Here is a 57,448-nt window from a genome sequence, read left to right on the forward strand (position 1 = left end):
TTAGCGCGGCGGTCCCACCTGACCCCATGCCGAACTCAGAAGTGAAACGCCGTAGCGCCGATGGTAGTGTGGGGTCTCCCCATGCGAGAGTAGGGAACTGCCAGGCATCCATACAGAAAAGCCCCCTGCTGACGCAGGGGGCTTTTTTACGTCTGTCGATCGCTGAAATTTATCTCTCAATATGCTTTAACCTGCCTTTTTATCACCTGATTTTTGCCTCTTACGCTCTGTTTGCCGTTTTTAGCTGAAACATTTTCATTTATCGCATGAAGACTCGACATCATCATGTCGCCAGGTTATGGTTGGGCATCTGGATGTCTAAACGTATATACGGTTGTGAAGAGGAAAGCCGCACATGCCAATCAGGGTTCCCGACGAATTACCGGCAGTAAATTTCTTGCGTAATGAGAACGTCTTTGTGATGACCTCATCGCGCGCCAGTGTTCAGGAAATCCGTCCGTTAAAAGTTCTGGTGCTCAATCTGATGCCGAAAAAGATCGAGACGGAAAACCAGTTCCTGCGACTGCTCTCCAACTCGCCCTTACAGATCGACATACAGCTGCTGCGTATCGACAGCCGCGAATCGCGCAATACGCCGACGGAGCATCTCAACAACTTTTACTGCAACTTTGATGATATTCAGCACGATAACTTTGACGGGCTGATTGTCACTGGCGCGCCGCTTGGTCTGGTAGATTTTAACGATGTCGCTTACTGGCCGCAGATCCAGCGCGTGCTGCACTGGGCGAAAGAGCATGTAACCTCAACGCTTTTTGTCTGCTGGGCAGTGCAGGCGGCGCTGAATATTCTTTACGGCATTCCCAAGCAGACGCGTCAGAACAAACTGTCGGGCGTGTATGAACATCATATTTTGCATCCCCACGCACTGCTGACGCGCGGCTTTGACGATAACTTTCTCGCGCCGCATTCGCGCTATGCCGATTTCCCGACGCAGCTGATCGCGGATTATACCGACCTGGAGCTGTTCGCCGAATCTGAGCAGACCGGCGCCTATCTGATGGCCAGTAAAGACAAACGTCTGGTTTTTGTTACCGGCCATCCTGAATATGACGCGCTCACTCTGTCTGGCGAATACCACCGGGATTACGAGGCGGGCCTGCAGCCGGAAGTGCCCTTTAACTATTTTCCCCAGGACAATCCGGAACTGCCGCCGCGCGCGACCTGGCGCAGCCACGGCAACCTGCTGTTCTCCAACTGGCTAAACTATTATGTTTACCAGATTACGCCATTCGATCTGCGCCGCATGAATCCTACGCTGGAGTAATCTGGTAGCAGGATCGTTCGCAAAAGTTTTTACGTCCCAGCCGCGTATTCGTCGCGGCTTCCTCCCTTATGAAAGTTATGCCAGTATGACGCGCTGGTATTTTAGCCAGCAGACTGAGCTGAATGAGGCAAGAGTGAGCAACAGAATCGAAGCGCTGCATCAGCAGCTCGCGCAACGCATCATGGTGCTGGACGGCGGCATGGGCACCATGATCCAGAGTTATAAACTGGACGAGCAGGATTTTCGCGGCAGTCGTTTCGGCGACTGGCCCTGCGATCTTAAAGGCAACAACGATCTTCTGGTGCTCAGCAAGCCCGAGGTGATCCGCGAGATCCACCACGCTTATCTGGAAGCGGGCGCGGATATTCTGGAAACCAATACCTTCAACGCCACCCGGATCGCCATGGCGGATTACCAGATGGAAGCGCTGTCGGCAGAGATTAACTACGAAGCCGCCCGGCTGGCGCGAGCCTGCTGCGACGAATGGACGGCGAAAACGCCGCATCGTCCACGCTACGTCGCTGGCGTGCTTGGCCCAACCAACCGCACCTGTTCGATCTCACCGGACGTGAACGATCCCGCTTACCGCAACGTCACCTTCAACCAGCTGGTAGAGGCGTATCGCGAATCGACGCGCGCGCTGGTTGAGGGCGGCGCGGATATCATCATGATCGAAACGGTGTTCGATACGCTAAACGCCAAAGCGGCGATCTTCGCCGTGCAGACCGAGATGGAAGCGCTGGGCGTCAATCTGCCGCTGATGATCTCCGGCACAATTACCGATGCCTCAGGCCGTACGCTCTCCGGCCAGACGACGGAAGCCTTCTACAACTCGCTGCGTCACGCCGAACCGCTGTCGTTTGGCCTCAACTGCGCCCTTGGCCCGGATGAGCTGCGCCAGTATGTGGCGGAGATGTCGCGTATCGCCGAATGCTACGTCACGGCGCACCCCAATGCCGGGCTGCCCAATGCCTTTGGCGAATACGATCTTGATGCCGACGTGATGGCCGACCAGATTGGCGAATGGGCGCGCGCCGGTTTCCTCAACATTATCGGCGGCTGCTGCGGCACCACACCGCAGCATATTAAGGCGATGGCGGATATTGTCGCAGGCGTTGCGCCGCGCAAACTGCCTGAGCTTCCGGTCGCCTGTCGCCTCTCCGGGCTTGAGCCGCTCAACATCAGCAGCGAGACGCTGTTCGTCAACGTAGGCGAACGCACCAACGTCACCGGCTCGGCTAAGTTCAAGCGACTGATCAAAGAAGAGAAGTACAACGAAGCGCTGGAAGTCGCGCTGCAGCAGGTACAGAGCGGCGCGCAGGTTATCGATATCAATATGGATGAGGGAATGCTCGACGCCGAAGCGGCGATGGTGCGTTTCCTTAACCTGATCGCCGGCGAGCCGGATATTGCGCGCGTACCCATTATGATCGACTCCTCTAAGTGGGAAGTGATCGAGAAAGGCCTGCAGTGTATTCAGGGCAAAGGCATCGTTAACTCGATCTCAATGAAAGAGGGCGAGGAGATCTTTATCCACCATGCGCGACTGGTACGCCGCTACGGCGCGGCGATGGTGGTAATGGCCTTTGATGAGACGGGCCAGGCAGATACGCGCGCGCGCAAAATCGAGATTTGCCGCCGCGCCTATAAAATCCTTACCGAGCAGGTCGGCTTCCCGCCGGAAGATATTATCTTCGACCCGAATATCTTTGCGGTCGCCACCGGTATCGATGAGCACAACAACTACGCGATGGACTTTATCGGCGCCTGCGAAGATATCAAGCGTGAACTGCCGCATGCGATGATCTCCGGCGGCGTCTCTAACGTTTCCTTCTCCTTCCGCGGCAACGATCCGGTGCGCGAAGCCATTCACGCCGTGTTCCTCTATTACGCTATCCGCAACGGTATGGATATGGGGATTGTCAACGCCGGGCAGCTGGCGATTTATGACGATCTGCCTGCCGAACTGCGCGACGCGGTAGAGGACGTGATTCTCAATCGCCGCGCTGACGGCACCGAGCGTCTGCTTGAGCTGGCGGAGAAATATCGCGCCAGCAAAGGCGACGGTGCAGAGGATAAGCAGCAGGCGGAATGGCGTAGCTGGGACGTGGTGAAGCGTCTGGAGTACTCGCTGGTTAAAGGCATCACCGAATTTATCGAGCAGGATACCGAAGAGGCGCGTCAGGCATCAGCGCGTCCCATTGAGGTGATTGAAGGCCCGTTAATGGCGGGAATGAATGTGGTAGGCGACCTGTTCGGGGAAGGGAAGATGTTCCTGCCGCAGGTGGTAAAGTCGGCGCGCGTCATGAAGCAGGCGGTGGCTTACCTTGAGCCCTATATTCAGGCCAGCAAAGAGGCGGGCCGCAGTAACGGCAAAATCGTGCTGGCCACGGTCAAAGGCGACGTGCATGACATCGGTAAGAATATTGTCGGCGTTGTGCTGCAGTGTAATAACTACGAGATTATCGACCTCGGCGTGATGGTGCCGAGCGACAAGATCCTGAAAACCGCCATAGAGCAGAAGGCGGATATTATCGGGCTGTCGGGTCTCATCACGCCGTCGCTGGATGAGATGGTCAACGTCGCGAAAGAGATGGAACGTCAGGGCTTTACGCTGCCGCTGCTGATTGGCGGCGCGACGACCTCAAAGGCGCATACCGCCGTGAAGATCGAGCAGAACTACAGCGGCCCGACGGTCTACGTGCAGAATGCCTCGCGCACCGTCGGCGTGGTGTCATCGCTGCTGTCGCCGACGCTGAAAGAGGATTTCGTGGCGCGTACGCGTAAAGAGTATGACACCGTGCGTATTCAGCACGCGCGTAAAAAACCGCGCACGCCGCCGGTTTCGCTACAGGTGGCGCGCGATAACGCGGTCCGTATCGACTGGGAAAGCTATACGCCGCCATCGGCGCATCGTCTCGGCGTCAGCGAGATATCGGTTGGCATCGATACGCTGCGCAACTACATCGACTGGACGCCGTTCTTTATGACCTGGTCGCTGGCGGGCAAATATCCGCGCATTCTTGAAGATGAAGTGGTAGGCGAAGAGGCGAAGCGTCTGTTTGCCGACGCCAACGCTATGCTGGACAGCCTCAGCGCGCAAAAAACGCTGACGCCGCGCGGTGTGGTGGGCATCTTCCCGGCCAACCGCGTCGGGGACGATATTGAGATTTACCGCGATGAGAGCCGTCGCGAGGTGATTGCCGTCAGCCATCATTTGCGCCAGCAGACGGAGAAAACCGATTTCCCCAACTACTGTCTGGCGGATTATGTCGCGCCGAAGTCGAGCGGCAAGGCGGACTATCTGGGCGCTTTCGCCGTGACCGGCGGCCTTGAGGAGGACGCACTGGCGGAGGCGTATGACGCGCAGCACGACGATTACAACAAGATCATGGTTAAAGCGGTGGCCGATCGTCTGGCCGAAGCCTTCGCCGAGTATCTGCATGAGCGGGTGCGTAAGGTGATCTGGGGCTTCGCCGCCCATGAGAACCTGAGCAACGATGAGCTAATCCGCGAAAATTATCAGGGCATTCGTCCCGCGCCGGGCTATCCGGCCTGTCCGGAGCATACCGAGAAAGCGGCCATCTGGCAGCTGCTGGATGTGGAAACCCATACCGGCATGAAGCTCACCGAATCCTTCGCCATGTGGCCTGGCGCGTCGGTTTCAGGCTGGTACTTCAGTCATCCCGACAGCCGCTATTTCGCAGTGGCGCAGATACAGCGCGATCAGGTGGAAGATTACGCTGCGCGTAAAGGTATGGCGGTAAGCGAGGTAGAGCGCTGGCTGGCGCCGAACCTGGGATATGACGCGGATTAAAAAGGGTGCTGGAAGCGGGCAACGGTAGCCGGTCGTAAAGTCGCTCAAGGCATTCCTGCTCGCTCCGCGCAGAGACGCACCTCATCTCTGAGGTGCGTCCTTGAACGGGCCAGCGCGCTGCGTTGTTCAAAACGCGCCTGGCGTTTTTAGCCCTGGCGCGTTCTGCTCCTTTCAGCCGCTTTAGCTGCGGTGCCCTCTGCCTGATTAGTTAAAGCGCGCGTCGCGATCGGACGTCAGGTCATAAAGCTGATATTTGCGGCCCAGCATCTGTCCGCCGTCACGCGTCAGCGGCACCCAGTTGACCTGCGCGCGGCCGCGCGTCGGCGTAACGGTAAAGAGATCCAGTGGAATCGACAGATAGAAACCTTTGGTGAAATCCCCTTCGCCATACTGCTCTGACGACACGTTGGTTTTGGTGGCATAGACGCCAACCATTACGCCGCTGTCGAAGCGCTTCGAAACGTCAAGCGTGACGCCCTTATCCTTCGCCAGATACTGTCCGACGCTCGCCTTCACCAGCAGATCCTGCATAAACCACGGCCGCCAGTAAGCCGTAACATGGCCAGTCGGCGCCTTGTAGTTGGTGAACTGCATCATGTTGTCCCAGTCGCGCTGGCGCACATAGTTGGCGTCAACGCCAAAGGCCCAGTTGCTGTCGACCGGACGGTAGAGCAGCTCGCCGCCGACGCCGCCATACATCGTCTCAAGGTAACCGCCGTACATCTGGCCGTAAAAGCCGTTGCCGAGGTAGCCCATGTAGTTGGCCTGCAGATCGTTTACGTAGACGTTATTCTCGACATAGTCGCGGATATGGGTACGCACGCGCGGCAGGGTGGAGTCGGCGGGCGCGCCGTTATAGTTGAACTTGTCGTAGTTATTGGCGAGGTTGCCGAACAGGCTGCCGCCCACCAGCAAATGATCGGTAAACCAGTAATCCAGGTTGCCCATCACGCCGACCTGATACATGTAAAAGCTTTCCGGTCCGCCGACCGACTGGTTCAGCACCGGCGACAGGCTGTAGTTGAGCCGCTCTTTACGAATAAAGAATCCCTGCTCGGTCTCGCCCGCATCGACCGGGTTTTCACGCGTCTGGCGCAGCGGCTGCTCCTGGCCGAGCGGATAACCTTCCAGCTGATTGCGCAGGCTGCTTACGTCGGTGCGCGTCGTTACCTGCGGCATATTGAAACGCGACTCGGTGACCTCGATGGTATCGATGCCTGCCGGCAGATTATTCATGATGATGCGGTTGGCGCGATCGACCCCTTCGCGCGTGTCACGATATTTGGTCTGCTCGCCGGAGACAAACAGCGTGCTGCCCCTGGTCTGAATGCGCGGCCCGTTCAGCCCGGCGTTGTACTTCAGGTCGGTCAGCTGGCTGGCGACGACGGTCGGCTCCAGCATGCGCTCCTGCGGATGAGGGCGGTAATCGGGCTTCGCGCTGTCAATATGCGCCTGATGCAGGTCGTTGAAGTTGGTGCGCACCGTCACGCCGAACATAAAGGTATTGCCGCGTTCATAGCTGGCGTTGATATCAGCCCAGTCGGTGACGCGGTAAATCGCGCCGACGTTGACCTTGCTGCGCTGGTCGAGCCTGCCAGCGAAATCATCCTGATAGTTGTTGCCTTCATACTCCAGCTTAAGGCGCAGCGGCTGCCACGGCGTCTGATACTCTACGCCGCCGAAGAGCGCCGAGGGGCCGTGAAACATCTGCGAGCCGTTGATGGAGCCCGCTTCGCCCACGCCAGGACGCTGACAGTAGCTGTCGCTGTAAGAGCAGAAGGGGTTTTTAACTGTGCCGCTGTTGCCGAGGTAGCCCCAACCGAGTCCGAGCGTAAAGTCGAAAGGTCCCCAGGCTTTGCTCGCCACCAGATATTCACTGTCGAACAGGCCGGTGCCGCCGAGATCGCGCGTGCCGAAAGCAACTTCCGGCAGCCAGTAGCTCTCTTTCAGCAGGCGCAGCTTGAGGTCGAACGCCTTGTCTTTATAGCTCTGGTTGCCGCTGAAACTCTCTACGGCGCTGTAGCGACGCGTGCGGACGTCGGTATAACGCACCGTAGTCTCCAGCCAGGGCAAGAGCTGCAGCGAGGCGGAGTAGTAGCGGTACTGATCGTTGTCGCGGAAGTTAAGGCTGAATTCCCCCTCGCGCGCCATACGCGCGGTCGGCACCTGCAGCAGGCCGACGCCGCCGAAATCTGACTGCGACGGACCCACCGGATCGGGAAAGGTATCGGCCTGCGCCTGGCACGCGGCGGCCACGGAAACAGCCAGCAGGCTGAAAAGAAGTCGTTTATTCATCACTCTGGCACCCGGTGAGTCAGAACAGAAATCATGCGCTGGTTTAAATCGTCATACGCGTCAGGCAGGCTCCATGAGGAGAAGCCAAGCCAGATAATGCTGCCGGGCGCGACCTCGGTATGACGCTGGTTCCAGTAAGCCACCGGCACGCGCTGCGTCTCACCGGCGGGTGAGATCACCGTGGCGTAGCTGTTTTCCGCACCGGAAAGATGCTCGTGTCCCGCCAGATAGCCGCGTACCGTCTGGCCGGGCTGCCAGCTGACCTTGCCTGCGCCGCTTAGCGCGCCCAGCAGCCATACGCTGTCGGACTGCGGCGTCAGCCAGAGATCGTAACGACCCTCAAGACGACGGTTGGCATCGGCATGCAGGCGTATCCAGTCGGGATCGAGCGAGACGGACTGGCGACCCGTTACCGCGATCGCGCTGAGCTGGCGTACGACTTCGCCGATGGCGGCGGCGCGATCGCCGCTGCTTTGCGCCTGCCAGGCGCGCAGATCCGCCAGCGTTTGCTGCTGCTGTCGCTGCGCGATCGCGCTGGCGTTTCGTTCGGCAATTACCGCGCCGTCCCACCAGGCTTTGTCGATAAGCGCAGGCTGCGTCACCAGCTGCGCCAGGTTCTGTACGTTGTCGAGCGTGGCGCTGCCCTGCGCGGTATGCACCGTCACCTGTCCCGCCGCCCACGCGGCGCTGCTGCCAGCCAGCATCAGCCCGACCAGCAAAGAGAGTGTTGTTTTCATGATTTCGCCGGCTTCAGAAGGGTAGTGGCAACAGGGAAGTCGTCCGCAGCCAGCATCTGGCGCGCCTGCACCACTTCGCCGCTGCTGTTATCGATCCAGAAGGTGTTTTCCCAGGCGCGACCAGTGGCCGCGATGCGTGCCTGCTCGGTCCAGACGCGACAGGCGACGCGGCGACCCGCCAGCGTCAGCACCTCGTCTGTGCCGCGCGCAAAGCGGGAACTCACGGTAGCGGCGCGCGTCTTGCCGTTTTCGGTCCACTGCACGATACGCGTCCAGTTAGCGCCGTCGCGCAGATGCAGCGCGTCCGCCAGCGGGTCCTGCGGCAGATTACTGACCTGCTGCAGGTTATCCGGCAGGCCCAGGGTTTTCACCAGGCGGCCGTGTCGGGTCACCAGCATGGCGTTATCCTGAGTAATCCACTTCTGCTGGCCGTTTTCGTTATAGCCCAGCACGACGAAAATCTGTGGACCTTCATTAATACGGGCATAGAGGCTGGCATAGGGCAGATCGGCGATCTGCTGGTCGGTTTTAACCACGTCATCGGGGCCAGACACCGCCATCATGACGGTCTGTTCCAGCCCTTTTTGCGTCTGCGTGCAGGCCTGCAGCAGCAGGCAAGCCAGCAAAAAAGGAAGTTGGCGCACTGTATGTCCCTGTAAAAGAAGCCAAAGCAAAAAATAACCACACGACTGTGTGGTTATGTTTAAAGGTGCTACATCAACGAGTGGTGCTCGTTGTCGTCGTGGTTGTTGTACCGGTATTCGCACCGTCACCACCGCCAGAGGCAGCGATGCCGACACCGACTAATGCGCCGAGCGCGCCGATACCGACAGCGGTTGAAGTGCCGGCGGAGATTGCTCCCGCCTGCGCACCCGCTGCGGCACCCGCTTCTTCCGGAGCGGCAAAAGCCACGGAATGCGCTGCGACGTATAGTACGGCTGCTCCGGCAACCATGATTTTTTTCATACAGCTTGTCCTGCATTGAGTGAATGAAGGATGTACCCATTTCGGGCGTGTTCAGTATAGGGCAACAAATTACCAGAGTTCAGCGTGGGAAAAAGCGGTCGAAACGGCCCCCCTGTTTTGGCTAAAAAGGAGACTAAACAGCAATAACCCCTTTTTTCTTCTTAATATTTACGGCAGGACGGAATTAATTGCTGTCATGGAATTACATGCAAAGCGTTTTTTACTTTTTTAGTAATAAATGGGACTGAAACGCTATTATCAGATTTTACCTGGCGAGCTAAAAATAAAATTCCTTTTAAAAACAGGAGGAAGGGGAGAGGTGAAGGGGAAATAAGGGCCATTTTAAACGCGAGAGGGACTGGCTTTTTAACTGCATCTTCAGAGCAATCTCAACTCAATTTAAGAATTATCCCGTCTGGCTTGCGCATATTATCAGCCAAAAAGCGTTTATTTTCTTCGCCGCGGCAATAAAAAGGCGGCCGTATGGCCGCCATAAAGAGATTCAGTGCTAATTAGCGCCAGGACTTATAGCGATTAATTAAGCCATTGGTGGAACTGTCGTGGCTGTTAATCTCCGCGCTGTTTTCCAGCTCAGGCAGAATACGGTTAGCCAGCTGTTTGCCTAACTCTACGCCCCACTGATCGAAGGTGAAGATATTCAGGATAGCGCCCTGAGTGAAGATCTTATGCTCGTAGAGCGCAATCAGCGCGCCGAGGCTATAGGGTGTAATCTCGCGCAGCAGGATCGAGTTAGTCGGGCGGTTACCTTCGAACACCTTGAACGGCACAATGTGCGCGACGGACTCAGCAGATTTACCCGCATCGGTAAACTCTTTCTCTACCACGTCGCGTGACTTGCCGAACGCCAGCGCTTCGGTCTGGGCGAAGAAGTTAGAGAGCAGCTTCTGATGATGGTCCGCCAGCGCGTTATGGGTGATAGCCGGCGCGATAAAGTCGCAAGGAACCAGCTTAGTGCCCTGATGGATCAGCTGATAAAACGCGTGCTGACCATTGGTGCCCGGCTCGCCCCAGATAATGGGGCCGGTCTGGTAATCCACCGGATTGCCGTCGCGATCGACGTACTTACCGTTAGATTCCATATTGCCCTGCTGGAAGTAGGCCGCGAAACGATGCATGTACTGATCGTAGGGCAGGATCGCTTCGGTCTCGGCGCCGAAGAAGTTGTTGTACCAGATGCCAATCAGCGCCAGCAGCACCGGCAGGTTCTGCTCAGCTGGCGTCGTGGAGAAGTGCTGGTCCATCGCATGCGCGCCGCTCAGCAGCTGTTCGAAGTTATCGAAGCCGATAGAGAGGATAATCGACAGGCCGATGGCCGACCACAGCGAGTAGCGTCCGCCGACCCAGTCCCAGAACTCAAACATATTGGCCGTGTCGATGCCAAATTCGCCCACCGCTTTCGCATTGGTCGAGAGCGCGGCGAAGTGCTTCGCGACATGCTGCTGATCGCCAGCGGTTTTCAGGAACCAGTCGCGCGCGCTATGGGCGTTGGTCATGGTTTCCTGGGTGGTAAAGGTTTTTGACGCCACTAAAAACAGCGTGGTTTCCGGGCTGAGATCTCTCAGGGTTTCCGCGATATGCGTGCCGTCCACGTTAGAGACGAAGTGCATATTCAGGTGGTTCTTATAAGGGCGCAGCGCCTCCGTCACCATAAACGGGCCGAGATCCGAACCGCCGATGCCGATATTCACCACGTCAGTGATCGCTTTGCCGGTATAGCCTTTCCATTCGCCGCCGATAATGCGCTCTGAGAAGTGCTTCATCTTCTCCAGCACCGCGTTGACTTCCGGCATCACATCTTTGCCGTCTACCAGAATCGGCGTGTTGCTGCGGTTGCGCAGCGCAACGTGCAGCACGGCGCGATCTTCGGTGCGGTTGATCTTCTCGCCGGAGAACATCGATTTAATTGCGCCGCTCAGGTCGGTCTCTTTCGCCAGCGCCTGCAGTTTGTCCAGCGTTTCCTGGGTGATGCGGTTTTTCGAGAAATCCACCAGCATCTGGTCGTCAAAGGTGGCGGAGAATTTAGCAAAACGATCGGCATCCTGAGCGAACAGCTCGGCGATAGTCACCGATTTCATCTGTTCAAAATGCTGTTGCAGCGCTTTCCAGGCTGCGGTTTGGGTCGGATTGATATTTTTCATGGCAACACTCTTGTTGATTTAAGAACCGTCATTCCATCGTGGGTAACCACACCCATATAGCGTTTCAGTATGACAACAGTGTCCACTGAAAGGAAAAATTTTGTCGGCGTTATCACCTTTGCGCCTGGCGTCAGCAACCTCCGCGCCTGAAAACGCGCGCCGCTTCAGCCTGTCGCTGCGGGGGTTTTTCAGACCCGGCGGCGCGTATTGTGCCGCGAACTTAGCGTCTGAACCTTGTGCCGAATCAGAATAAACTGGTCCCGGGCGGGCCATTTAACGCTCAGAGCGCAGCAAATCGCCGACAGACGTAGACAGCAAGCTTATGACCCGGTATTTTTATGCGGCTACTTGCGCACCCGTGCGCAAGCCAGAAGAGGCGCGTCGCCCAGGCAGTGTGTTGGAGGAACCGTATCCGGGGATAACACATCAGGGGGAGCGACGCCGAGGTGGTCAACACACGGAGTGTTGCCTGTCGGCTGCAGGGGCTGAATCCCCTGGGTTGTCACCAGAGGCGTCCACAGTCGGTCGCTTCGCAAGGTGAAGTGCTTCTGGGTGACTCGTCTCCTGATCTTGTCTGCCCAATTCTGCTCTTCCCTTGTGCCAAGGCTGATACAATGTCTCCCGTCCCATACACGCGGGAGAAGATAACCTGACACGAGGTCGTACATGTCTCAAACTCTGATCGTGGCGAAATTTGGCGGCACCAGCGTTGCCGATTTCGATGCTATGAACCGCAGCGCCGATGTGGTGCTGGCCAATGCTGACACGCGTCTGGTGGTGCTCTCCGCATCAGCGGGCGTGACCAACCTGCTGGTTTCGCTGGCGGAAGGCCAGGAGCAGGCGCAGCGCGCTTACCTGCTGGACGAGATTCGCCGCATCCAGTATGCGATTGTCGAGCGTCTGCAAAATCCCGCCGTTATCCGTGATGAAATCGACCGCATGATCGAAAACATCACCATGCTTTCCGACGCCGCCTCGCTGGCGACCTCTAACGCCCTAACCGACGAACTGGTCAGCCACGGCGAGCTGATGTCTACGCTGCTGTTCGTGGAGATCCTGCGCGAGCGTCAGGTCGAAGCGGAGTGGTTCGACGTGCGTAAAGTGATGCGCACCAATGACCGTTTCGGTCGCGCCGAGCCGGAGATCGCGACGCTGGCCGAGCAGGCCGCCGCGCTGCTGAAGCCGCGTCTGGATCAGTCGCTGGTGATCACCCAAGGCTTTATCGGCAGCGAGCAAAAGGGCCGCACCACCACGCTGGGGCGTGGCGGCAGCGACTATACCGCTGCGCTGCTGGGCGAAGCGCTGAAAGCGGCGCGCGTGGATATCTGGACCGACGTGGCGGGTATCTATACCACCGATCCGCGCGTTGTCCCGTCCGCCAAGCGTATCGACGACATTACCTTCGAAGAGGCGACCGAGATGGCGATCTTCGGGGCAAAAGTGCTGCATCCGGCGACGCTGCTGCCTGCGGTGCGCAGCGACATCCCGGTGTTTGTCGGCTCCAGCAAAGATCCGGCTGCTGGCGGCACGCGCGTCCATCGCGAAACCGCCAACCCGCCGCTGTTCCGCGCGCTGGCGCTGCGTCGTCGCCAGACGTTGCTGACGCTGCACAGCCTGAACATGCTGCACTCGCGTGGTTTCCTCGTTGAAGTGTTCACTATTCTGGCGCGCCATAATATTTCCGTCGATCTGATCACCACCTCGGAAGTGAGCGTGGCGCTGACGCTCGACACCACCGGCTCGACCTCAACCGGCGACAGCCTGCTGACCCAGGCGCTGCTGACGGAGCTCTCGTCGCTCTGCCGCGTCGAGGTGGAAGAGAATCTGGCGCTGGTGGCGCTGATCGGCAATAACCTTTCCAGAGCGCGCGGCGTCGGCAAAGAGGTCTTCGGCACGCTTGAACCCTTTAACCTGCGTCTGATTTGCTACGGTGCCAGCAGCTACAATCTCTGCTTCCTGGTGCCGGGCGAAGATGCGGAGAGCGTAGTGCGCGCGCTGCATAAAAACCTGTTTGAATAACGATCCGCCCGGCGGGATCGGATCTCTCTGGTGCGATCCACCGCCTTTTAGCGCATAAGCCAGCGTATCTCCGACACTATCTTGCGGATCGGCAGCAGTCGATCCGCATTTTCCTTTCTGGCTCTTACTCCGCCTTACGCTCCGATAACGAAATGTTATGATCCCGGTCCGCCGACGCACCCGTTCCTGCGTCGCGTTTCTCTGTGGCATCTGCTTAAAAACACAACATTCGAAGAAGGAAGTCCGGCTATGCTCGCCAAATTAACCCGTCTGTTTCCGCTCTGGGCCGTGCTGCTCTCCGCCGCCGCCTGGTATTCGCCCGGCGTCTTTCTCGGCATCGGGCCCTGGGTCACCTGGCTGCTGATGCTGATTATGTTTAGCATGGGCGTAACGCTTAATATCGACGATTTTAAACGCGTGCTGGTGCGCCCGGCACCGGTGATCGCGGGCACCTTTTTGCACTATCTGGTGATGCCGCTCGCCGCCTGGGGGCTGGCGAAGCTGTTCCACATGCCGCCCGATCTCTCTGCGGGCATGATTCTGGTGGGTAGCGTGGCCAGCGGCACCGCCTCGAACGTGATGATCTATCTGGCGAAGGGCGACGTCGCGCTTTCGGTGACTATCTCCTCGGTTTCCGCGCTGGTGGGCGTTTTCGCCACGCCACTGCTGACGCGTTTCTATGTCGACACGCATATTCAGGTGGATGTCGTGGGCATGCTGCTCAGCATCGTGAAGATCGTCGTGATCCCGATTGGCCTGGGGCTGATCATTCACCACAGCCTGACCGGTCTGGTGCGCCGCGTGGAGCCTTACCTGCCCGCTTTCTCCATGATCTGCATTCTTTTGATCATCAGCGCCGTGGTGGCGGGCAGCCAGGGTTTTATCGGATCGGTCGGGCTGGTGGTCATCGCCGCCGTGGTACTGCACAACGCCATCGGTCTGCTGGGCGGCTACTGGGGCGGCAAGCTGTTCGGCTTTGACGAGTCGACCTGCCGCACGCTGGCGCTGGAGGTAGGGATGCAGAACTCCGGTCTGGCGGCGACGCTGGGCAAACTCTACTTCTCGCCGCTGGCCGCGCTGCCGGGTGCGCTCTTTTCAGTCTGGCATAACCTTTCCGGTTCGCTGCTGGCTGGATACTGGTCAGGCAAACCGATCGACAAGAAGTAATTCAGCGGGGGCCGCGCGCCCCCGTTTCACTCATAATCCCGCTCGTCCTCCGGCTGCTCCAGCACCGTATAGGCCACGCTACACAGCAGTGAATTCAGGCGCTTCATATCCCCCAGCAGTCCCAGATGCAGCGAGCTGGTCTCAATGCTCTGGACGTTCTTCTGATGCAGCCGCTCGACATGCGCATGCGAGAAGCGGCGAATCAGAATGCGGAAGCGATGTTTAGCGCGGCGCAGCCGTTTCGCGCTGGTGATGTCGCGGGAAAGAAAAACCGACAGGCTGAGGCGCAGGTTCGCCAGCAGCTGTTCGTGCAGCGTTTCTAACTCCTGTATGCCTTCCGGGGAGAAAGCGCGGCGCGGCATCAGCGCCTTATCCGCGACGTCGGCGCTCATGCGCTCAATAATGTCGCCCGCCTGCTCCAGGTTTAACGACATTTCAATAATTTCGCCCCAGCGGCGCGAATCCTCTTCCGACAGATCCTCTTTCGGCATACGCGCCAGGTAGAGCTTGATGGCGGTATAGAGCACGTCCACATCATCATCCAGCCGCCGCACCGTACGCTCTTCGCGTACTTCGCCGTGCACCACCTTGCTGAACGCCTCCAGCATCATTTCCAGCACGTCGCCGATGCGCAGCGCCTCGCGCGCGGCGTTGACCAGCGCCAGGGCAGGCGTATCCAGCGCGCTGCGGTCAAGGTGGCGCGGTTTGAGCGTCATATCCGCTTCGGCATCATCGCGGATCAGACGAGTACAGAGCCGCGCCATCGGTTCGGCGAAGGGCACCATAACCAGGCAGCGGATCAGGTTGTAAAAGACGTGGAAGAAGATCACCAGCTCTTCGTCATTGACCGGCATCTTATCCAGCCAGGGCGCCAGCAGATTGACAAAGGGCAGCATCGCCAGCGAGCCGAGCAGCTTAAACAACAGGCTGCCGAGCGCCACCCGTTTGCCTGCGGCATTGGAGCCGCTGGCGTTGAGCATCGCCAGCAGACCGCTGCCGAGATTAGCGCCGATTACCAGACAAAGCGCCACTTTAAACGAGATGACGCCTGCAGCAGACAGCGTAGCGGTAATCAGCACCGCCGCCAGGCTGGAGTAGCTGATAATGGCGAACAGCGCGCCGATCAGCGCATCCAGCATGATATCGCCGGTCAGGCTGGAGAAGAGTACCTGCACGCCCGCCGCCTGGGTAATAGGCCTGGCGGCGCTGACAATCAGCTGCAGCGCCAGCAGAATCAGTCCCAGCCCAATGCTGGCGCGGCCCATCTGCCCGACGCGCGTCTGCTTGCGCGACAGAAAGAAGATGACGCCGAAAAAGATAAACAGCGGCGACAGCCAGGAGAGATCGAAGGTCAGGATACGCGCCATGATGGCGGTGCCGACGTCGGCGCCCAGCACCACGACCAGCGCAGGCGCCAGGCGCATTAGCTTCTGCGCCACGAAAGAGGTGACCAGCAGCGTGGTGGCGTTACTGCTCTGCACCAGCGTCGTCACGCCGATGCCCGCCAGAAACGCCATGGGTTTCTTTTCAATGCTGCGGCTGAGCACGCGGCGCAGATCGGCACCGAAGACGCGCATAATGCCGGAGCGCACGATATGGGTGCCCCAGACCAGCAGGGCGACGGCAGAGAGAAGATTGAGCAAGGTCAACACGTCACGCCACTCCATAACCGTCAGGCTAAAAAGCAGCAGAGAGCCAGCCTGACGGTAAGAGCAATCTGCAAAGAGAGCCGTCGGGCGGGGCGCAATTTTTCCTGAGTTTTAAGGGACCTGCGCACGCTGCCGACTCTTTAACTGTAGACCAGTTCTCTGAGGCAGGAGGGGGATAAATGCTGGCTTCTTAACCGCAGCGGCCGCAAGGCCAGAGCAGGGAATCTTGTGATCTGCATCACATTACAGCATGATGGCGATCTTTTACGGAAAGCCATTATGGAGGCCAGTTATGAACGTTAAACCCACCGGCGGTCAGTACATCGCATTGGCGCTGCAATGGGTGCTGAATCTGGGACTGCTGGCGCTGGCGGTGATTCTGGCGGTGTTTCTTGGCAAAGAGACGCTGCACCTTGCTAACGTGTTGCTGAACACCGGCGAGCAGGCGTCGTCCTATCTGCTGATTGAGGGAATTGTGATCTATTTCCTCTACTTCGAATTTATCGCCCTGATCGTGAAGTACTTCCAGTCGGGCTATCACTTTCCGCTGCGCTATTTTGTCTATATCGGCATTACGGCGATTATCCGGCTGATTATCGTCGATCACAAAAATCCCTTCGATACGCTCTGCTACTCCGGCGCCATTCTGATTCTGGTCGTGACGCTGTGGCTGGCCAACAGTAACCGCCTGAAGCGCGAATAAACGTCGCCAGGTGTGCCCGCCGCGCCTCTGCGCTACACTGTTGCCCTCAAAATTGACGGGAGTGGTGATATGTCGCAAGAGGCGCTCAGCTTATTACGCGCGCTCAACTGGCTGCCATCCACGCATCCGACGCTGACCGCGCCGCTGCTGGACTGGCTGATGGAAGAGGACTCCATGACGCGCCGTTTCGAGCAGCACTGTCAGGAAGTGACGGTGCGGCCGATGCGCGAAGGTTTTATTAACGCCGATGAGCTTACCGATGAAAGGGCGCTTCTGCCTGACGATACGCGCTTCTGGCTGCGCGAGATCGTGCTGTGCGGTGACGACGAGCCCTGGCTGATTGGCCGCACGCTGGTGCCGGAGAGCACGCTCAACGGCCCGGAGCAGATGCTGCAACAGCTGGGAACGCGCCCGCTTGGCCGCTATCTCTTCTCCTCTTCGACCTTAAGCCGCGACTTTATCGAACCCGGCAGCGTCGGCGCGCTCTGGGGACGGCGCTCGCGGCTGCGGCTGTCGGGCAAGCCGCTGCTGCTGACGGAACTGTTTTTACCTGCCTCGCCGCTCTATCGCGACCTGGCCTGAGGAAGATTTAACGTGCAAAAGAGCGTAGAGATGAGCAAGTTTCAGGCCTATAGCCGCCTGATGCGTATTGATAAACCGATCGGCACGCTGCTGCTGCTGTGGCCGACGCTGTGGGCGCTGTGGCTGTCGGATATGGGCGTTCCGCCGTTCCGGGTGCTGGTGGTGTTTGTGCTTGGCGTCTTTGTGATGCGCGCGGCGGGCTGCGTCATCAACGATTTTGCCGATCGCAAGGTCGACGGTTTCGTAAAGCGTACCGCCGGTCGTCCGCTACCCAGCGGCGCGGTGAGTGAGAAAGAGGCAAAAATCCTGTTTGTGCTGCTGGGGCTGCTGGCGTTCGCGCTGGTCCTCACCATGAACCTGATGACCATCCTGCTTTCGCTGGGCGGTCTGGCGCTGGCGTGGTCTTATCCCTTTATGAAGCGCTATACCCATCTGCCGCAGGTGGTGTTGGGCGCAGCGTTCGGCTGGGCGATCCCTATGGCCTGGGCGGCGGTTAGTAAGTCCTTACCGCTAGAATGCTGGCTGGTGTTTCTGGCTAATATCTGCTGGACCGTCGCCTATGATACGCAATACGCGATGGTGGATCGCGACGACGATATTAAAATCGGCGTCAAATCAACGGCGATCCTGTTTGGCCGTTACGACAAGCTGATTATCGGCCTGCTGCAGTTTGCAACCCTGGGTTTGCTGGCGCTGGTCGGTTCGCTGATGCAGCTTAACGCGCTGTTTTACTGGTCGCTGCTGGGTGCCGCCGTGCTGTTTGTTTACCAGCAAAAACTTATTGTCCACCGTGAGCGCGACGCCTGTTTTCAGGGATTCCTTAACAATAACTATGTCGGGCTGGTGATCTTTATCGGCGTGGTACTGAATACGCCGCCGTTCAGCCAGCTGTTTTAAAAGCAAAAGGGCGACAATTTTGTCGCCCTTCGAGTTTGCTGGCAAGGTGCCCATGCGGGAGAGAGGGCCCGATCGCAAAGACGCAAAAGCGGCATCCCTGCCAGCTCGGCCCGCGACATCCTTGTCGCGGGACGCTTTGCTCTTCGGGCCCTCTCTCCCGCCGACTAGACTCATCAGCTGCCTGAAAAAAAGGGCGACATCTCTGTCGCCCTTTGCTTTATCTGCCTGCGGCTATTTACTCATGCGCGACTGCGCTTTCGATAGTTAACCGCACATCGCTGGTCACCAGATCGGCCAGAATATGCCAGGCGGCCTGAGTACGCTCGACGTCGGCATCGCCGGTATCGCTGATATAGCCCTCATCACGCAGCGTCAGCACCAGCGTAGTAAATACAGCCTTATCGAAAAACTCCGGCGCGTTAATGCCGTGCAGCACCGAAAGACGCTGCGCCAGCATACGGCTCTCTTTCTCCAGCGTGCCGCGGTTGATGGTCGGCTTCGCGCTGAGGATAGAGAAAGTAATGGCGTAACGTTGCAGCGTCTCGCGGATGCCTGCGGCCAGCAGCTGCAGCGTGCGGTAGCGCGCCGCGGTGTGGCGCAGCTGTCCATCCTGCAGGGTAATCAGGCCCTGACGCGCCAGCTCCTGACACAGCGCGCTCAGCAGCGCCGGCAGCGCGTCGATTTCCCAGCGCAGGAACAGTTCGCTTTTCAGCATCGGGTAGATCAGACGGACCTGGCGCAGCAGCTCGGCTTCGCTCAGGTTCGGATGCTGCTGAATAATGGCGGCAATCAGCGACGGCATCACCAGCATATGGTGAATATTGTTGCGGTAATAGGTCATCAGCACCGCCTGCTCGCGCGGCAGAATGATGATGTCGCCGATATTATCCTGTTCAGTTTCGAACTTATTCATGCTCATGGCATGGTTCAGCAGCTCTTCCGCTGAAAGCGGCGGCACCGTCGATTCCGGAGAATAGGGCACGTTACGCAGCAGCTCGATGTAGCACTCAAGCTGCTCGATCAACTGCTCGCGCGTCAGCGAACGCTGGCGTGAGGCGAGCAGCGCGGTAACGCACAGGTTCATGGCGTTGGCGGCGCCCGCTTCGTTGATGCGCACCATCAGGCGCGCCGCGATATCGTTCACCGTCGGCGTCAGCCAGCTGGGACGTTGCGGTTCAATCGGGTCGATAGCGTCGCGCCACTCCGGCACCTGCTTGTTCAGGTAGTTCACCAGCGGCAGCGGTTCGCCGAAGTTAACGTAGCCCTGACCCAGATTGCGCAGCTTACGCAGACCGCGCACCATCTGCATAAAGCCTTCTTTCTCTTTCGCCGCGCCGCGTAGCTCTTTGGCGTAAGTGCCCACTTCCATAACGTGCTCATAGCCGATATAGATCGGCACCAGCGTAATCGGACGTTTGCCGCCGCGCAGCATCGCCTGCAGCGTCATCGCCAGCGTGCCGGTTTTGGGGTCGAGCAGACGGCCGGTACGTGAGCGCCCACCCTCAACGAAATATTCGACCGAATAGCCGCGGCTAAACAGCTCGCCGAGATATTCGCGGAATACGGTGGCGTAGAGTTTGTTGCCTTTAAAGGTGCGACGAATAAAGAATGCGCCCAGGCGGCGGAAAATCGGCCCGGCGGGCCAGAAGTTAAGGTTGATACCTGCGGCGATATGCGGCGGCACCAGGCCCTGATGATAAAGCACATAGGAGAGCAGCAGATAATCCATGTGGCTGCGATGGCAGGGCACATAGACAATCTCATGGCCATCTTCCGCCAGCTGGCGCACGCGCTCGCCGCCGTTGACGTTGATGCCCTGATAGAGACGGCTCCAGAGCCAGCCCATCACGCGATCGGTCACGCGGATCGCCTCATAAGAGAAGTCCGCGGCGATCTCTTCCATCATCTCGACAGCGTTCTGCTGCGCCTTCTCATGAGAGAGCTTTTTACTGCGCGCTTCTTCTTCCACCGCTTTTTCAATCGCTTTGGACTGCAGCAGCTTGTTGAAGAGATCCTGTCGCGCCGGCAAACGTGGGCCGACCGCCGCTAACCGCTGACGCGCAAAGTGAATGCGCGCCACGCGCGCCAGTTTCTGCGCGATAGATTTATCGGTGCCGTGCTGCGTCGCCATCCAGCGCAGCGAGACGGTCGGGGAAAAGCGCACAAAGCTGTCGCGGCCGTGCCAGACGATGGCGAAAAACTTCTCTACGCCGTTAAGCTCGCGCAGGTGCGGCGTATCGTCGCCCTGAACTTCACGACCTGGCGCACGGCCGAACATCACCGATACCGGCAGCATCTGGATATCCAGATGTGGATTATTGCGGTGCAGATCGAGATATTCGTGGAAAATTTTCACCGATTCCGTGTTCGGCCCGAAAGCGGGGAACACGCGCGGGCCATTGTGAATAAACACGTGGCGCGGCAGCAGCGTGCCGTCAATTTCCAGCGGCACCAGCGGATCGGGCAAATTATGCTTCAGACACTGCTGACGCAGCGTCAGCAAATCCGCCTTGGAATCGTATGGCAGCACGTACATAATCGGCCGCGTCGGATCGAGTCCATGTTCGGAAACGGGATCGGCCGGAATAGCCTTAGTTTTTACCAGAACGGAAAGTGGTAAATTCAACAATTTATAATAGAGTTTACGCCAACCTGACATAGACAACATGAAGCCTCTTGTTAGCAAAGCGCCGCAAGCATATCAGAAAGTGCTGCGAAGATCTGTGTGGTGCCAAACGCACCTGGCCCAGACATTGACGTCAAACAACTAAAAGGGTTCCCTCGCAATGGCAAGTAATACCACCGGTTTGCTCAGGATTGTGAAAGCGGCAGGCTACTCCTGGCAAGGACTGCGCGCCGCATGGCAGCATGAGGCCGCGTTTCGTCAGGAAGCCACGGCCGCCATCATCGCCGTTATTATCGCCTGCTGGCTGGATGTCGATACCGTCGCGCGCATTCTGATGATCGGATCGGTGGTGCTGGTGATAATCGTCGAGATCCTTAACAGCGCGATTGAAGCGGTGGTCGATCGCATTGGTCAGGAGCGTCATCCGCTGGCCGGACGGGCGAAAGACATGGGCTCGGCCGCCGTCTTGCTGGCTATCATACTGGCGCTGTTTGTCTGGATCGCGCTGCTTTGGTCCCATTTGCGCTAGGCTTTCCACAATTGCCCAAATGGCTGTTATTTCCCTGGGTTTTGGTTTTCATTTCGCCAATACCTGTATATACTCACAGCGACTGTATAAACAACCAGGGGGCGGGATGAAAGCATTAACCACCAGGCAGCAACAGGTTTATGACCTGATTCGCGACCATATCAACCAGACGGGCATGCCGCCGACGCGTGCGGAAATCGCCTCGCAGCTGGGGTTCCGTTCCCCCAACGCCGCCGAAGAACATCTGAAAGCGCTGGCACGTAAAGGCGTTATCGAGATCGTCTCCGGCGCATCACGCGGCATTCGCCTGCTGATGGAAGAGGAAGAGTCTAACGGGCTGCCGTTGATCGGCCGCGTCGCCGCCGGTGAACCGCTGCTGGCGCAGGAACATATTGAAACGCATTACAAAGTTGATCCCGACCTGTTTAAGCCTTCTGCTGATTTTCTGCTGCGCGTCGCAGGAATGTCGATGAAAGATATCGGCATTATGGATGGCGATCTGCTGGCGGTACATAAAACGCAGGATGTGCGTAACGGCCAGGTCGTAGTGGCGCGCATCGATGACGAAGTCACGGTAAAGCGCTGGAAAAAGCAGGGCACCGTGGTGCATCTGCTGCCGGAAAACAACGACTTCGAGCCGATTATCGTTGATACCCGCACGCAGTCGCTAACCGTTGAAGGTCTGGCGGTGGGCGTGGTGCGCAACGGCGAGTGGCTCTGACCGGTTGCCTTCAGACGCCTGCATCGTTTCGTCAGGCGTCTGTACGATAAGCTGTTAAAGCGCTCTCAGTGCGGTTAACGCCGCTCCTTTCTGTTTTACGTTTTCAGGCATGGACCGGCTGATGCGTCTCTTCTCTACAGACGACCGACACCTCTGGCGGCTGGCGCTGCCGATGATCCTTTCTAACATTACCGTGCCGCTGCTCGGCCTGGTGGATACCGCCGTTATCGGCCATCTCAACAGTCCGGTTTACCTTGGCGGCGTGGCGATTGGCACCACCGCCACCAGCTTCGTCTTTATGCTTTTCCTGTTTCTTCGCATGAGCACCACGGGCTTTACCGCTCAGGCCTTTGGCGCACGCGACCCGCAGGCGCTGGCGCGAGCATTGACGCAGCCGCTGCTGATGGCGCTGCTTGCTGGCGGACTGTTTGTGCTGCTGCGCGATCCGTTAAGTTCGCTGGCGAGTCGGCTGGCGGGCGGCAATCCGCAGGTGCTGGAACAGGCCGCGCTCTTCATTCATATCCGCTGGCTTAGCGCGCCGGCGACGCTGGCGAACATGGTGATCCTCGGCTGGCTGCTGGGCGTGCAGTATGCCCGCGCGCCGGTTGTGTTGCTGGTGGTGGGCAACGCGGTAAATATCCTGCTCGATCTCTGGCTGGTGCCGGGGCTGAAGTGGGGCGTCGCGGGCGCGGCGACCGCAACGGCGGTGGCGGAATATGTCACGCTGGCGGTAGGGCTGGCGATGGTGTGGCGCGTGCTGAAAATACGCGGCATCTCCATGGCGGTGCTGAAACAGAGCTGGCGCGGCGATATTAGCCGTCTGCTGCGTCTCAATCGCGACATCATGCTGCGCTCGCTGCTGCTGCAGCTCTGCTTTGCTTCGCTCACCCTGATCGGCGCGCGTCTGGGTCCTGAGATCGTCGCCGCTAATGCCGTTCTGCTGATGTTTATCACCTTTACCGCCTATGCGCTCGACGGTTTCGCCTACGCGGTGGAAGCTGTCTCTGGCGAAGCCTACGGCGCGCGCGACGGCGACAGGCTGCTGGCTGTATGGCACGCCGCCTGTCGTCAGGCAGGAATGGTGGCGCTGGCGTTCGCGCTGATTTACGCGGCGAGCGGCGAAGCTATAGTGGCGACGCTCACCTCGCTGGATTCGCTGCGGCAGCAGGTGGATCGCTATCTGTTCTGGCAAATCATCCTGCCGCTGGCGGGGGTGTGGTGCTATTTGCTGGACGGCCTGTTCATCGGCGCAACGCGCGGGCGAGAAATGCGTAACAGTATGGCGGTTGCCGCGCTCGGCTATTTCCTGACGCTGCTGACCTTGCCCTGGCTGGGTAACCACGGTTTATGGCTGGCGGTGACGGTCTTTCTCGCGCTGCGCGGCGTCTCGCTCTGGCTAATCTGGCGGCGTGAATGGCGTCTAAACCGCTGGTTTAGCTGCTAATTAGCCTCTGCGCTCGCGTCTGTTTTACGGCTCGTTAAACAGATTATTCTGTAATTATCCCGCAGTTGCCGATTCGTCTACTATAATTACCTTACAACAGCGCGACACAGCAGCGCTTTGTATTGTCGTACTGCCATTACATGGTGGTATGTAAAACTAAGGATGACGTGGAGGTCTGAAATGAATAAAGACGAAGCGAGTGGTAACTGGAAGCAGTTCAAAGGCAAATTCAAAGAAAAATGGGGCAAGCTGACCGACGATGATATGCAGGTTATCGAAGGTAAACGCGATCAGCTTGTCGGCAAAATTCAGGAACGCTACGGTTACGCTAAGGATGAGGCAGAGAAAGAAGTCTCAGACTGGGAAACCCAGAACAAAGATTACCGCTGGTAATCTCCCCGTTCAGCTTTTGTCTGAACGCCCGGCACAGGGAGGTGCCGGTTACCCTCTTTTCCCGCGTTTTTTCCCTTCTGTCTCATGGTCATGATCGCAGCTATCGTGCTCCATGCAGGCTTCTACCTCAGCACAGTCCACACAAAGCCCATGCGCCTCAATCACGCTATGTCGCAGCACAAAGCGCGCTTCGCCAGCGAGATCGTCAATAATCTTCTCTACACCCTGCGCCTGTTTCTCCGTCACCGCCGCGCAGCGATCGCATACCAGCATCACCGAGGTATGGGCGGGCGCTTCAAAGTGATGGCAAATGACATAACTGTTGTTTGACTCTACGCGGTGAATAAAGCCCTGTTCCAGCAAAAAATCGAGCGCGCGATAGACCGTCGGCGGTTTCGCCTGCGGCTCGCTGGCGCGTAACTGGTCCAGCAGGTCATAAGCGCTAATCGATCCATGCTGCGCAGCCATCAGACGTAACACTTCGGCGCGCTGCGCTGTCAGGCGCACCCCGCGTTGCAGGCAGAGTTTTTCAGCCTGGGTCATGATTTGCTCGGGCGTCATTGTCGACATGGTGCTTCTCCGCTAAAAACGAGATGTTATTTTATCACACTAAAATCGCTTGCGCTGGAGTTGCGGTTGTTATCTCTTCTTTGCTGATTTCCAATTAAATATCAATAAATTAAATAGGTATTCAGCGACCAGCTATACCGCAAAGCGGCTTAGCAGTGCCAGCCTTACTGAGATATAAAGCAACAAAATTAACGATTCGCTTTACAACTCACCAGGTTAAGCACTAATGTTCATGAGGCCTTAAGAAACCGCTGGCCTTAATACCCTTTTTTAACTATCCCGCTAAATAATAAAAGCGCCGATTTGTAGCTAAAACATCCAATCCGGCGAATAACAGTGCTGTTTCGACTGAATTCACAGCAATGAACCGTTAGCCGCCGTTCACAATAGCGCTAACGACAAATTCCGATGATGAATGTTTTCCTGATCAAGGTGATGGCAGACAAATGGCGAACAAAACCACCCGGCGCTCCGCGCTTTTATATCCTGCTGTTTTAAATGCGCTTTTTATCTCCTCTTCCGCAATGGCTGCGGGTACCTGGTATGACGCGCGTAACGACGCGATGGGCGGTACAGGTGTCGCTTCCTCTACGTGGAGCTCAGCCGTACTGGCGAACCCGGCGCTGATGACGCGCGCGCAGCCGGATGATAATGTCGGCATCATTTTCCCGTCTGCGGGCTTGCAGATTACTGATAAAGACAAGATGGTCGACAAAGTCGATGACATCAGCGATACCGTTGATCGCTATCGTGACGTGATTAATGGCCTGACCTTCCGTGACTATCTTAACGGCTACCCGCAGTTGAAGACGGCGTCAAAAGACGTAGCGAATCAGCTGCGCGATCTGCGCGGCAATAAGGCTAACGCCACGGCGGGCGTCGCGCTGGCAGTAACCGTACCCAATGAAACCTTGCCATTCGCCTTTATCACCAAGGCTTACGGCACGGTGCACCTGCGCGCCAACGTGGCGCAGAGCGACATCGCCTATCTTGACGGTGTGGCGAACGGTACAGTGATTCCCGTGCCGGGCGATCAAAATAACTTACGCTCCAGCGCAAACGGACTCGCGGCACTGGTAACTGATTATGGCATCTCCGTGGCGCATGAATTCAACGTGGCGGGCCATCCGGTTTCGCTGGGCGTTACGCCGAAGATCCAGAAAACCTGGCTCTATAACTACACCGCCAGCATCTATAACTACGATAAAAACGACCTCAACGGCAGCCGCTACCGCAACGATAATACTGGCTTCAACATCGATGCCGGTTTAGCGACGCCGCTGGGCGACAACTGGACGCTGGGCGTCACCGGGCAGAACCTGGTATCGCGCGATCTGAAGACCAAAGAGACCAACGGCTATCGCGATACCTATCAGATCCGTCCGCTGGTGACCTCTGGCCTGTCATGGACCGGCGGTCCCTTTACCGCTGCGCTGGATGTAGACCTGACCGAAACCAAGCGTTTCAAATCGGAAGAGAGCAGCCAGTACGCTGGGATTGGCGGTGAATATCGCGTGCTGGACTGGCTGGCGCTGCGCGCCGGTTACCGCGCGGATATGAAATCCAACGATGAAAACGTCTTTACCGCGGGTTTCGGCCTGGCGCCGTTCAACAACAAGGTCCATCTGGATCTGGCGGGCTCGGTGGGCGACAACAACACCTGGGGTGCGATGATGCAGCTCGGTTTTAACTTCTGATCAGCGTTTCCAGCCCTCTGTAAACCGGGCGACGCAGAGTCGCCCGGCATCCTGTTAATGTGTTATCCTTGCGCAGATTATCATCACCCTTAACGGATTTTCTGCGCTTCATGAGCAACTCTTTTTCCCCGCAACGTTTTTCCATCGCGCCAATGCTCGACTGGACCGACCGACACTGTCGGTATTTTCATCGCCAGCTGACCGGCGATGCGCTGCTGTACACCGAAATGGTGACGACCGGCGCCATTATTCACGGCAAGGGCGACTATCTGGCCTACAGCGAGGCGGAGCATCCGGTTGCGCTGCAGCTCGGCGGCAGTGACCCGGCGGCGCTGGCGCAGTGTGCGAAACTGGCGGAGGCGCGCGGCTACGATGAGGTAAACCTCAACGTCGGCTGTCCTTCCGATCGGGTGCAAAATGGTCGGTTCGGTGCCTGCCTGATGGCGGAAGCCTCGCTGGTGGCCGAATGTATCGACGCCATGCGCCAGGTCGTTTCGATTCCGGTGACGGTAAAGACCCGTATCGGCATTGACGAGCAGGACAGCTACGCCTTTCTGACTGACTTTGTCGGCACCGTGGCGCAGCGCGGCGGCTGCGACACTTTTATTATCCATGCGCGCAAAGCCTGGCTCTCCGGCCTGAGTCCTAAAGAGAACCGCGAGATCCCGCCGCTCGACTATCCGCGCGTCTACCAGCTGAAGCGTGACTTTCCGCAGCTGACTATTGCTATTAACGGCGGCGTAAAGTCACTGGAAGAGGCGAAAACCCATCTGCACTATCTCGACGGCGTGATGATGGGGCGTGAGGCCTACCAGAATCCAGGCCTGCTGGCGCAGGTAGACCGCGAGCTGTTTGGCCGCGACGCGCCGGCTGTCGACCCGGTGGCGGTGGTGCGCAGCATGTATCCCTATATTGAGGCGGAGCTGGCGAAGGGCACTTATCTGGGCCATGTCACGCGTCATATGCTGGGTTTATTCCAGGGCATCCCAGGCGCGCGCCAGTGGCGTCGCCATCTGAGCGAGAATGCGCATAAGCCGGGCGCAGACGTACGCGTGCTGGAAGCTGCGCTGGCGCTGGTGGCGGATAAAATCCCACAGGAAGCGTGACGGCTTTTCACTACATAAAAAGACCAGCCTGAGCGCTGGTTTTTTTTACGCCATAAATCGGCGAATTTCACTATGAGCAAGACTTTGTCTCAGAGGTATTTATAATAAAATCAACAGATTATATTGTGGCACGCTTCTTGAAATAACCTCATGAAATAAAAGTGTAGAACTAACAAGAGGAGTAACGAAGTGGAAATTTTATTCGTGCTGGGCTTTTTTCTGATGCTGCTGGTGACCGGCGTCTCGCTGCTGGGCGTGCTGGCGGCGCTGGTGGTTGCCACGGTGGTCATGTTTGTCGGCGGCCTGTTTGCGCTTGTAATCAAATTGTTGCCATGGCTGGTGCTGGCGCTGGTTGCCGCCTGGGCTTATCGCGCCTTTTCTGGCGATGGTCGTGAGCGTGCACGCCGCAGGCTACGCCGCAAAATCAGCAAGTTAGAGCGACGTCGCGGCTATTAATTGCGGAGGCGATCACAGACTGAAAGATTGCTTATGCCAGTTTTGCAATTAAACATATTTTTTACTTATGTTTTCTGCCAGGATGTTCGCCGTTGAGTCGACATGAATTCATCGCCGCTGTCCCTACACCAGCGCGAACGATAAAAAGAAAAGGGGCTTCCTTCGGGAAGCCCCGTTTGCATTCTGGAATCAGGGAATCAGCAGGCTGGAGCCTTGCGTGCTGCGGTTTTCCAGCGAACGATGCGCTCGCTCCGCCTCTTTCAGCGGGAATTTCTGCTGTTCCGGCACCTCAACCTTGATTGCGCCGCTGGCCAGCAGCGAGAAGAGATCGTTGCTGGCGTGCTCCAGCTCTTCGCGGTTGGTGATGTAGCCGTAAAGCGATGGGCGCGTCACAAACAGCGAGCCTTTCTGATTAAGGATGCCGAGATTCACGCCGGTGACCGGGCCGGAAGCATTACCAAAACTCACCATAAGCCCCTGACGACGCAGCGAATCCAGTGACGCTTCCCAGGTATCTTTACCCACTGAGTCATACACGACCGCCACTTTTTTGCCGTTAGTCAGCTGGCTGACGCGTTCAGCGATGTTCTCTTCACGGTAGTTAATGGTCGCCCAGGCGCCTGCCTCTTTCGCCAGCTTAGCCTTTTCCGCCGACCCGACAGTGCCGATCAGGTGCGCGCCAAGCGCTTTCGCCCACTGGCAGGCGATCAGGCCGACGCCGCCCGCCGCCGCGTGAAACAGAAACGTTTCGTCCGGCTTCACCTGATAGGTCTGGCGCAGCAGATAGTGTACGGTCAGGCCCTTCAGAAAGCTGGCGGCGGCCTGCTCAAAGCTAATGGCGTCCGGTAACGGCATCAGGCGATCTTCCGCCACGTTGTGCAGTTCGCTATAGGCGCCCAGCGCTGCCTGGCAATAGACCACGCGGTCGCCCGGCTTAAAGCGCGTCACCGCGCTGCCGACGCGCTTTACCACGCCCGCGGCTTCGGTGCCGAGACCCGAAGGCAGAGCAGGAACCGGATAAAGTCCGCTGCGCACGTAGGTGTCAATGAAGTTAATGCCGATGGCGCGATTCTCCACCTGCACTTCGTGTTCAGCAGGATCGGCAGGATCGACGTCCACCCATTGCAATACCTCAGGCCCGCCCTGCGCGGTAAACTGAATACGCTTTGCCATTTTTACTCCTGTGATTGTTCAATATGAGGCGTGAGAGGCGCGTCGCCATAAGGTATACTGGCGCGTCCCCTCAGAAGATCGGTATTGCATTCACTATGGCAGGAAATAAACCCACCAACAAATCGAACGACACGCCCGACCGGCAGCTGGAAGGTATCAAAATGCCGCCGCATTCGATTGAAGCGGAGCAGTCGGTGCTGGGTGGGTTGATGCTGGATAACGAACGCTGGGATAACGTCTCCGAGCGCGTCGTGGCGGAAGATTTTTTTAACCGTTCGCATCGTCTGATTTTTTCCGAGATGCAGCGCCTGCTGGAAGCGGGCCAGCCCATCGACCTCATCACGCTGTCGGAGTCGCTGGAAACGCGCGGCGAGCTTGAAATGGCGGGCGGATTCGCCTACCTGGCGGAACTGGCGAAAAATACCCCCAGCGCGGCGAACATCGGCGCTTATGCGGACATCGTGCGCGAACGCGCGGTAGTGCGCGAGATGATCTCGGTGGCGAATCAGATCGCCGACGCCGGTTACGATCCTCAGGGACGCAACAGCGACGAACTGCTCGACTTCGCTGAATCCAACGTCTTTAAAATCGCCGAGTCGCGCGCCAGTAAAGATGAAGGGCCGAAAAATATTCAGGAAGTGCTGGAAGCCACGGTTTCGCGCATTGAATCCCTTGTCTCGACGCCGCACGACGGCGTAACCGGCGTCGATACCGGCTATCAGGATCTGAATAAAAAGACCGCCGGCCTGCAGCCGTCAGATCTGATTATCGTTGCGGCGCGTCCGTCGATGGGTAAAACCACCTTCGCCATGAACCTGTGCGAAAACGCCGCGATGCTGCACGACAAGCCAGTGCTGATTTTCAGCCTGGAGATGCCCAGCGAGCAGATTATGATGCGTATGCTGGCGTCGCTGTCGCGCGTAGACCAGACGCGCATCCGTACCGGCCAGCTTGACGATGAAGACTGGGCGCGTATCTCCGGCACCATGGGTATCCTGCTGGAGAAGAAAAATATGTATATCGACGACTCTTCCGGCCTGACGCCGACTGAAGTGCGTTCGCGCGCGCGACGCGTTTTCCGCGAGAACGGCGGGTTGAGCATGATCATGATCGACTACCTGCAGCTGATGCGCGTGCCGTCGCTCTCCGATAACCGCACGCTGGAGATCGCCGAAATCTCCCGCTCGCTCAAGGCGCTGGCGAAAGAGCTCAACGTACCGGTCGTGGCGCTGTCGCAGCTGAACCGCTCGCTGGAGCAGCGCGCCGATAAGCGCCCGGTTAACTCCGACCTGCGTGAATCAGGCTCTATCGAGCAGGACGCCGATCTGATTATGTTTATCTACCGCGACGAGGTTTATCATGAAAACAGCGACCTTAAAGGCATCGCAGAGATCATTCTGGGTAAGCAGCGTAACGGCCCTATCGGTACGGTTCGCCTGACCTTTAACGGCCAGTGGTCGCGCTTCGACAACTATGCCGGCCCGGCTTACGACGACGAATAGCCTCTCTTTTCGGCATGCACAATCTGTGCATGCCGCCTCGCATCATCAGAAAATAGTGTTGGACAACCTCGCCTTTAATCGGGTTATCTGTATCACAGCGCATGTTTAAGCACTGGAAGCAGCATGACTCACGTAGACGATTACGACCTGAAAATACTGACCTTATTACAATCCAACGGCCGCTTAACCAACCAGGAGCTGAGCGATTTAGTTGGCCTGTCGGCATCGCAATGCTCGCGACGCCGCATCAATCTTGAACAGGCGAATTTAATCCTCGGCTATCACGCGCGTCTTTCGCCCGATGCGATTGGCCTGGGCATGGTCGGTCTGATTGAGGTGCGGCTGATTAACCACACCGCTGAATATGTCGATAGCTTTCACCGCATGGTAGAGCAGGAGGAGGCGATCGTCGACGCGTACAAAACCACCGGCGACGCGGATTATCTGCTGAAAGTGGCGGTAGCCGACCTCGCTTCGCTGAGCGCGCTGATAAGCCAGCTGGTGGCGGGCCATCAAAGCGTGTCTCATGTGAAAACATCGGTGGTGTTAGGTCGTTTGAAAGAGAATGGCCTGATGATGCTCCCCGAGCGCAAAGTGCGCCAAAAGAGTGCATGATGTGCTTATTTGGTGCATCCGGACGCCATTTATGCAAAAGATACGCACAATATCCTGAATTTGTGCATGGGTTGACGGCCTGGCCGTAAAACGTGCGCAAAACCACGCAACAAAAGCGCCTTAGTTATCAACTGGATAATCACTGGCACCTGCCGAAGGCAGCAACGGGCTGACGGTATGGTGCGTTTTTTGCATCTGAGCGGTACGTTTTTTTCGGCTTTGACTGCAATGAGATGACCCATGGATAACGTCGTAGAACCTACCCGAATACCTCATTCGCGCATTGAAGATGCGCTGGCGATTTTGCTCGGCACGCTGATGGTCTCTTTCGGCGTCATTATGCTAAAGCAGGCGGGCGCGCTGACCGGCAGTACCGCCGGCATCGCATTTTTAATCAGCTATCTGTCGCCGCTCTCTTTCGGCAGCGCCTTTTTTCTGATCAACCTGCCGTTTTACTGGCTGGCGGTGCGCCGCATGGGATGGGAATTCACGCTGAAAACCTTCTGCGCGGTGGGGCTGGTATCGCTGTTTACCCATCTGCACCCGCTGTTCGTCCACTTTTCCGCGCTCAATCCCTTTTATGCGACACTGTTCGGTAACGTGATCATGGGCATTGGGTTTATAGTGTTGTTTCGACACAAAGCCAGCCTGGGCGGAATAAATATTCTGGCGCTGTGGCTGCAGGATCGCATCGGGCTACGCGCCGGGAAACTGCAAATGGCCGTCGATACCTGCGTTGTGCTGGCGTCGCTGTTTGTCGTCAGCGTACCGATGCTGCTGGCGTCGGTAGCGGGCGCAGTGATCCTTAATCTGATTATCGCCATGAACCATCGTCCCGGACGGTACATGGTTTAATGCTGCATACACCTCTGTTTTTTACGACCACTCATGGAGATCTGCACCGTGTTTCAAAACGTTGATGCCTACGCCGGCGATCCGATTCTGTCGCTGATGGAAACCTTCAAACAGGATCCGCGCACAAATAAAGTGAACCTCAGCATCGGCCTCTACTACGACGAGCAGGGCATCATTCCTCAGCTCCAGGCGGTCGCCGCCGCGGAAGAGCAGCTGAAGGCTGAGCCGCAGCAGGCGTCGCTTTATCTGCCGATGGAAGGCCTCAACGCGTACCGCAACGCCATTGCGCCGCTGCTGTTCGGCGCGGAGCACCCGATGCTGAAAGCGGGCCGTATCGCGTCGATTCAGACGCTGGGCGGCTCCGGCGCGCTGAAGGTCGGTGCAGATTTCCTCAAGCGTTACTTCCCCAATTCCGGCGTCTGGGTCAGCGATCCGACCTGGGATAACCATGTGGCGATCTTTACCGGCGCGGGCTTTGACGTTAACCACTACCCGTGGTACGACGCAGAGACCAACGGCGTCAAATTCGACGCCTTCCTCGCCGCGCTGCAGGCGCTGCCGAAGCAGAGCATCGTGCTGCTGCATCCCTGCTGCCACAACCCGACCGGCGCCGATCTGACTGACGCGCAATGGGATCACGTCGTTGAGGTGCTAAAAGCGCAGGAGCTGATCCCGTTCCTGGATATCGCCTATCAGGGTTTCGGCGCAGGGATGGAAGCGGATGCCTATGCGATCCGCGCTATCGCCGCAGCGGGTCTGCCGGCGCTGGTCAGCAACTCCTTCTCGAAAATCTTCTCGCTGTATGGCGAGCGCGTCGGCGGCCTCTCTGTGGTGTGCGACAGCGCCGACGAAGCCGGGCGCGTGCTCGGCCAGCTGAAAGCCACGGTGCGCCGCAACTACTCCAGCCCGCCGAACTTCGGCGCGCAGGTGGTGGCGCGCGTGCTGAATGACGATGCGCTGAAAGCCAACTGGCTGGCCGAAGTGGAGGCGATGCGCCTGCGTATTATCGCCATGCGTAAAACGCTGGTGGATGTGCTCAGCACCGCGCTGCCTGGCAAAAACTTCGACTATCTGCTGAAGCAGCGCGGCATGTTCAGCTATACCGGCCTTAGCGCGCAGCAGGTGGAGCGGTTGCGCAATGAGTTCGGCATCTATCTGGTGGGCAGCGGCCGTATTTGCGTCGCCGGTCTCAACAGCAATAATGTGCAGCAGGTGGCGCAGGCGTTTGCCGCGGTAATGTAATCGCGCGGATGAGATCTGCAAGCGGGTGAGCACCCGACGCGTAAAGCGTCCCGCGACTGAGACAGAAGCGCAGAACATTCGCCCGGCGACGGGCGCGCCTCAGGGATAAGAGGCGTATCTGCGCGGGTCGCGCTGGCCGGGAGGCCAGCCTTCGCGTCACTGCGGTCGAACCCCCTCTCTTCAGTAAACTGAAACCCTCAGCTCAGGCTGGCGGTTTTTTTTTGCCTTCAGGTTTACCTTTCCACGACTTATTGCACACTTAAACGGTGTAACCAATTCAGGAAAAAGGCATGTGGCATCAACAAACGCTTACGCTGGGTGAGAAACCCCGCGGCTTTCATCTGGTCACCGAAGAGATCCTCGGTCAAATCCCGGCGCTGGGGCAGGTGCAGACCGGCCTGCTGCATCTGCTGCTGCAGCACACCTCAGCATCGCTGACGCTGAATGAAAACTGCGATCCCACGGTGCGTAGCGATATGGAAAATCATTTTATGCGTCACGTTCCGGAAGAGGCGCCTTACCAGCATGATTACGAAGGCCGCGACGATATGCCGGCGCATATCAAATCTTCCATGCTGGGCGTATCGCTGCTGCTGCCGGTCCAGCGCGGCAAGCTGATGCTGGGCACCTGGCAGGGTATCTGGTTAGGGGAACACCGCATTCACGGCGGCGCGCGGCGCATTGTCGCCACTTTACAAGGGGAGTCGAAATGAACACGTCAGATCTACTGACTTACTGTATGAACAAACCGGACGCGGAGCAGAGCGTTCACAGCGACTGGAAAGCGACGCAAATCAAAAGCGGCGGCGTACTGTTCGCCATGGTGCATGAGGTAAACGGACGTCCGGCGGTGTCGCTCAAAACCACGCCTGCGCTGGCGGAGCTGCTGCGCGAGGAGCACAGCGACGTTTTCCCCAGCGAGCATCTCAATAAGACGCACTGGAGCACGCTGCTGCTGGACGGGTCGCTGAAGGATTCGCAAATCTACTATCTGGTGGATGCTTCTTATCAGCAGGCGGGCGCTACCCGGGCGGCGGGCGTCTGAAAGAAGCGCGCGGCGTTGCGCCGCGCGCCTGGTTGCCGTTACGCCGCCGCTTCGTCGCGCAGCGTATTGATATCAATAACAAAGCGATATTTCACGTCGCTTTTCAGCATACGCTCATAGGCTTCGTTGATCTGATTCATCGCGATCATTTCGATATCAGAAGTGATGCCGTGCTTGCCGCAGAAATCGAGCATCTCCTGCGTTTCGGCGATGCCGCCGATCAGCGAACCGGCAATGCTGCGGCGTTTCATGATCAGGTTAAAGACCTGCGGTGCCGGGTGATCGTGCTCCGGCGCGCCAACCAGCGTCATATTGCCGTCGCGCTTCAGCAGGGCGATAAACGGGTTGAGATCGTGCTGCGCCGCCACGGTGTTCAGAATGAAATCAAAGCTGTTAACGTGCTGCGCCATCTGGTCCGCATCTTTCGATACCACAACCTCATCCGCGCCCAGGCGCTTGCCATCTTCAATTTTTGACGGCGAGGTGGTGAACAGCACGACATGCGCGCCCATCGCGTGCGCAATCTTCACGCCCATATGGCCGAGGCCGCCGAGGCCGACGATGCCCACTTTCTTGCCCGGGCCGACGTTCCAGTGGCGCAGCGGCGAATAGGTGGTGATGCCTGCGCACAGCAGCGGTGCGACGCCCGCCAGCTCCAGGTTTTCCGGCACGCGCAGCACGAAGTTCTCATCGACAACGACCGACGTTGAGTAACCGCCGTAGGTGACGTCGCCGGTTTCGCGATCCTGTCCGTTATAGGTGCCGACAAAGCCGACCTCGCAATATTGCTCCAGCCCTTCCTGACAGCTCGGACAGCTGCGGCAAGAGTCGACCATACAGCCGACGCCGACCAGGTCACCTGGTTTGTATTTGCTGGCGTGATCGCCGACCGCAGTTACGCGGCCAACGATTTCATGTCCCGGCACGACCGGAAAAAGGGTGTTTTTCCACTCGTTGCGGGCCTGGTGCAGGTCAGAGTGACAAACGCCACAGAACAACACTTCAATCTGTACATCATGCGCGCGCAGCTCGCGCGGGGTGTAATCGAACGGTGCTAGTCTGGATTTCGCGTCCTGAGCGGCATAGGCGTGCGTAATATTCATGGTGTCTCCAGGTTCGTTGTGTCGTGAGAATAATGATGAGTGCGGCGCGCAGGGCGCCCGGCAAGAGGGCGAGGCCAACGGGGCGCGCCAATGAGGAACGCTTAAAAGGATAGTCACAGAACGCCAGCGCGGCTATGCCTATACATGCCTGAATCTTGCCTGATTCTGTTTTTATCGGATGGAATATGCAGTATGAAAAAGGCCCGCTTGCAGCGGGCCTGAGAGGTTTAACGCAATGTCAGTGTAGCACTGCTGACAGCGAACTATTTCGTCAGCAGCGGCTTCAGGAAGCGCGCGGTATGCGATTTTTCACACTCCGCCACGGTTTCCGGCGTGCCGGCGACAAGGATCTCGCCGCCGCCGCTGCCGCCTTCCGGACCCAGATCGACAATCCAGTCGGCAGTCTTGATCACGTCAAGGTTATGCTCAATCACCACGATGGTGTTGCCCTGATCGCGCAGCTGATGCAGCACTTCCAGCAGCTGGGCGATATCGGCGAAGTGCAGGCCGGTGGTGGGCTCATCCAGGATATAGAGCGTCTGGCCGGTGCCGCGTTTCGACAGCTCGCGCGCCAGCTTAACGCGCTGTGCTTCGCCGCCGGAAAGGGTGGTAGCCGACTGGCCGAGACGAATATAAGAGAGGCCCACATCCATCAGGGTCTGCAGCTTACGCGCCAGCGCCGGGACGGCGTCAAAGAACTCGCGCGCCTCTTCGATGGTCATCTCCAGCACTTCGTGGATGCTCTTGCCTTTGTATTTGATCTCCAGCGTCTCGCGGTTATAGCGCTTGCCTTTGCACTGATCGCAGGGCACATAGATATCGGGCAGGAAGTGCATCTCTACCTTCAGCACGCCGTCGCCCTGACAGGCTTCGCAGCGGCCGCCGCGCACGTTAAAGCTGAAGCGGCCCGGATTATAGCCGCGCGAACGCGCCTCCGGCACCCCGGCGAACAGCTCGCGCACCGGCGTAAAGATACCGGTGTAGGTCGCCGGGTTAGAGCGCGGCGTACGGCCGATCGGGCTCTGATCGATATCGATCACCTTGTCGAAGTGCTCAAGTCCGTTGATCTCACGATAAGGGGCCGCTTCGCCAGTGGTTGCGCCATTCAGATGGCGCTGCGCGATTGGGAACAGCGTATCGTTAATCAGCGTCGACTTACCTGAGCCGGAGACGCCGGTGATACAGGTAAACAGACCGACCGGCAGTGTCAGCGTCACGTCTTTAAGGTTATTGCCGCGCGCGCCGCTTAGCTTCAGCGTCTTCGTCGGATCGCCTTTCACACGCTCCTTCGGCACCGCAATCTCTCGCTTGCCGCTGAGGAACTGGCCGGTCAGCGACGCTTCCACCGCCATAATCTCGTTAACCGTACCTTCCGCCACGATCTGGCCGCCGTGCACGCCTGCGCCGGGACCGATATCGATCACATGGTCGGCTGCACGGATAGCGTCTTCGTCATGTTCGACCACAATCACGGTGTTGCCGAGATCGCGCAGATGGATCAGCGTGCTGAGCAGACGTTCGTTGTCGCGCTGGTGCAGGCCGATAGACGGCTCATCCAGCACATACATCACGCCCACCAGGCCCGCGCCGATCTGGCTCGCCAGACGGATACGCTGCGCTTCACCGCCGGAAAGCGTCTCTGCGGAGCGTGACATCGACAAATAGTTCAGGCCGACGTTAACCAGGAAGCTCAGGCGATCGCCGATCTCCTTCAGCACCTTTTCAGCGATTTTGGCGCGCTGGCCGCTCAGCTTGAGGTTGCGGAAGAAATCCATCGCGTGGCCGATGCTCATATCTGAGATGGTCGGCAGATTGGTGTTTTCTACAAAAACATGACGCGCTTCGCGACGCAGACGGGTGCCGTCGCAGGTGGCGCAGGCGCGATTGCTGATAAATTTCGCCAGATCTTCGCGTACCGCGGCGGATTCCGTTTCTTTGTAGCGACGCTCCATATTATGCAGCACGCCTTCAAACGGATGGCGACGCACAGAGGTGTCGCCGCGATCGTTGATGTACTTAAACTCGATGCTCTCTTTGCCGGAGCCGTACAGGATCACCTGGCGCGCTTTATCGTTCAGGGTGTTGAACGGCGCTTCGACGTCGAAATCGAGGTGCTCGGCCAGCGAGCGCAGCATCTGGAAGTAATAGAAATTACGGCGATCCCAGCCGCGGATCGCACCGCCAGCCAGCGAAAGCTCGCCGTTTTGCACCACGCGATCGGGATCGAAATATTGCTGTACGCCAAGGCCGTCGCAGGTAGGGCAGGCGCCGGCCGGGTTATTGAACGAAAAGAGACGCGGCTCCAGTTCGCGCATGCTGTAGCCGCAGATCGGGCAGGCAAAGTTAGCGGAGAAAAGCAGCTCTTCCGCGCTCGCGTCATCCATATCGGCGACGATCGCTGTCCCGCCGGAGAGATCCAGCGCGGTTTCAAAGGATTCAGCGAGGCGGGTCGCCAGATCTTCGCGTACTTTGAAGCGATCGATCACGACTTCAATGGTGTGCTTTTTCTGCAGCTCCAGCTTCGGCGGATCGGAAAGATCGCACACTTCGCCGTCGATACGCGCCCGGATGTAGCCCTGCGCCGCAAGATTTTCCAGCGTTTTGGTATGTTCGCCCTTACGGTCTTTCACCACTGGCGCCAGCAGCATCAGGCGACGGCCCTCTTCCTGGGCCAGCACATTGTCCACCATCTGGCTCACGGTCTGCGCCGCCAGCGGCACGTCATGATCCGGACAGCGCGGCTCGCCGACGCGGGCGAACAGCAGACGCAGATAGTCGTGGATCTCGGTGATGGTGCCGACCGTAGAACGCGGGTTGTGTGAAGTGGATTTCTGCTCGATAGAAATAGCGGGCGACAGACCTTCGATATGGTCGACGTCCGGCTTCTCCATCAGAGAAAGAAACTGACGCGCATAGGCAGAGAGCGACTCTACGTAGCGGCGCTGACCTTCCGCATAGAGCGTATCAAACGCCAGAGAGGACTTACCGGAGCCTGAGAGGCCGGTGACCACTATGAGTTTGTCGCGAGGGATGATCAGGTTGATGTTTTTCAAATTATGGGTGCGGGCACCACGAACTTCGATCTTATCCATTCACCTTTCCCGGATTGAGCAGCACGCCCCGTGCCTGACGGACACGATTAGCGTAAACAGGGTATTATGGCACAAAAAATAGACTGATTAAATATCCAGTATTTTTTGTGTTTTGGGTGTAAAATGAGCGCTTCTGCGAGCCGGCTCTAAAGTGGGATCGCATAGCAGGACGTGATAGAATTGATCGTTTAGACTCTTAGCATTAACTCATCGGGAGAGAGCAACATGGCCAGTCGTGGCGTAAATAAAGTGATTCTTGTCGGGAATCTGGGTCAGGATCCGGAAGTGCGCTACATGCCGAATGGTGGCGCGGTTGCCAACATTACGCTGGCCACGTCGGAAAGCTGGCGTGACAAGCAGACCGGTGAAAATAAAGAGATCACCGAATGGCACCGCGTCGTGCTGTTCGGCAAGCTGGCGGAAGTCGCTGGCGAATATCTGCGTAAAGGTTCTCAGGTTTATATCGAAGGTCAGCTGCGCACCCGCAAATGGCAGGACCAGGGCGGCCAGGATCGCTATACCACGGAAGTCGTGGTCAACGTCGGCGGCACCATGCAGATGCTGGGCGGACGTCAGCAGGGTGCTGGCGCTGGCGGCGCGCCGATGGGCGGCGGTCAGGGCGGCGGCAACAATAACGGCTGGGGTCAGCCACAGCAGCCGCAGGGCGGCAACCAGTTCAGCGGCGGCGCGCAGTCGCGTCCTCAGCCGCAGAGCGCCCCGGCGAGCAACAACAACGAACCGCCGATGGACTTCGACGACGATATTCCGTTCTGATCCTCTTTGGGTCGGCACTGTCTCTCAGGCCCCGCTCAGGCGGGGCTTTTTTTCGTCTTCCGTTCAGGCGGAGAAGCCCAGCCTGACACTATCTCCGCCGTACTGAGCACCTGCGGCACATTGCCCGGCAGCGACAGGCCTGCCCAGATCTCGTTATGCTGTCCAGTCAGTTGCTCCGCGCTGACGCAGGTGCGATTCGCCGTAGTATGCGCATCGGCGGCGACGGTAATGCGATAGCCCAAACTCGCACCGACCTTAATCGTGGTATCGACGCAGTAATCGGTCGCGCAGCCGCAAATAACAAAAGCGTCGGCTTTCAGCCGCGCCAGCGTGGCGGCCAGCCCGGTTTGCCAGAAGCTGTCGCAGGTGGTTTTAGTAACGAAAAAACTACCGGCGGGCTGATGCAGCTCCGGCAGCAGTTCAAACGCCTGCGTCCCGGGCTGCATCTCGCCTTCGCGGTGCGTAATAAAGACTGTACTGTCAGCCGCCGCGGTCAGCTGATTGATCCGCGCCGCGCATCCGGCACGATCGAAGCGCGGCGTAGCGAAAACACCGTTTTGCATATCCCACCACCACAACGGCTCGTTGGGTCATCACTTTCTTCTTTCTGTTCTGCGCTTCAGTTTCACCGCGCCGCGGCGAAATGGCAAAACTGTTTTGCAATCCGCCCGCCATCGCTGGCATGCTGAAAGCCTGTCTGATAACGAGGAGATTGAGGTGGAGGGCGTTCCGGCTATTTTTCCCTGCGAAAAAGATCGCGCGCAGTTTCGCCAGTTTGATGAGCTGCCCGGCGTCGAGCTTTATCAGGCACATATCTCCCGCTATGCCTTCGAGCCGCATATGCATGAAGCCTTCGGCATCGGCACCATCGAGTCGGGCGCGCAGCGGTTCCGCTATCGCGGTGCGCAGTACACTGCGCCGACGCATTCGCTGGTGATGATGAATCCAGATGAGCTGCACACCGGCGAGTCGGCCTGCGAAGAGGGCTGGCGTTATCAGATGATCTATATCCACCCTGACGACATGAGGCAGCTCACCGGCGATGGCGGCTGGTGGTTTAGCGAAGCGCTGCGCACCGATTCACGGCTGGCGCTGCCGTTATCGCAAACGCTGGCGGCGCTGTGGCAGGCCGATAGCCCGCTGGCGCGGCAAAGTCTGTTAGGTGAAGTGCTGGCGCAGCTGCGGCCGCTGGCGCGCATGGCGGAAAGAGGCAAGGAAGAGGGAGGGCATCGCTTCGACCAGGTGCGTGATTATCTGCGCGACAATCTTGCCGAGCCGGTAAGGCTGGAGGAGCTGGCGGCGCTGGCCTCGCTTTCGCCATGGCATTTCCTGCGCGCTTTCCGCGCGCATTTTCACGTTACGCCGCATCAGATGCTGATGGCGTATCGGTTATATGAGGCCAAGCAGCTGCTGGCACGCGGCCTGCCGGCGGCCAGCGTGGCGGCGAGCGTCGGCCTGAGCGACCAGGCGCATCTGACGCGCGCCTTCGCTCAGCGTTACGGCATTACGCCGGTGCGCTATCAGAAACAGGTGCGTGGCGCTTAGGGCGAACCGCAATCTGCTACAAGATTTTTCCCCGCTTTTTCCGCCACACTTCCTTATGCACTTTAATAAAGGAAGAGACGATGTTAGCTGGCGTGTTGTTTGCCCTTGCCGCAGGGCTGATGTGGGGACTGATTTTTGTCGGGCCGCTGCTGGTGCCGGACTATCCGGGCGCGCTCCAGTCTGCCGGACGCTACGTCGCGTTTGGTTTGATCGCCTTGCCGCTGGCCTGGTTTGATCGCCACCGTCTGCGCAAGCTGCTCTCTGCCGACTGGCAGGAGGCGCTAAAGCTTTCGCTGGTGGGTAACCTCCTTTATTACACCTTTCTCGCCAGCGCGATTCAGCGCACCGGCGCGCCGGTATCCACCATGATTATCGGCACGCTGCCGGTAGTGATGGCGATTACCGCCAATCTCTGTTACGGCCACCTTGAGGGACGCCTGGCCTGGCGCCGGCTGACGCCAGCGCTGCTGGCGATCGGCGCAGGTCTGGTGTGCGTAAATATTGCCGAGCTGCGCGGGCAGAGCGGCGGCTGGGATGTGATGCGCTACCTGAGCGGCATTGCACTGGCGGTGCTGGCTGTGGCGTGCTGGACCTGGTATCCGCTGCGCAATGCGCGCTGGTTACGTACCCATCCGCAGCATAAACCGGCCACCTGGGCGACGGCGCAGGGGATTGTGACGCTGCCGCTGGCGCTGGTTATGTATGCGGTGGTAAGCGCACAGCTGGCGTGGCAGAGCCCGACCTTCGCGCTGCCGTTTGGCCCGCAGCCGCGGCTGTTTCTGCCGCTGATGCTGGTGATTGGGCTACTTTGCTCCTGGCTCGGCGCGCTCTGCTGGAATGCTGCCAGCCAGCGGCTGCCTACGGTATTTATGGGACCGCTTATCGTATTCGAAACGCTGTCAGGCCTGCTGTGGACCTTTCTCTGGCGACAAAGCTGGCCGCCGCTGTTGACGCTGACGGGCATCTTCTGCCTGATCCTCGGCGTGCTTTGGGCGATGCGTATTAAGCCTGAACCGTTGCTGACATCAATTGAGCAGTAATCTCCCACTCTGTCGCGCAATTAAATAGGTGCTGACCCGCTGATTTCACACTGTTTTAGGAATAATGCGCAGAGCGGAGCGGCAAATTTTGCCGCTCTTTAGCTAATTAGCCGCTAAAGCCGAACGGCGAATCGCCATAAAAAGCGATCAAGATCTCATTTTTTTCGCCCGCGCGTTGGCGCTCATCGACTTTGTCCGGCGGAAATTCTTCTCTCTGACGGCTTATATTCCACCTTAAAGAAGCATTAAGGCTTTGTGAGTGGCGAGCAATTCGCCACTTTACTGCATATTTATCGCGTACCGCTGCGTTTTTATTGGCGTTTGGTCCTGAGAATGGCGTCTGATAAACCACCGTTTTTTCCAGAAATGGTCAGGCTATTAAGAATAATTCCCAATGAAGGAAATTACGAAACTTTAGCCGGGGCGATCTTTAAAGTGATTTATCTTATATGTGATTAACCCGGAATAAGAAAAGCGATAAGCATTGATAAACCATTCTGCCAGGAAAATTCCTGGCATTTTTTTTACGGTTCGCTTATTTGCGGCTGATTAAATATTCTTCGCTGGATGTAAACTTAGTACCACCATTTCTTGCGGTAACCGAAGCGTGAATTAGAACGGCCGTTCAGCGCGGCTTAATAGAAAACCAGGGCTTTAGCGCCGGGCATTAACGAGTCTGATGAAAAGTAAGAAGCACCAATCTCATCGAAATGAGATTGGGCGAGAGGAGAAGTAGCGAGAAATGCGAGACTTTTGCTGGTGCTTATCAATATTACCGCAAAAAATGAAAATCGATCCGTTGGCAAACTCATCAGGAATGCATGGAGCGAAAATTAAAGCCACGAATGGTATCTTAAAGTGTCATCATCTCTTCTGGTAAGAACAATCTCAGCGCTAAGTCAGTTTAAGGCAGTATTATTGGTTTTATCGATTTTCCGATCCTGACGGGTAGTGGTAAACGCTGCGGCTAATATCGAGCAGGCGGCAGCTGCGGCGCGTGCCGATGTCGAAAGTGCTCTGCAGGAAGTTGACCGCCTGGCGCTTTTCGTTAGTGGTAAAGAAGTTCTTCAGTACGCTTTGCAGCATCTCCTTATCTGAGTTGAGCGTTTGCAGTTCACGGGTAAGTGCTTGTAGTTTATCCTCTAACTCCTTGATTCTTCTTCCTTCCTCTGAGGAAAGGCCGGAAAATTTCTTTTTCCAGCTATAGAAGGTGGCCTCAGAGATCCCCAGCTCGTCACAAATCTCCCTGACTTTAACCCCTGATTCAGAAGCTTTAATGGCATTTGTGATTTGCTCTTCGCTATATCGTGACTTTCTCATAAATGCTCTTACCTTTCTTATCGATTAATGGATGAGATGTACTGTATTAATATCTGGCACTGTAAATAATCTATTAATGCAGTATTAAAGTGCGCGATTAGAATTGCGTGGGTTAAATTAAGATATTTAGAATAAATATCATCATGGGATAAATCTTATTTTATTCTTATCGGATGGGCGCACCTTCCTGGTCAGGGATTTTTGTTATAGATTCTTCCCATCCCAAATACGAAAAATTTCTACGTACATTTGATATTTAGCATAACGTGCTTGCTAAATTCTCAGGGAAATGGCTTGTGAATGGGGTCTGTTTTCCGTGTGAAATCGATTCCAGATTAGCCCTTCTGAGCCAAATTTAATCAGAATTATCCTGAAAATATTCACCGAATCGTGTTCTGATTCTCATTTTTCGGACCAGCCTGGTTTGAAATCTTTAAATAACGCCAGGCCCACTGAGCGCTTGTTAATTCGTTACAGGGATGTTGTACCGAAGCGGTTGAAGTAAGTAATGCAAAGGATGAGTCAATGAAATTAAGCGTAATGTCTAATGCCGCCTGGATGATGTCTGAGAAGATCGTCTCGGTTTTTGGCGTCATATTTGTGACCTCCTACGTGGCGAAATCATTCGGGCCAACCGTATTCGGCCAGATGGCGTTTTCTACCTCTTTATTTTCAATGGTCCAGACCGTCGCCATCTTCGGTACCGAGACTATCTTGTTTAAGCGGATCAGCAAAAGCGCGCCGAAAGGACTGCGCCTGATGAACGTGGCGCGTACCCTGCGCATGATTTTACTGCTGCTCACCGCGGTGCCGGTGCTGGCCTGGGTGTGGTTCACCATGCCGCAAAATTTCCTCGCTTTCACTCTGGCGTCATTCGTCGCCTCGGTATTCGTTACCCAGGACACCTTCAGCGTTTACAACAACGCCCGTCTCGCTTCCCGGCTTAATACCGTGGCGAACTCGCTCGGCATGCTGTTGAGCTTCGGCATCAGCTTCACTATCGCCTGGCTGCGCCTTAATCCGGCATGGCTGACGCTCTCTATCGTGGCCGTAACGCTGGTGCCTTACGTTATCAAGCGCTACAACTTCTACCGCGAAACACAGGATGTCGCGCCGCCGCAGGAGAAACGCAGCGCTTATCTGCGCTATCTGATGTATGCCGGTCTGCCGCTGGCTATTTCCAGCATTTTTATTTCAGTGCAGGTTAAAGCCGCGCAGATGTTTTTAGCCGGCATCGCTTCGGCAAGCGATCTCGGGCTGTTTGCGGCGGCCAACACTATCGCGGCTTCGTGGATTTTTATCCCCGTGGCGCTCATAACTTCATGCTTCACTGAAATTTTCAGGGAACGCGGCGAAGTGGCTATTAAGCTGGCAGCGCGGCTCAATGGCTATGTCATGGGAGTATCACTGATGATGCTGCTGGTCATCGCGCTGTTCGGCGAGAAAATCATCATCGCTTTGTATGGTTCAGAATACACACAGTCAGGAAGTCTCATTACGTTGTTGTCAATGGCGACCTGCTTCTCCGCCATGGGCACAGTAGCCTACCGCTACATGGTGAAAGAGGGTGGTTTCAACTATCTGTTGAAGAAAATCATCTGCCTGATGGTGATCAGCCTGCCGCTTTCGTGGTGGCTGATCCAGGGCTACGGCATTATGGGCGCCGCCTGGAGCGTCTTTGTGTCGGAACTCTTGTCCCTTACCGTAATGAATTACTTCTTCAAAAACGGCGTCATTCAAAGAATTCAAGTTTCCTCACTCAACTACAAAACCTACAAATGAGGTCAGATATGTTTAAGTTGAAAGATGAACTCAGAAGAAGTGTGCAGTACTTCATTAAGAAGATGCCCTGGGCATACCAGGACCGCATTTACTACTTCCATAAGTTCAGAAAATTGCCCAATCTGCGTCAGCCCAAAGTTTTCAACGAAAAGGTGCTGTATCGCAAATTCGTCTATGGCGACTACCAGATTTACGGCCGCCTTTCAGACAAGTATTCGGTGCGCGACTATATCGCCGAAAAGATTGGCAACGAATACCTGATTCCGCTGGTGCACGAGACTACCGATCCGGCGTCGCTGAATAGCCTGCCATGCTGGAAGGGCACGGTGATCAAGCCGAATCACGCCTCCAATATGGTGGAGATTCTGCTGGAAGAGCCGGATGCGCTGCGCAAACAGCAGATTATCAACAGCTGCTATAAGTGGCTGAAGACCGACTTCGCTAACGAGGCGCGCGAGATCCACTATCGCTATATCAAGCCGCGCATTCTGGTCGAGCAATATATCGGCGACGGCAAAACGGCGCCCATCGACTACAAGTTTCATATGTTCAACAAGCGCGACGGCCGCTTTGAATATGTGTTGCAGGTGATCTACAACCGCTGCCAGCCGCAGCTGTCGATGAACTTCTACGTCAACAATCTGACCGAAGCTTTTCACAAGATTCGCGACACCGGCCTCGACGTGACGAAAATCGCCGAGTCGCTGCAGCACGCGCTCGATCTGAGCAAGAAGCTGGCGAGTGATTTCGACTATGTGCGCGTTGACTGGTATATCCATGAGGGCCACATCTACTTCGGCGAACTGACCTTTACCCCGGGCGCCGGTCTGGTGACAGGTCTGGATCGCGGGCTTAATCAGATGATGGGAGATATGTGGATTCAGGATCGCCGCGGCACGCAGAGACCGGGCGTTTCGGTGCAGGATGTTAATATTCCTGCGCTGTTGAAGAAAGTTTGAGTCACACAGCAAAATAAAAAACCCCGCTTCGCGGGGTTTTTTATTGGCTGGATATTAAGGCATCGGCCAGTCGGGCGGCGTCTGGCTCATTACCTGGATAAAGGTGTCTTTGGTAACCAGCATAAAGTGCTGCACGTTTTCCATGCTCAGCGAGATGCCCAGCAGACCCATAACAAACCAGCAGGTCATACCGAGACCGAGGCCGCCGCACATAAACGCCATCACATGATGGCTGCTCTGGCGGAATTTGATTTTAAGGGTGCTGGCAAAAAACATCATAATTGCGCTGAGCAGTTCCCAACGCATGACAATCAAGCTGGTGGTTATCGTCGCCATCGACTTAAGCCTCTGAATCTAAGTGATTATCCCTGACAGTTACTGGACATCACCGGCGACGAAAAGCGAGGTCAGGGAAAGGCTTTCCGTCGTCAAAAAGAGTGTAATGTGTGACCTGAGTCACATTATATCACTGGATTTGAATTTATGAACAAAATTTGTACCTGGTATGGTAGAGAAATTTTTATCGAAACGTCGAAGAGAAAACCGGGGCGTAAAGCGGGAAGGAAAAGAGAAAAGGTGCGCCCGTTAAGGGCGCCTGAGGCTTAGCAAATCGGGCAGCATTCGCCGGTGGTGCGCTGAGTAAAACTGGCCGCAGCTTCGCTACAGTCGAAGTTCACCCTACGCGGACGCTGGAGCGCCTGACGGCGCATAAAATGGCGATAGGCGGTCGGGGTCTGGGAAAACTGACGGCGGAACACGCGGGAAAAGGTCTGCTGCGAGTCATAGCCATACTGCATCGCGATATCAAATACCGGCCGTTGCGTCTGGCGCAGCGCTTCTGCCGCCAGCGTCAGGCGACGTTCGCGAATGTATCCACCCAGCGTCTGTTTCGTCACGGTACGGAACATACGCTGCAGGTGCCACTTTGAATAACCTGATTTAGCCGCCACTTCATCGATCGACAGCGACTTATCCAGGTTTTGATCGATCCAGTGCGTCAGGGAGTGAATGATCTCTTCTTGCATCATAATCTCGTCCTTTAGTCCTGAGGGATTCGTTATTTAACGGAGGCGAGTATAATTCCTCAAGTTAACTTGAGGTAAAGAGCCAGATGAAAAAAGATCGCAACTACCCGAAACCGGTTTTAACGCCGGGCGAAGTCGCGCGCCGTAGCGGCGTGGCGGTCTCTGCGCTGCATTTCTATGAGAGCAAAGGGCTGATTTCCAGCACGCGCAACGGTGGCAATCAGCGGCGTTACAGCCGTGACGTACTGCGGCGCGTCGCCATTATCAAGGTTGCTCAGCGCATCGGCATACCGCTCGCGACGGTCAGCGACAGCCTGATGCATATTCCCGCCAACAAGCGTATGTCGACGCAGGAGTGGAACGCCCTGACGCAGCACTGGCGCGAGGAGCTGGATAAGCGCATTGAAACCCTGACGCGCCTGCGCAACGATCTCGACGGCTGTATCGGTTGCGGCTGTCTATCGATGCGCGACTGTCCGCTGCGCAATCCCGGCGACCGGCTGGCGCAGCAGGGCTCTGGCGCAGTGCTGCTTGATCCCGAACAGGATGAGAAAGGCGAGCCGCCGCGCTAAAGATGCTGGAAGCTATACTTGCCTGAGACGCATAACAGGAGTGCTCTATGATTACCGTCCATCATCTTGAGCGGTCGCGCTCGCACCGCGTGCTGTGGCTGCTGGAAGAGCTGGAAGTGCCTTACCAAATCAAACGCTATCAGCGCGAGGCATCGATGCTGGCGCCGGAAGCCCTGAAAAAAGTGCATCCGCTGGGCAAGTCGCCGGTGATTACCGACGGTAATCAGGTGATTGCCGAATCGGGCGCCATTCTCTCTTATCTGGAAGGCAAATATGACAGCGAGCAGCGGCTGGCGCCCACCGATGAGCAGGCGCGTCTGCAGGCAACCTACTGGCTGCACTACGCCGAAGGCTCGCTGATGCCGCTGTTGCTGATGAAGCTGGTATTCGGCCGTCTGGGGCAGGCGCCGGTGCCCTGGCTGCTGCGTCCGGCGGGCGCGGCGCTGGGCAAAGGTATTCAGAAAGCCTGGCTTGATAAGCAGCTGGTGCCGCATCGCCAGATGATTGAGCAGCATCTGGCTGCTCACCCCTGGTTTGCCGGCAAGCGCTTCAGCATTGCCGATATCCAGATGAGTTTTCCGCTGCTGGCGATGCAGTCGCGTGGCGGCCTGGCCGATATGCCCGCCACGGCAGCATGGCTGGCTACCGTTCAGCAGCGCGCCGCCTGGCAGCGCGCCATCCAGCAGGGCGGCGAAGTGCTGCCGGGCGGCTGAACAGTGGAAAACGCCAGAAATATCAAAACGTAGCGCGGCGTCTGCCTTGATGCCGCCGTCGCACACGCCTTCGGGAACCGCCGCAAGCGCTCTGCTTTATCCTGAATTAAGGCGAGGAAGCGGTTGAAAATCGGCTGCCAAACGCCGGATAATCCCCTGCCTTTTTATCTGGCCGCATAGCGGACAGTTATTCGCCGCGAAGTAAACGTTTGCCTGCCGCCTGTGGCGCCTTTGCGCCAGGGTGACAACCAGGGATCTTGCGGGCAACGACGCAGGGCTTTTTACACAACAAAAATTTCTTGAGGCTCAACTATGTCATACGAATCACGCTCGTCCGCTGGCAAGCTGGACGCCTGGTTCTCTGTTTCTGCACGCGGCAGCAGCATCCGGCAGGAAATCCTGGCGGGACTGACCACCTTCCTGGCGATGGTCTATTCGGTGATCGTGGTGCCCGGCATGCTCGGCAAGGCGGGCTTTTCGCCCACCGCCGTTTTTGTCGCCACCTGCCTGGTCGCCAGCGTCGGCTCTATCGTCATGGGGCTGTGGGCCAACCTGCCGCTGGCGATTGGCTGCGCCATCTCACTGACCGCCTTTACCGCATTCAGCCTGGTGCTCGGCCAGCACATCAGCGTGCCGGTGGCGCTTGGCGCGGTCTTCCTGATGGGGCTGCTGTTCACCTTGATCTCCGTAACCGGCATCCGCGCCTGGATTCTGCGTAATCTCCCGATGGGCGTGGCCCACGGCACCGGCGTGGGGATCGGCCTGTTCCTGCTGCTGATCGCCGCTGACGGCATCGGACTGGTGGTGAAGAACCCTGCACCAGGCATGCCGGTGGCGCTGGGCCACTTCACCTCGTTTCCGGTGATGATGTCGCTGCTGGGTCTGGCGGCGATTTTCGGGCTGGAGAAGCGTCGAGTGCCGGGCGGCATCCTGCTTACCATTATCGCTATCTCGATTCTCGGCCTGATCTTCGATCCCGCAGTAAAATTCCAGGGTCTGTTCGCCTTGCCGAGCCTGCGCGACAGTCAGGGGCAGTCGCTGCTCTTCAGCCTCGACATTATGGGCGCGCTACAGCCGATGGTGCTGCCGAGCGTGCTGGCGCTGGTCATGACGGCGGTGTTTGACGCGACCGGCACCATCCGTGCGGTCGCTGGACAGGCGAACCTGCTGGATGAGAAGGGGCAGATCATTAACGGCGGGCGCGCGCTGACCACAGACTCCGTCAGCAGCCTCTTTGCCGGTCTGGTCGGCGCATCGCCAGCGGCGGTCTATATTGAATCCGCAGCCGGCACCGCGGCAGGCGGTAAAACCGGACTGACGGCGATTGTGGTCGGCTTGCTGTTTCTGGTTATTCTGTTTATGTCGCCGCTGGCCTGGCTGGTGCCCGCCTATGCGACCGCGCCTGCGCTAATGTATGTCGGCCTGCTGATGCTCAGCAACGTGGCGAAAATCGACTTCGGCGACTTTGTGGATGCGATGTCCGGGCTGTTGACCGCGGTGTTTATCGTGCTGACCTGCAATATCGTCACCGGCATCATGCTCGGTTTCGCCACGCTGGTAGTGGGGCGCCTGTTCGCCGGAGAGTGGCGCAAGCTGAACCTCGGCACCGTCGTGATTGCCGCCGCGCTGGTGATTTTTTACGCTGGCGGCTGGGCGATCTAACTGCTAAACCGGGCGAGCGCCGTCTCGTCCGGAACTTTTTCCTGAATTTCTGCCGCGCCGCACGTGTGACTTGTCATTCTCTGCGCACTTTGCTTTACACTTTAGCGCTCACAACATTTTTTCTGACTTTACGATTCGCCTAAGGAAAGCATGGAAATCTTTTTTACTATTCTCATCATGACGCTGGTGGTATCGCTCTCGGGGGTGGCCGCGCGCATATTGCCGTTCCAGATCCCGCTGCCGCTGGTGCAAATACTCGCCGGGGCGCTGCTCGCCTGGCCGACCTTCGGCCTGCATGTCGATTTCGACCCTGAACTTTTCCTTGTGCTGTTTATTCCGCCGCTGCTGTTTGCCGATGGCTGGAAGACACCGATCAGCGAATTCCTGCATCATGGCCGGGAAATTATCGGCCTGGCGCTGGTGCTGGTGCTGATTACCGTGGTCGGCATCGGTTATCTCATCTACTGGATGGTGCCGGGTATCCCGCTGATCCCCGCCTTCGCGCTGGCAGCCGTGCTGTCGCCGACGGACGCCGTGGCGCTCTCCGGCATTGTCGGCGAGGGACGTATCCCGAAAAAAATCATGTCGATCGTGCAGGGCGAAGCGCTGATGAACGACGCATCCGGCCTGGTTTCACTGAAGTTTGCCGTTGCGGTCGCGATGGGCACCATGGTGTTTACCTGGGGCGGCGCCAGCATCGAGTTTCTTAAGGTGGCAATCGGCGGTCTGATTGCGGGCGTTGCGGTGTGCTGGCTCTACGGGAAATCGCTGCGTCTGCTGAGCCGCTGGAGCGGCGACGATCCGGCGACGCAAACCGTGCTGCTGCTGCTGCTGCCGTTCGCCTCTTACCTTATCGCCGAACACCTCGGTGTCTCCGGCATTCTGGCGGCGGTCGCGGCGGGCATGACGATTACCCGATCCGGCATTATCCGTCAGGCGCCGCTGGCGATGCGCCTGCGCGCCAACAGCGTCTGGCAGATGCTGGAATTCGTGTTCAACGGCATGGTGTTCCTGATGCTCGGCCTGCAGCTGCCGGACATTATCGGCACCTCGATTGACGCCGCTAACGCCGATCCCAACGTCGAGCTCTGGATGCTGTTTACCGACATTATCCTGGTCTACGGTGCGCTGATGGTGGTGCGTTTTGGCTGGCTCTGGATTATGCAGCGTCTCAGCAAGCGCGTGCTGAAGAAAAAGCCGATGGAGTTCGCCAACTACTCGCTGCGCGAGCTGCTTATCGCCTCTTTCGCCGGCGTGCGCGGCGCGATTACGCTGGCGGGCGTGCTCTCTATTCCGCTGTTTCTCACTAACGGCCAGCCTTTCCCGGCGCGCTATGAGCTGGTGTTTATCGCCACCGGCGTGATCCTGTTTTCGCTGCTGGTGGGCGTGGTGGTGCTGCCGCTGCTGCTGCGCGGCGTGGACGGCATCGATAAAGCCGGGCATCGTCGCGAGCTGCAAAATGCCCGCGCGGTAATGGCGAGCGTGGCGATCGAAAGCCTGCATAAAATGGAAGCGCGGCTGGAGAACGACACCGAAGAGAACATCGATCCCGAGCTGCTTAAAGAGGTAAGCCTGCGCGTGATCGGCAACCTGCGGCGCCGTGCTGACGGCAAGAGCGATCTGGAGCAGGCGCTGTTCGCCGAGAATCTGGAGCGTCGCTTCCGTCTGACCGCGCTGCGCGCCGAACGCGCCGAGGTCTATCATCTGCGCGCGACCCAGCAGATTTCCAGTGAGAGCATGCAGCGGCTGCTGCGCGATCTCGACCTGCTGGAAGCGCTGCTGATCGAAAAAGAAGAGTAAGCCGCGCGCCGCGCCTAAACTGACAGGCGCGGCGCTTCATCCGGCCAGTGTTCGCGACAGCAGGCGATCCAGGCCTGCGCGCTGCGCGACAGATAGCTTCCCTCCCGCCAGATCAATCCCAGACTCCACTTCAGATCCGACTCCAGCGGCAGCCACAGCAGCGACTGCTTATCCAGCCGCTGACAGATCGGCTCCGGCAGAATCGCCAGCCCCATCTCCGCCTGCACCATCGCCGCAAGAAAATCCCACTGTCCGCTGCGCACCGCGATATGCGGCGTGACGCCCAGTCGCTGAAATGCCTTCATCAGCTGACGGTTCAGAGAGAACTCTTCGTTGAAGATCAGCAGCGGATGCGACGCCAGCTCCGTCAGTCCGATATGGCTGCGGTTGAGCCAGACGGGCTGACGCGGCACCAGCACGCAGAGAGGATGATGCATCAGCGGCAGCGTATTAAGCGGCAGATCGGGATCGACCGGCAGGGCGGTCAGCGCGATATCCAGACTGCCCGCCAGCACCGCCTGCTGCACCGTCAGCCCGCCAAACTCAGAAATTTTCAGCTCTACGCCGGGATAGCGGCGGCGAAACGCCGAGATCGACCCGGCGATCTGCATGCCGACCATCGGCGGAATGCCGAGGCGCAGCTCGCCGGTTTTTAGCTGGTTAATATCGCCGATCTCCGCCTCCAGCTGATGAAACTCCTGCAAAATCGCCAGGCCGCGCTGGTAGACTGCCTGGCCGCTGTCGGTAAGATGCAGCTTGCGGCCGTCGCGCAGCAGCAGCGTGCAGCCCAGCTCCTCTTCCAGCTGGCGCAGCATTTTGCTGATGGTGGGCTGCGTAACGTAGAGCTTCTCGGCGGCGCGGGTAAAACTCTGCTGGCGCACCACCTCGGTGAAGTAGCGTAAAGCGCGAACGTCCATAACTATTCCCTTTTGGCATGACTGGAATGATTTTAATTCATTTTTTTCACCTTCTGTTGCGGATTTATACTAAGCGCCGGATTGCATTAGAGGAGAGAAGAAAATGGCGTTAGCGCTCAGCCCGCAAAGAACGGGCAGGCTGCAACGACTCTGGTTGCCGCTACAGCTGCTGCTGTATGTGGGCATGTTTATCGCCTGCGATCGCCTGGTGAGCTGGCTGCACCTGCCGCTGCCCGCCAATATCGTCGGTATGCTGCTGCTGCTGGCGCTTATCGTCACGCGCGTGCTGCCGCTGCGCTGGGTGAAAGCGGGTTCGCGCTGGCTGCTGGCGGAGATGCTGCTGTTTTTTATTCCGGCGGTAGTCGCGGTGGTGAACTACGGCGATCTGCTGCGCGTCGACGGCTGGCGTATCTGCGTGGTGATCGCGCTGAGCACTTTGCTGGTGCTGGCTTCCACTGCGCTGGTGGTCGATCGTCTCTATCGCTATGAAGTGGCGCGCGCGGCGCGCAGGCAGCAACGCGATGCGTGATTTTATCCTTAGCCTGCTCTGCCTGGCGGTCACGCTGCTGATCTACTTTCTCAATAAACGTCTTTATCGCCGCTGGCGCACGCTGCTGCTAATGCCGCTGGTGGCGACTCCCTTGCTGCTGGTCGGGCTGCTGCTTATTACGCACGTCTCCTGGCAGGACTATATTGCCGAAAGCCACTGGCTGCTCTGGCTGCTTGGCCCGGCGACGCTGGCCTTTGCCGTGCCGGTGTATGAAAACATGGCGATTATTCGTCGCCACTGGCTCTCACTGAGCGCGGGGGTGCTGACCGCTACGCTGGTCGCGGTGTGCAGCTCAGTCTGGCTGGCGCGGCTGCTGACGCTGCCCGAGTCGATCCAGCGCAGCCTGGCGGTGCGCTCCATTACCACGCCGTTCGCGCTGGCGGCTGCGAAGCCCATCGGTGGCCAGCCGGATCTGGTGGCGCTGTTTGTCGTTATTACCGGCGTGTTCGGCATGGCGGTCGGGGACGTCCTGTTCCTGCGCATCGCCATTCGCCAGGGCGTGGCGAAAGGGGCGGGATTCGGTGCGGCGTCGCACGGCGCAGGCACGGCGCGCGCTTATCAGCTCGGCGAGCAGGAGGGCGTCGTCGCCAGTCTGGTAATGATGCTTTCCGGCGTGGTGACGGTGGTGCTGGCGCCGCTTATCGGCCAGCTGATGTGGAGCGTCTGAAGAACGACCGCGCGCTGACGACATGTCTGTTTACGTAAAGGTTGCCAAATAGAGTTGTCAGAGGATTTCAGGCTGTTAACCTTTGCGCCGAAATTATTGTCCTTTCACGGAGTGGAATCATGTTTAAGCAACTTGTTACCGGGAGCGCATTGGGTCTGGTGCTGCTGAGCGGCGCGGCGCAGGCTATCGAAGGCAGCGTGGATGTTGGCGAGCACAACACTAATCTGAACGTCGGTCTGGGCACCACCTCGCCGGGCCTGTTCCTTAAAGGCAACTGGCTGCGCAGCGATCACGACGGCAGCACTTACGGTCTGGGACTGGGTTACAACGTCGATATCGGCGGACTGCGTCTGGCGCCGACCGCCAAGACCATTTTCACCCATCCGGAAGATGGTAAAAATGGCTTCGCCGTGGCGCTGGGCGGCGGCGCACAGTACAGCTTCAACAATATGTGGGGCCTGTACGGCGAATACTACTACGCGCCGGAAGGTCTGACCGACCATCTCGACAGCTATCAGGAAGCCGCTGGCGGCCTGAGCTTCACCCCGATCTCCCTGGTTAACCTGCGCGTGGGTTATCAGTATATCGAGCTGAACAATAAAGGCGGCCGTAAAGATAACGTGCTGGTCGATGGCCCGTACGTCGGCGCTTCACTGCGCTTCTGATTGGGTTCAGAGAAAAGAGAAAGGCGGCTGATGAGCCGCCTTTTTTATTGTGTAGTACAGCGTAAAGTTAGTGCGATTTGCCCTGCGAAATCCCGATGCCGGTCTGCGAGCGAATAAACTGCGCCCGGAAGCGGCCGCGCTCCTGCGCGCCCTGCGGCGAATGATCAGTTACGGAGAAGAGCCAGGTGCCGACAAAGGCGACGATCATCGAGAAGAGCGCCGGATACTCATAAGGATAAACCGGCGACGCGTGGCCCAGCACCTGTACCCAGACCGTCGGGCCAAGGATCATCAGCACTACCGCGGTGATCAGCCCGAGCCAGCCGCCGATCATTGCGCCGCGCGTGGTCAGCTTCGACCAGTACATCGACAGCAGGATAATCGGGAAGTTACAGCTGGCGGCGATAGAGAAGGCGAGGCCGACCATAAAAGCGATGTTCTGCTTCTCAAACAGAATACCCAGCGCAATCGCCACTACGCCCAGCACCAGCACGGTAATCTTCGACACGCGCAGCTCTTCGCGCTCGGTCGCCTGTCCTTTGCGGATCACGCTGGCGTAGAGATCGTGCGACACCGCCGACGCGCCCGCCAGCGTCAGGCCCGCCACCACCGCCAGGATAGTGGCGAAGGCCACGGCGGAGATAAAGCCGAGGAAGGTGCTGCCGCCGACCGCATTCGCCAGATGCACCGCCGCCATGTTAGTGCCGCCGATCAGCGCGCCGCTGGCGTCCTTAAAGGCGGGATTGGCGCCCACCAGCAGAATCGCGCCGAAACCGATAATAAAGGTTAGGAAGTAGAAGTAGCCCATAAAGCCGGTGGCCCAGAAGACGCTTTTACGCGCTTCGCGTGCATCCGCCACGGTAAAGAAGCGCATCAGGATATGCGGCAAGCCAGCGGTACCGAACATCAGCCCCAGCCCGAGCGAGAGCGCGGAGACAGGATCCTTCACCAGCCCGCCCGGCTGCATAATGGCCGCGCCTTTCGGATGGACCGCCATCGCCTGGGTAAAGAGGTTATTGAAGCTAAAGCCGACGGCCTTCATCACCATAACCGCCATAAAAGTGGCGCCGAACAGCAGCAGCACCGCTTTGATAATCTGCACCCAGGTAGTCGCCAGCATGCCGCCGAACAGCACGTAGAGCACCATCAGAATGCCGACCAGCACCACAGCGACATGATAGTCGAGGCCGAACAGCAGCTGGATCAGCTTGCCTGCGCCCACCATCTGCGCAATCAGGTAGAGCGCCACCACCACCAGCGAGCCGCAGGCGGAGAGGGTGCGGATCGGCTTCTGCTGAAGGCGGTAGGAGGCGACGTCGGCGAAGGTGTAGCGGCCAAGGTTGCGCAGGCGCTCGGCGATAAGAAACAGGATCATCGGCCAGCCCACCAGGAAACCCAGCGAATAGATCAGGCCGTCGTAGCCGGAGGTGTACACCAGCGCGGAGATGCCCAAAAAGGAGGCGGCGGACATAAAGTCGCCTGCCATCGCCAGCCCGTTCTGGAAGCCGGTAATATTGCCCCCCGCCGTATAGTAGTCGCTGCGCGAGCGGGTGCGTTTCGATGCCCACCAGGTAATGCCCAGCGTAGCGGCGACGAAAACCACAAACATGATAATCGCCTGATAGTTAGTAGGCTGCTTCTGTACCGCGCCGGTCAGGGCGTCCGCCAGCGCGGAGGCAGGCAGCAGCGCCAGCAGCCAGAGAGAAAGACGTTTCATGGTGTCACCTCGCTGAGGATCTGCTTCGTCAGGCGATCGAACTCGCCGTTGGCGCGCCAGACATAAACGCCGGTCAGCACGAAGGAAATAACAATCAGTCCCACGCCAATGGGAATGCCGCGCGTGACGCTGGTGCCTGCGTGCAGCGGCGTGCCAAGCCAGCCGGGCGCAAAAGCGATCAGCAGAATAAAGCCGACGTAAAGCACCAGCATAATTAGCGACAGAATCAGGGCAAACCGCTGGCGTTTATGTACCAGCTCCTGAAAGCGTGGATGACGTTCAATCCGTTGATTGAGCGCCTCCTGAGTAGAAAGGGCGTCGTTCATCACAGTTTCTCCAGAGGTTATGCAGGCGGCAGCCTCACGTCGATGCGCGAGAAAGGCCCGGTCAATTATTTTTATGTGACTTCAGAAACACACTGCGTAAGGAAAGGGGGGCGGGAAGAAGAGAGTTCCCGCCGGGAAGTAAAGGTATTTAAGGCATTCGAATCGACTGCTTCTCCTCCAGCAGTTTGTCCACTACGCCGGGATCGGCCAGCGTTGAGGTATCGCCCAGATTGCTGGTATCGCCCGCGGCGATCTTGCGCAGAATACGGCGCATAATTTTGCCGGAGCGGGTTTTCGGCAGCGAATCGGTCCAGTGCAGAATATCGGGCGTAGCGATCGGGCCAATCTCTTTACGTACCCAGCTGCGCACCTCGCTGTAGAGCTCCGGCGAGGGTTCTTCGCCGTGGTTCAGCGTGATATAGGCGTAGATCGCCTGGCCTTTAATGCTGTGCGGGATGCCCACCACCGCCGCTTCGGCGATTTTTGGATGGGAAACCAGCGCGGACTCGATCTCAGCGGTGCCGAGGCGGTGGCCGGAGACGTTAAGCACGTCATCAACGCGGCCGGTGATCCAGTAGTAGCCATCTTCGTCGCGGCGCGCGCCGTCGCCGCTGAAATAGCAGTTTTTAAAGGTAGAGAAGTAGGTCTGCTCGAAACGCTCATGATCGCCGAACAGGGTACGCGCCTGGCCCGGCCAGGAGTCGGTGATCACCAGGTTGCCCTCGGCCGCGCCCTCCTGAGGATTGCCTTCGTTATCCATCAGCGCGGGCTGTACGCCGAAGAAAGGTTTGGTCGCGGAGCCCGCTTTTAGCTCGGTAGCGCCCGGCAGCGGCGTGATCATAAAGCCGCCGGTTTCTGTCTGCCACCAGGTATCGACAATGGGACAGCGGCCGTCGCCAATCTTGTTGTAGTACCACTCCCAGGCTTCCGGGTTTATCGGTTCGCCCACTGAGCCCATAATGCGCAGGC

The 57,448-nt window shown here is 57.7% G+C and carries 51 protein-coding genes, 1 rRNA gene, 1 pseudogene and 1 riboswitch (1 of these 54 cut by a window edge); of the genes and pseudogenes, 33 read left to right on the forward strand and 20 right to left on the reverse strand.

Translation table 11 applies throughout. From position 1 onward, the window contains the following. From rrf to metH, 3 genes are all read left to right on the forward strand, one after another. Positions 1–106: ribosomal RNA gene (rrf, locus tag D7S44_RS11970) — 5S ribosomal RNA — on the forward strand; the annotation flags it as partial. A gap of 249 nt (positions 107–355) precedes the next feature. Continuing rightward, complete coding sequence (metA, locus tag D7S44_RS11975; protein WP_120455131.1) at positions 356–1,285, forward strand: homoserine O-acetyltransferase MetA; 930 nt, start codon at positions 356–358, stop codon at positions 1,283–1,285. Between the two features lie 85 nt (positions 1,286–1,370). Beyond that, the gene (metH, locus tag D7S44_RS11980; RefSeq protein ID WP_120455133.1) at positions 1,371–5,102 is read left to right on the forward strand and encodes a methionine synthase; all 3,732 of its coding nucleotides are present in this window, start codon (positions 1,371–1,373) and stop codon (positions 5,100–5,102) included. Between the two features lie 204 nt (positions 5,103–5,306). On the opposite strand, the gene D7S44_RS11985 is transcribed toward metH, so the two are convergent. The 5 genes from D7S44_RS11985 to pgi form a co-directional block, all read right to left on the reverse strand. Continuing rightward, positions 5,307–7,397, reverse strand: coding sequence for a YjbH domain-containing protein (locus D7S44_RS11985; protein WP_120455135.1), 2,091 nt, complete (start codon positions 7,395–7,397; stop codon positions 5,307–5,309). Continuing rightward, positions 7,397–8,134, reverse strand: coding sequence for a capsule biosynthesis GfcC D2 domain-containing protein (locus D7S44_RS11990; RefSeq protein ID WP_120455137.1), 738 nt, complete (start codon positions 8,132–8,134; stop codon positions 7,397–7,399). The genes D7S44_RS11985 and D7S44_RS11990 overlap by 1 nt, the downstream gene beginning before the upstream one ends. Beyond that, positions 8,131–8,778, reverse strand: coding sequence for a YjbF family lipoprotein (locus tag D7S44_RS11995; protein ID WP_120455139.1), 648 nt, complete (start codon positions 8,776–8,778; stop codon positions 8,131–8,133). The genes D7S44_RS11990 and D7S44_RS11995 overlap by 4 nt, the downstream gene beginning before the upstream one ends. A 73-nt stretch (positions 8,779–8,851) precedes the next feature. Next, on the reverse strand, positions 8,852–9,100 hold the full coding sequence (yjbE, locus tag D7S44_RS12000; protein ID WP_033749135.1) for an exopolysaccharide production protein YjbE: 249 nt from the start codon (positions 9,098–9,100) through the stop codon (positions 8,852–8,854). A 512-nt stretch (positions 9,101–9,612) separates the two neighbouring features. Further along, on the reverse strand, positions 9,613–11,259 hold the full coding sequence (gene pgi / locus D7S44_RS12005) for a glucose-6-phosphate isomerase (protein WP_120455141.1): 1,647 nt from the start codon (positions 11,257–11,259) through the stop codon (positions 9,613–9,615). Positions 11,260–11,622: 363 nt separating this feature from the next. Continuing rightward, positions 11,623–11,815: riboswitch (Lysine riboswitch) on the forward strand. Positions 11,816–11,925: 110 nt separating this feature from the next. On the opposite strand from pgi, the gene lysC reads away from it, so the two are divergent. Together lysC and panS are read left to right on the forward strand one after the other, a co-directional pair. Beyond that, positions 11,926–13,278, forward strand: a complete 1,353-nt coding sequence (gene lysC, locus D7S44_RS12010; RefSeq protein WP_120455142.1) for a lysine-sensitive aspartokinase 3 — start codon at positions 11,926–11,928, stop codon at positions 13,276–13,278. Between the two features lie 249 nt (positions 13,279–13,527). Continuing rightward, positions 13,528–14,445, forward strand: a complete 918-nt coding sequence (gene panS / locus D7S44_RS12015) for a ketopantoate/pantoate/pantothenate transporter PanS (RefSeq protein ID WP_120455145.1) — start codon at positions 13,528–13,530, stop codon at positions 14,443–14,445. Positions 14,446–14,471: 26 nt separating this feature from the next. On the opposite strand, the gene D7S44_RS12020 is transcribed toward panS, so the two are convergent. Further along, positions 14,472–16,097: a Na/Pi cotransporter family protein gene (locus tag D7S44_RS12020; RefSeq protein WP_120455875.1), complete on the reverse strand. Its 1,626-nt coding sequence runs from the start codon at positions 16,095–16,097 to the stop codon at positions 14,472–14,474. Between the two features lie 289 nt (positions 16,098–16,386). Here D7S44_RS12020 and psiE point away from each other — a divergent pair, with 289 nt between their 5' ends. The 3 genes from psiE to ubiA all read left to right on the forward strand — a co-directional run bounded on the left by psiE (position 16,387) and on the right by ubiA (position 18,276). Further along, a complete protein-coding gene (gene psiE / locus D7S44_RS12025; RefSeq protein WP_120455146.1) occupies positions 16,387–16,797 on the forward strand; it encodes a phosphate-starvation-inducible protein PsiE in 411 nt (136 codons plus the stop codon). Positions 16,798–16,866: 69 nt separating this feature from the next. Continuing rightward, positions 16,867–17,379, forward strand: coding sequence for a chorismate lyase (gene ubiC, locus D7S44_RS12030; RefSeq protein ID WP_120455148.1), 513 nt, complete (start codon positions 16,867–16,869; stop codon positions 17,377–17,379). Between the two features lie 30 nt (positions 17,380–17,409). Beyond that, positions 17,410–18,276 (forward strand): 4-hydroxybenzoate octaprenyltransferase, encoded by an 867-nt coding sequence (ubiA, locus tag D7S44_RS12035; RefSeq protein ID WP_179256422.1) that lies wholly within the window; start codon positions 17,410–17,412, stop codon positions 18,274–18,276. Between the two features lie 235 nt (positions 18,277–18,511). Here the strand turns inward: ubiA and plsB are convergent, their stop codons facing one another. Further along, positions 18,512–20,935 (reverse strand): glycerol-3-phosphate 1-O-acyltransferase PlsB, encoded by a 2,424-nt coding sequence (gene plsB / locus D7S44_RS12040; protein ID WP_120455876.1) that lies wholly within the window; start codon positions 20,933–20,935, stop codon positions 18,512–18,514. 127 nt (positions 20,936–21,062) lie between these two features. Here plsB and D7S44_RS12045 point away from each other — a divergent pair, with 127 nt between their 5' ends. The 4 genes from D7S44_RS12045 to D7S44_RS12060 all read left to right on the forward strand — a co-directional run bounded on the left by D7S44_RS12045 (position 21,063) and on the right by D7S44_RS12060 (position 23,989). Then, positions 21,063–21,431, forward strand: a complete 369-nt coding sequence (locus tag D7S44_RS12045) for a diacylglycerol kinase (protein ID WP_120455152.1) — start codon at positions 21,063–21,065, stop codon at positions 21,429–21,431. A gap of 106 nt (positions 21,432–21,537) precedes the next feature. Then, positions 21,538–22,152 carry a transcriptional repressor LexA gene (lexA, locus tag D7S44_RS12050; protein WP_033749144.1) on the forward strand — a complete coding sequence of 205 codons (615 nt, stop codon included), beginning with the start codon at positions 21,538–21,540 and terminating at the stop codon, positions 22,150–22,152. Between the two features lie 121 nt (positions 22,153–22,273). Further along, positions 22,274–23,596, forward strand: a complete 1,323-nt coding sequence (gene dinF, locus D7S44_RS12055) for an MATE family efflux transporter DinF (protein ID WP_120455154.1) — start codon at positions 22,274–22,276, stop codon at positions 23,594–23,596. 180 nt (positions 23,597–23,776) lie between these two features. After that, a complete protein-coding gene (locus D7S44_RS12060; RefSeq protein WP_033749146.1) occupies positions 23,777–23,989 on the forward strand; it encodes a CsbD family protein in 213 nt (70 codons plus the stop codon). 48 nt (positions 23,990–24,037) lie between these two features. Here the strand turns inward: D7S44_RS12060 and zur are convergent, their stop codons facing one another. Next, positions 24,038–24,559: a zinc uptake transcriptional repressor Zur gene (gene zur, locus D7S44_RS12065; RefSeq protein WP_120455156.1), complete on the reverse strand. Its 522-nt coding sequence runs from the start codon at positions 24,557–24,559 to the stop codon at positions 24,038–24,040. Between the two features lie 446 nt (positions 24,560–25,005). Between zur and D7S44_RS12070 the strand changes: the two genes are divergently transcribed. The 3 genes from D7S44_RS12070 (at position 25,006) to pspG (ending at position 27,818) form a co-directional block, all read left to right on the forward strand. Then, positions 25,006–26,256: a conjugal transfer protein TraF gene (locus tag D7S44_RS12070; RefSeq protein WP_120455158.1), complete on the forward strand. Its 1,251-nt coding sequence runs from the start codon at positions 25,006–25,008 to the stop codon at positions 26,254–26,256. 110 nt (positions 26,257–26,366) lie between these two features. Beyond that, a complete protein-coding gene (dusA, locus tag D7S44_RS12075) occupies positions 26,367–27,362 on the forward strand; it encodes a tRNA dihydrouridine(20/20a) synthase DusA (RefSeq protein WP_120455160.1) in 996 nt (331 codons plus the stop codon). Positions 27,363–27,551: 189 nt separating this feature from the next. Beyond that, on the forward strand, positions 27,552–27,818 hold the full coding sequence (gene pspG / locus D7S44_RS12080) for an envelope stress response protein PspG (protein ID WP_120455161.1): 267 nt from the start codon (positions 27,552–27,554) through the stop codon (positions 27,816–27,818). 189 nt (positions 27,819–28,007) lie between these two features. Here the strand turns inward: pspG and D7S44_RS12085 are convergent, their stop codons facing one another. Then, positions 28,008–28,991 (reverse strand): quinone oxidoreductase, encoded by a 984-nt coding sequence (locus D7S44_RS12085; protein WP_120455163.1) that lies wholly within the window; start codon positions 28,989–28,991, stop codon positions 28,008–28,010. A 95-nt stretch (positions 28,992–29,086) separates the two neighbouring features. Between D7S44_RS12085 and dnaB the strand changes: the two genes are divergently transcribed. The 6 genes from dnaB to D7S44_RS12115 all read left to right on the forward strand — a co-directional run bounded on the left by dnaB (position 29,087) and on the right by D7S44_RS12115 (position 34,250). Next, positions 29,087–30,493 carry a replicative DNA helicase gene (gene dnaB / locus D7S44_RS12090; RefSeq protein ID WP_033793192.1) on the forward strand — a complete coding sequence of 469 codons (1,407 nt, stop codon included), beginning with the start codon at positions 29,087–29,089 and terminating at the stop codon, positions 30,491–30,493. A 123-nt stretch (positions 30,494–30,616) separates the two neighbouring features. Further along, positions 30,617–31,108 (forward strand): Lrp/AsnC family transcriptional regulator, encoded by a 492-nt coding sequence (locus D7S44_RS12095; RefSeq protein ID WP_120455165.1) that lies wholly within the window; start codon positions 30,617–30,619, stop codon positions 31,106–31,108. 240 nt (positions 31,109–31,348) lie between these two features. Continuing rightward, the gene (locus D7S44_RS12100) at positions 31,349–31,963 is read left to right on the forward strand and encodes a YitT family protein (RefSeq protein WP_120455166.1); all 615 of its coding nucleotides are present in this window, start codon (positions 31,349–31,351) and stop codon (positions 31,961–31,963) included. Positions 31,964–32,011: 48 nt separating this feature from the next. Continuing rightward, complete coding sequence (locus tag D7S44_RS12105; protein ID WP_120455877.1) at positions 32,012–33,205, forward strand: amino acid aminotransferase; 1,194 nt, start codon at positions 32,012–32,014, stop codon at positions 33,203–33,205. A gap of 290 nt (positions 33,206–33,495) precedes the next feature. After that, positions 33,496–33,918 (forward strand): secondary thiamine-phosphate synthase enzyme YjbQ, encoded by a 423-nt coding sequence (locus D7S44_RS12110; protein WP_120455168.1) that lies wholly within the window; start codon positions 33,496–33,498, stop codon positions 33,916–33,918. After that, positions 33,915–34,250 (forward strand): MmcQ/YjbR family DNA-binding protein, encoded by a 336-nt coding sequence (locus D7S44_RS12115; RefSeq protein ID WP_120455169.1) that lies wholly within the window; start codon positions 33,915–33,917, stop codon positions 34,248–34,250. Before D7S44_RS12110 ends, D7S44_RS12115 begins: the two co-directional genes overlap by 4 nt. 38 nt (positions 34,251–34,288) lie before the next feature. Here the strand turns inward: D7S44_RS12115 and D7S44_RS12120 are convergent, their stop codons facing one another. Continuing rightward, positions 34,289–35,353: an NAD(P)-dependent alcohol dehydrogenase gene (locus tag D7S44_RS12120; RefSeq protein ID WP_120455171.1), complete on the reverse strand. Its 1,065-nt coding sequence runs from the start codon at positions 35,351–35,353 to the stop codon at positions 34,289–34,291. Positions 35,354–35,616: 263 nt separating this feature from the next. Then, positions 35,617–38,445 carry an excinuclease ABC subunit UvrA gene (gene uvrA, locus D7S44_RS12125; RefSeq protein WP_120455173.1) on the reverse strand — a complete coding sequence of 943 codons (2,829 nt, stop codon included), beginning with the start codon at positions 38,443–38,445 and terminating at the stop codon, positions 35,617–35,619. A gap of 225 nt (positions 38,446–38,670) precedes the next feature. Here uvrA and ssb1 point away from each other — a divergent pair, with 225 nt between their 5' ends. Continuing rightward, on the forward strand, positions 38,671–39,219 hold the full coding sequence (ssb1, locus tag D7S44_RS12130) for a single-stranded DNA-binding protein SSB1 (protein ID WP_120455175.1): 549 nt from the start codon (positions 38,671–38,673) through the stop codon (positions 39,217–39,219). A 35-nt stretch (positions 39,220–39,254) separates the two neighbouring features. On the opposite strand, the pseudogene D7S44_RS12135 reads toward ssb1, so the two are convergent. Then, positions 39,255–39,813: pseudogene (locus tag D7S44_RS12135) on the reverse strand (isochorismatase family protein). Between the two features lie 123 nt (positions 39,814–39,936). On the opposite strand from D7S44_RS12135, the gene D7S44_RS12140 reads away from it, so the two are divergent. Together D7S44_RS12140 and D7S44_RS12145 are read left to right on the forward strand one after the other, a co-directional pair. After that, positions 39,937–40,764 carry an AraC family transcriptional regulator gene (locus tag D7S44_RS12140; RefSeq protein ID WP_120455878.1) on the forward strand — a complete coding sequence of 276 codons (828 nt, stop codon included), beginning with the start codon at positions 39,937–39,939 and terminating at the stop codon, positions 40,762–40,764. Positions 40,765–40,844: 80 nt separating this feature from the next. Then, positions 40,845–41,804, forward strand: coding sequence for a DMT family transporter (locus tag D7S44_RS12145; protein ID WP_120455178.1), 960 nt, complete (start codon positions 40,845–40,847; stop codon positions 41,802–41,804). 106 nt (positions 41,805–41,910) lie between these two features. On the opposite strand, the gene D7S44_RS12150 is transcribed toward D7S44_RS12145, so the two are convergent. Together D7S44_RS12150 and D7S44_RS12155 are read right to left on the reverse strand one after the other, a co-directional pair. Beyond that, positions 41,911–42,156 (reverse strand): hypothetical protein, encoded by a 246-nt coding sequence (locus D7S44_RS12150; RefSeq protein WP_120455180.1) that lies wholly within the window; start codon positions 42,154–42,156, stop codon positions 41,911–41,913. A gap of 572 nt (positions 42,157–42,728) precedes the next feature. Continuing rightward, positions 42,729–43,124 (reverse strand): transposase, encoded by a 396-nt coding sequence (locus tag D7S44_RS12155; protein ID WP_120455182.1) that lies wholly within the window; start codon positions 43,122–43,124, stop codon positions 42,729–42,731. 525 nt (positions 43,125–43,649) lie between these two features. On the opposite strand from D7S44_RS12155, the gene D7S44_RS12160 reads away from it, so the two are divergent. After that, the gene (locus D7S44_RS12160) at positions 43,650–44,906 is read left to right on the forward strand and encodes an MATE family efflux transporter (RefSeq protein ID WP_120455184.1); all 1,257 of its coding nucleotides are present in this window, start codon (positions 43,650–43,652) and stop codon (positions 44,904–44,906) included. 8 nt (positions 44,907–44,914) lie between these two features. Further along, positions 44,915–45,865, forward strand: coding sequence for an ATP-grasp fold amidoligase family protein (locus D7S44_RS12165; protein ID WP_120455186.1), 951 nt, complete (start codon positions 44,915–44,917; stop codon positions 45,863–45,865). A 54-nt stretch (positions 45,866–45,919) separates the two neighbouring features. Here D7S44_RS12165 and D7S44_RS12170 read toward each other — a convergent pair whose 3' ends face one another. Together D7S44_RS12170 and soxS are read right to left on the reverse strand one after the other, a co-directional pair. Beyond that, the gene (locus D7S44_RS12170) at positions 45,920–46,201 is read right to left on the reverse strand and encodes a YjcB family protein (protein WP_120455187.1); all 282 of its coding nucleotides are present in this window, start codon (positions 46,199–46,201) and stop codon (positions 45,920–45,922) included. Positions 46,202–46,467: 266 nt separating this feature from the next. Then, positions 46,468–46,893, reverse strand: a complete 426-nt coding sequence (gene soxS, locus D7S44_RS12175; RefSeq protein ID WP_120455190.1) for a superoxide response transcriptional regulator SoxS — start codon at positions 46,891–46,893, stop codon at positions 46,468–46,470. Positions 46,894–46,976: 83 nt separating this feature from the next. On the opposite strand from soxS, the gene soxR reads away from it, so the two are divergent. The 4 genes from soxR to D7S44_RS12195 all read left to right on the forward strand — a co-directional run bounded on the left by soxR (position 46,977) and on the right by D7S44_RS12195 (position 51,637). After that, positions 46,977–47,462 (forward strand): redox-sensitive transcriptional activator SoxR, encoded by a 486-nt coding sequence (soxR, locus tag D7S44_RS12180; RefSeq protein ID WP_120455192.1) that lies wholly within the window; start codon positions 46,977–46,979, stop codon positions 47,460–47,462. Between the two features lie 47 nt (positions 47,463–47,509). Continuing rightward, positions 47,510–48,175: a glutathione S-transferase family protein gene (locus D7S44_RS12185; protein WP_120455194.1), complete on the forward strand. Its 666-nt coding sequence runs from the start codon at positions 47,510–47,512 to the stop codon at positions 48,173–48,175. Positions 48,176–48,487: 312 nt separating this feature from the next. After that, complete coding sequence (locus D7S44_RS12190; protein WP_120455195.1) at positions 48,488–49,837, forward strand: NCS2 family permease; 1,350 nt, start codon at positions 48,488–48,490, stop codon at positions 49,835–49,837. A gap of 150 nt (positions 49,838–49,987) precedes the next feature. Beyond that, the gene (locus D7S44_RS12195; RefSeq protein WP_120455197.1) at positions 49,988–51,637 is read left to right on the forward strand and encodes a Na+/H+ antiporter; all 1,650 of its coding nucleotides are present in this window, start codon (positions 49,988–49,990) and stop codon (positions 51,635–51,637) included. A 14-nt stretch (positions 51,638–51,651) separates the two neighbouring features. Here the strand turns inward: D7S44_RS12195 and D7S44_RS12200 are convergent, their stop codons facing one another. Next, positions 51,652–52,554, reverse strand: coding sequence for a LysR family transcriptional regulator (locus tag D7S44_RS12200; protein ID WP_120455199.1), 903 nt, complete (start codon positions 52,552–52,554; stop codon positions 51,652–51,654). A 103-nt stretch (positions 52,555–52,657) separates the two neighbouring features. Between D7S44_RS12200 and D7S44_RS12205 the strand changes: the two genes are divergently transcribed. The 3 genes from D7S44_RS12205 (at position 52,658) to D7S44_RS12215 (ending at position 54,436) form a co-directional block, all read left to right on the forward strand. After that, positions 52,658–53,083, forward strand: a complete 426-nt coding sequence (locus tag D7S44_RS12205; protein ID WP_120455201.1) for a CidA/LrgA family protein — start codon at positions 52,658–52,660, stop codon at positions 53,081–53,083. Then, positions 53,076–53,771 carry an LrgB family protein gene (locus D7S44_RS12210; protein ID WP_120455203.1) on the forward strand — a complete coding sequence of 232 codons (696 nt, stop codon included), beginning with the start codon at positions 53,076–53,078 and terminating at the stop codon, positions 53,769–53,771. Before D7S44_RS12205 ends, D7S44_RS12210 begins: the two co-directional genes overlap by 8 nt. A gap of 119 nt (positions 53,772–53,890) precedes the next feature. Then, a complete protein-coding gene (locus D7S44_RS12215) occupies positions 53,891–54,436 on the forward strand; it encodes a YfaZ family outer membrane protein (RefSeq protein WP_120455205.1) in 546 nt (181 codons plus the stop codon). Positions 54,437–54,503: 67 nt separating this feature from the next. Here D7S44_RS12215 and actP read toward each other — a convergent pair whose 3' ends face one another. The 3 genes from actP to acs all read right to left on the reverse strand — a co-directional run. Continuing rightward, complete coding sequence (gene actP / locus D7S44_RS12220) at positions 54,504–56,153, reverse strand: cation/acetate symporter ActP (RefSeq protein ID WP_120455207.1); 1,650 nt, start codon at positions 56,151–56,153, stop codon at positions 54,504–54,506. Beyond that, positions 56,150–56,479, reverse strand: coding sequence for a DUF485 domain-containing protein (locus D7S44_RS12225; RefSeq protein WP_120455209.1), 330 nt, complete (start codon positions 56,477–56,479; stop codon positions 56,150–56,152). The genes actP and D7S44_RS12225 overlap by 4 nt, the downstream gene beginning before the upstream one ends. 148 nt (positions 56,480–56,627) lie before the next feature. Beyond that, positions 56,628–57,448, reverse strand: partial view of an acetate--CoA ligase gene (gene acs, locus D7S44_RS12230; RefSeq protein ID WP_120455211.1) — the final stretch only. 1,135 nt of this gene lie beyond the right edge of the window; only the last 821 of its 1,956 coding nucleotides appear in the window; its start codon lies off the right edge, out of view; it ends in the stop codon at positions 56,628–56,630.

Source organism: Pantoea piersonii, assembly GCF_003612015.1.
Classification (GTDB): domain Bacteria; phylum Pseudomonadota; class Gammaproteobacteria; order Enterobacterales; family Enterobacteriaceae; genus Pantoea; species Pantoea piersonii.

Coding starts and splice junctions, on each gene's coding strand:
- dnaB (WP_033793192.1), top strand. CDS start 29,087: ATGGCAGGAAATAAACCCACCAACAAATCGAACGACACGCCCGACCGG.
- D7S44_RS12225 (WP_120455209.1), bottom strand. CDS start 56,479: ATGAACGACGCCCTTTCTACTCAGGAGGCGCTCAATCAACGGATTGAA.
- ssb1 (WP_120455175.1), top strand. CDS start 38,671: ATGGCCAGTCGTGGCGTAAATAAAGTGATTCTTGTCGGGAATCTGGGT.
- lysC (WP_120455142.1), top strand. CDS start 11,926: ATGTCTCAAACTCTGATCGTGGCGAAATTTGGCGGCACCAGCGTTGCC.
- D7S44_RS12085 (WP_120455163.1), bottom strand. CDS start 28,991: ATGGCAAAGCGTATTCAGTTTACCGCGCAGGGCGGGCCTGAGGTATTG.
- panS (WP_120455145.1), top strand. CDS start 13,528: ATGCTCGCCAAATTAACCCGTCTGTTTCCGCTCTGGGCCGTGCTGCTC.
- soxR (WP_120455192.1), top strand. CDS start 46,977: ATGAAAAAAGATCGCAACTACCCGAAACCGGTTTTAACGCCGGGCGAA.
- uvrA (WP_120455173.1), bottom strand. CDS start 38,445: ATGGATAAGATCGAAGTTCGTGGTGCCCGCACCCATAATTTGAAAAAC.
- D7S44_RS12155 (WP_120455182.1), bottom strand. CDS start 43,124: ATGAGAAAGTCACGATATAGCGAAGAGCAAATCACAAATGCCATTAAA.
- D7S44_RS11985 (WP_120455135.1), bottom strand. CDS start 7,397: ATGAATAAACGACTTCTTTTCAGCCTGCTGGCTGTTTCCGTGGCCGCC.
- ubiC (WP_120455148.1), top strand. CDS start 16,867: ATGTCGCAAGAGGCGCTCAGCTTATTACGCGCGCTCAACTGGCTGCCA.
- psiE (WP_120455146.1), top strand. CDS start 16,387: ATGAACGTTAAACCCACCGGCGGTCAGTACATCGCATTGGCGCTGCAA.
- actP (WP_120455207.1), bottom strand. CDS start 56,153: ATGAAACGTCTTTCTCTCTGGCTGCTGGCGCTGCTGCCTGCCTCCGCG.
- D7S44_RS12100 (WP_120455166.1), top strand. CDS start 31,349: ATGGATAACGTCGTAGAACCTACCCGAATACCTCATTCGCGCATTGAA.
- D7S44_RS12095 (WP_120455165.1), top strand. CDS start 30,617: ATGACTCACGTAGACGATTACGACCTGAAAATACTGACCTTATTACAA.
- lexA (WP_033749144.1), top strand. CDS start 21,538: ATGAAAGCATTAACCACCAGGCAGCAACAGGTTTATGACCTGATTCGC.
- D7S44_RS12060 (WP_033749146.1), top strand. CDS start 23,777: ATGAATAAAGACGAAGCGAGTGGTAACTGGAAGCAGTTCAAAGGCAAA.
- D7S44_RS11990 (WP_120455137.1), bottom strand. CDS start 8,134: ATGAAAACAACACTCTCTTTGCTGGTCGGGCTGATGCTGGCTGGCAGC.
- ubiA (WP_179256422.1), top strand. CDS start 17,410: ATGAGCAAGTTTCAGGCCTATAGCCGCCTGATGCGTATTGATAAACCG.
- pgi (WP_120455141.1), bottom strand. CDS start 11,259: ATGAAAAATATCAATCCGACCCAAACCGCAGCCTGGAAAGCGCTGCAA.
- D7S44_RS12170 (WP_120455187.1), bottom strand. CDS start 46,201: ATGGCGACGATAACCACCAGCTTGATTGTCATGCGTTGGGAACTGCTC.
- D7S44_RS12110 (WP_120455168.1), top strand. CDS start 33,496: ATGTGGCATCAACAAACGCTTACGCTGGGTGAGAAACCCCGCGGCTTT.
- metA (WP_120455131.1), top strand. CDS start 356: ATGCCAATCAGGGTTCCCGACGAATTACCGGCAGTAAATTTCTTGCGT.
- D7S44_RS12120 (WP_120455171.1), bottom strand. CDS start 35,353: ATGAATATTACGCACGCCTATGCCGCTCAGGACGCGAAATCCAGACTA.
- D7S44_RS12210 (WP_120455203.1), top strand. CDS start 53,076: ATGCGTGATTTTATCCTTAGCCTGCTCTGCCTGGCGGTCACGCTGCTG.
- metH (WP_120455133.1), top strand. CDS start 1,371: ATGACGCGCTGGTATTTTAGCCAGCAGACTGAGCTGAATGAGGCAAGA.
- yjbE (WP_033749135.1), bottom strand. CDS start 9,100: ATGAAAAAAATCATGGTTGCCGGAGCAGCCGTACTATACGTCGCAGCG.
- D7S44_RS12215 (WP_120455205.1), top strand. CDS start 53,891: ATGTTTAAGCAACTTGTTACCGGGAGCGCATTGGGTCTGGTGCTGCTG.
- dusA (WP_120455160.1), top strand. CDS start 26,367: ATGAGCAACTCTTTTTCCCCGCAACGTTTTTCCATCGCGCCAATGCTC.
- D7S44_RS12145 (WP_120455178.1), top strand. CDS start 40,845: ATGTTAGCTGGCGTGTTGTTTGCCCTTGCCGCAGGGCTGATGTGGGGA.
- D7S44_RS12045 (WP_120455152.1), top strand. CDS start 21,063: ATGGCAAGTAATACCACCGGTTTGCTCAGGATTGTGAAAGCGGCAGGC.
- D7S44_RS12070 (WP_120455158.1), top strand. CDS start 25,006: ATGGCGAACAAAACCACCCGGCGCTCCGCGCTTTTATATCCTGCTGTT.
- D7S44_RS12190 (WP_120455195.1), top strand. CDS start 48,488: ATGTCATACGAATCACGCTCGTCCGCTGGCAAGCTGGACGCCTGGTTC.
- D7S44_RS12160 (WP_120455184.1), top strand. CDS start 43,650: ATGAAATTAAGCGTAATGTCTAATGCCGCCTGGATGATGTCTGAGAAG.
- soxS (WP_120455190.1), bottom strand. CDS start 46,893: ATGATGCAAGAAGAGATCATTCACTCCCTGACGCACTGGATCGATCAA.
- D7S44_RS12205 (WP_120455201.1), top strand. CDS start 52,658: ATGGCGTTAGCGCTCAGCCCGCAAAGAACGGGCAGGCTGCAACGACTC.
- D7S44_RS12115 (WP_120455169.1), top strand. CDS start 33,915: ATGAACACGTCAGATCTACTGACTTACTGTATGAACAAACCGGACGCG.
- dinF (WP_120455154.1), top strand. CDS start 22,274: ATGCGTCTCTTCTCTACAGACGACCGACACCTCTGGCGGCTGGCGCTG.
- zur (WP_120455156.1), bottom strand. CDS start 24,559: ATGTCGACAATGACGCCCGAGCAAATCATGACCCAGGCTGAAAAACTC.
- D7S44_RS12185 (WP_120455194.1), top strand. CDS start 47,510: ATGATTACCGTCCATCATCTTGAGCGGTCGCGCTCGCACCGCGTGCTG.
- D7S44_RS12165 (WP_120455186.1), top strand. CDS start 44,915: ATGTTTAAGTTGAAAGATGAACTCAGAAGAAGTGTGCAGTACTTCATT.
- D7S44_RS12195 (WP_120455197.1), top strand. CDS start 49,988: ATGGAAATCTTTTTTACTATTCTCATCATGACGCTGGTGGTATCGCTC.
- plsB (WP_120455876.1), bottom strand. CDS start 20,935: ATGTCAGGTTGGCGTAAACTCTATTATAAATTGTTGAATTTACCACTT.
- D7S44_RS12200 (WP_120455199.1), bottom strand. CDS start 52,554: ATGGACGTTCGCGCTTTACGCTACTTCACCGAGGTGGTGCGCCAGCAG.